This window comes from Delftia sp. 60, assembly GCF_002754395.1.
Classification (GTDB): Bacteria; Pseudomonadota; Gammaproteobacteria; order Burkholderiales; family Burkholderiaceae_C; genus Comamonas; species Comamonas acidovorans.
In genome coordinates this window covers 5,371,755-5,429,425 of the sequence record NZ_PEFD01000001.1, presented here as the reverse complement: position 1 = coordinate 5,429,425, position 57,671 = coordinate 5,371,755, and the positions used below count along the sequence as shown (strand labels likewise).

Annotated in this window: 46 protein-coding genes and 2 pseudogenes (1 of these 48 only partly in view); 30 read left to right on the top strand and 18 right to left on the bottom strand. The window is 67.5% G+C overall.

The genetic code is table 11. The annotated features are described in order from the left end of the window. From nuoF to CLV01_RS24335, 16 genes are all read left to right on the top strand, one after another. Window positions 1-1,271 carry the 3' portion of an NADH-quinone oxidoreductase subunit NuoF gene (gene nuoF, locus CLV01_RS24410; RefSeq protein WP_034396578.1) on the top strand. It extends 88 nt beyond the left edge of the window, so the window shows 1,271 of its 1,359 coding nt (coding positions 89-1,359); its start codon lies beyond the left edge, outside the window; it ends in the stop codon at window positions 1,269-1,271. Window positions 1,272-1,286: 15 nt separating this feature from the next. Next, window positions 1,287-3,410: an NADH-quinone oxidoreductase subunit NuoG gene (gene nuoG / locus CLV01_RS24405; protein WP_099733004.1), complete on the top strand. Its 2,124-nt coding sequence runs from the start codon at window positions 1,287-1,289 to the stop codon at window positions 3,408-3,410. Beyond that, entirely contained in the window at window positions 3,407-4,483 is a 1,077-nt protein-coding gene (nuoH, locus tag CLV01_RS24400; protein ID WP_013801064.1) for an NADH-quinone oxidoreductase subunit NuoH, read from the top strand. Before nuoG ends, nuoH begins: the two co-directional genes overlap by 4 nt. An 11-nt stretch (window positions 4,484-4,494) precedes the next feature. Continuing rightward, a complete protein-coding gene (gene nuoI, locus CLV01_RS24395; RefSeq protein WP_012206971.1) occupies window positions 4,495-5,004 on the top strand; it encodes an NADH-quinone oxidoreductase subunit NuoI in 510 nt (169 codons plus the stop codon). Between the two features lie 34 nt (window positions 5,005-5,038). Beyond that, on the top strand, window positions 5,039-5,707 hold the full coding sequence (locus CLV01_RS24390; protein WP_012206970.1) for an NADH-quinone oxidoreductase subunit J: 669 nt from the start codon (window positions 5,039-5,041) through the stop codon (window positions 5,705-5,707). Then, a complete protein-coding gene (gene nuoK / locus CLV01_RS24385) occupies window positions 5,704-6,012 on the top strand; it encodes an NADH-quinone oxidoreductase subunit NuoK (protein ID WP_012206969.1) in 309 nt (102 codons plus the stop codon). The genes CLV01_RS24390 and nuoK overlap by 4 nt, the downstream gene beginning before the upstream one ends. 29 nt (window positions 6,013-6,041) lie before the next feature. Then, window positions 6,042-8,081: an NADH-quinone oxidoreductase subunit L gene (nuoL, locus tag CLV01_RS24380; RefSeq protein ID WP_012206968.1), complete on the top strand. Its 2,040-nt coding sequence runs from the start codon at window positions 6,042-6,044 to the stop codon at window positions 8,079-8,081. 16 nt (window positions 8,082-8,097) lie between these two features. Further along, window positions 8,098-9,573: an NADH-quinone oxidoreductase subunit M gene (locus tag CLV01_RS24375; RefSeq protein WP_099733005.1), complete on the top strand. Its 1,476-nt coding sequence runs from the start codon at window positions 8,098-8,100 to the stop codon at window positions 9,571-9,573. 24 nt (window positions 9,574-9,597) lie between these two features. Continuing rightward, entirely contained in the window at window positions 9,598-11,091 is a 1,494-nt protein-coding gene (gene nuoN / locus CLV01_RS24370) for an NADH-quinone oxidoreductase subunit NuoN (RefSeq protein WP_012206966.1), read from the top strand. 55 nt (window positions 11,092-11,146) lie between these two features. Continuing rightward, the gene (locus CLV01_RS24365) at window positions 11,147-11,452 is read left to right on the top strand and encodes a DUF2818 family protein (RefSeq protein ID WP_012206965.1); all 306 of its coding nucleotides are present in this window, start codon (window positions 11,147-11,149) and stop codon (window positions 11,450-11,452) included. Window positions 11,453-11,490: 38 nt separating this feature from the next. Continuing rightward, window positions 11,491-12,000, top strand: a complete 510-nt coding sequence (locus CLV01_RS24360) for a DUF1178 family protein (protein ID WP_043819224.1) — start codon at window positions 11,491-11,493, stop codon at window positions 11,998-12,000. Between the two features lie 613 nt (window positions 12,001-12,613). Then, window positions 12,614-13,384, top strand: coding sequence for an ABC transporter ATP-binding protein (locus CLV01_RS24355; RefSeq protein WP_012206963.1), 771 nt, complete (start codon window positions 12,614-12,616; stop codon window positions 13,382-13,384). A 1-nt stretch (window position 13,385) separates the two neighbouring features. Next, window positions 13,386-14,096, top strand: a complete 711-nt coding sequence (locus CLV01_RS24350) for an ABC transporter ATP-binding protein (RefSeq protein WP_012206962.1) — start codon at window positions 13,386-13,388, stop codon at window positions 14,094-14,096. Between the two features lie 99 nt (window positions 14,097-14,195). Further along, on the top strand, window positions 14,196-15,392 hold the full coding sequence (locus CLV01_RS24345) for an ABC transporter substrate-binding protein (protein ID WP_012206961.1): 1,197 nt from the start codon (window positions 14,196-14,198) through the stop codon (window positions 15,390-15,392). Between the two features lie 57 nt (window positions 15,393-15,449). Beyond that, window positions 15,450-16,334: a branched-chain amino acid ABC transporter permease gene (locus CLV01_RS24340; RefSeq protein WP_012206960.1), complete on the top strand. Its 885-nt coding sequence runs from the start codon at window positions 15,450-15,452 to the stop codon at window positions 16,332-16,334. A gap of 27 nt (window positions 16,335-16,361) precedes the next feature. Then, window positions 16,362-17,360 (top strand): branched-chain amino acid ABC transporter permease, encoded by a 999-nt coding sequence (locus CLV01_RS24335; protein WP_012206959.1) that lies wholly within the window; start codon window positions 16,362-16,364, stop codon window positions 17,358-17,360. A gap of 72 nt (window positions 17,361-17,432) precedes the next feature. Here CLV01_RS24335 and CLV01_RS24330 read toward each other — a convergent pair whose 3' ends face one another. From CLV01_RS24330 to CLV01_RS24295, 8 genes are all read right to left on the bottom strand, one after another. Further along, a complete protein-coding gene (locus tag CLV01_RS24330) occupies window positions 17,433-17,762 on the bottom strand; it encodes a type II toxin-antitoxin system RelE/ParE family toxin (protein WP_099733006.1) in 330 nt (109 codons plus the stop codon). After that, entirely contained in the window at window positions 17,759-17,992 is a 234-nt protein-coding gene (locus CLV01_RS24325) for a type II toxin-antitoxin system ParD family antitoxin (RefSeq protein ID WP_099733007.1), read from the bottom strand. Before CLV01_RS24325 ends, CLV01_RS24330 begins: the two co-directional genes overlap by 4 nt. 70 nt (window positions 17,993-18,062) lie before the next feature. Beyond that, window positions 18,063-19,187 carry a lipocalin-like domain-containing protein gene (locus tag CLV01_RS24320; protein WP_099733008.1) on the bottom strand — a complete coding sequence of 375 codons (1,125 nt, stop codon included), beginning with the start codon at window positions 19,185-19,187 and terminating at the stop codon, window positions 18,063-18,065. 3 nt (window positions 19,188-19,190) lie between these two features. Further along, on the bottom strand, window positions 19,191-20,258 hold the full coding sequence (locus CLV01_RS24315; RefSeq protein ID WP_099733009.1) for a PLP-dependent cysteine synthase family protein: 1,068 nt from the start codon (window positions 20,256-20,258) through the stop codon (window positions 19,191-19,193). Between the two features lie 16 nt (window positions 20,259-20,274). Beyond that, complete coding sequence (locus tag CLV01_RS24310) at window positions 20,275-22,842, bottom strand: FtsX-like permease family protein (RefSeq protein WP_099733010.1); 2,568 nt, start codon at window positions 22,840-22,842, stop codon at window positions 20,275-20,277. 19 nt (window positions 22,843-22,861) lie between these two features. Continuing rightward, window positions 22,862-23,578, bottom strand: a complete 717-nt coding sequence (locus tag CLV01_RS24305) for an ABC transporter ATP-binding protein (RefSeq protein ID WP_013801071.1) — start codon at window positions 23,576-23,578, stop codon at window positions 22,862-22,864. A gap of 16 nt (window positions 23,579-23,594) precedes the next feature. Then, the gene (miaA, locus tag CLV01_RS24300; RefSeq protein WP_099733011.1) at window positions 23,595-24,584 is read right to left on the bottom strand and encodes a tRNA (adenosine(37)-N6)-dimethylallyltransferase MiaA; all 990 of its coding nucleotides are present in this window, start codon (window positions 24,582-24,584) and stop codon (window positions 23,595-23,597) included. A gap of 29 nt (window positions 24,585-24,613) precedes the next feature. After that, window positions 24,614-25,810, bottom strand: coding sequence for a multidrug effflux MFS transporter (locus tag CLV01_RS24295; protein WP_099735065.1), 1,197 nt, complete (start codon window positions 25,808-25,810; stop codon window positions 24,614-24,616). A 204-nt stretch (window positions 25,811-26,014) separates the two neighbouring features. On the opposite strand from CLV01_RS24295, the pseudogene CLV01_RS24290 reads away from it, so the two are divergent. Continuing rightward, a pseudogene (locus CLV01_RS24290) lies at window positions 26,015-26,979 on the top strand (sulfurtransferase). Between the two features lie 175 nt (window positions 26,980-27,154). Next, window positions 27,155-28,405, top strand: coding sequence for a YeeE/YedE family protein (locus CLV01_RS24285; RefSeq protein ID WP_099733013.1), 1,251 nt, complete (start codon window positions 27,155-27,157; stop codon window positions 28,403-28,405). A 6-nt stretch (window positions 28,406-28,411) separates the two neighbouring features. Here the strand turns inward: CLV01_RS24285 and CLV01_RS24280 are convergent, their stop codons facing one another. Then, window positions 28,412-30,082 (bottom strand): ankyrin repeat domain-containing protein, encoded by a 1,671-nt coding sequence (locus CLV01_RS24280; RefSeq protein WP_099733014.1) that lies wholly within the window; start codon window positions 30,080-30,082, stop codon window positions 28,412-28,414. 412 nt (window positions 30,083-30,494) lie between these two features. Next, window positions 30,495-31,409: an alpha/beta hydrolase gene (locus CLV01_RS24275; RefSeq protein WP_099733015.1), complete on the bottom strand. Its 915-nt coding sequence runs from the start codon at window positions 31,407-31,409 to the stop codon at window positions 30,495-30,497. 149 nt (window positions 31,410-31,558) lie between these two features. On the opposite strand from CLV01_RS24275, the gene CLV01_RS24270 reads away from it, so the two are divergent. Beyond that, the gene (locus CLV01_RS24270) at window positions 31,559-32,431 is read left to right on the top strand and encodes a methylglyoxal synthase (RefSeq protein ID WP_012206945.1); all 873 of its coding nucleotides are present in this window, start codon (window positions 31,559-31,561) and stop codon (window positions 32,429-32,431) included. Between the two features lie 109 nt (window positions 32,432-32,540). Beyond that, on the top strand, window positions 32,541-33,860 hold the full coding sequence (locus CLV01_RS24265) for a serine hydrolase domain-containing protein (RefSeq protein ID WP_099733016.1): 1,320 nt from the start codon (window positions 32,541-32,543) through the stop codon (window positions 33,858-33,860). A gap of 84 nt (window positions 33,861-33,944) precedes the next feature. On the opposite strand, the gene gdhA is transcribed toward CLV01_RS24265, so the two are convergent. Together gdhA and CLV01_RS24255 are read right to left on the bottom strand one after the other, a co-directional pair. Then, entirely contained in the window at window positions 33,945-35,288 is a 1,344-nt protein-coding gene (gene gdhA, locus CLV01_RS24260) for an NADP-specific glutamate dehydrogenase (RefSeq protein WP_013801081.1), read from the bottom strand. Between the two features lie 352 nt (window positions 35,289-35,640). Continuing rightward, window positions 35,641-36,555, bottom strand: a complete 915-nt coding sequence (locus tag CLV01_RS24255) for a LysR family transcriptional regulator (protein WP_043819201.1) — start codon at window positions 36,553-36,555, stop codon at window positions 35,641-35,643. 175 nt (window positions 36,556-36,730) lie between these two features. Between CLV01_RS24255 and CLV01_RS24250 the strand changes: the two genes are divergently transcribed. The 4 genes from CLV01_RS24250 to CLV01_RS24235 all read left to right on the top strand — a co-directional run bounded on the left by CLV01_RS24250 (window position 36,731) and on the right by CLV01_RS24235 (window position 43,804). Beyond that, window positions 36,731-37,591, top strand: coding sequence for an alpha/beta hydrolase (locus tag CLV01_RS24250; RefSeq protein WP_099733017.1), 861 nt, complete (start codon window positions 36,731-36,733; stop codon window positions 37,589-37,591). Between the two features lie 114 nt (window positions 37,592-37,705). After that, on the top strand, window positions 37,706-38,980 hold the full coding sequence (locus CLV01_RS24245) for an efflux RND transporter periplasmic adaptor subunit (RefSeq protein WP_099733018.1): 1,275 nt from the start codon (window positions 37,706-37,708) through the stop codon (window positions 38,978-38,980). 86 nt (window positions 38,981-39,066) lie between these two features. Continuing rightward, window positions 39,067-42,318 (top strand): efflux RND transporter permease subunit, encoded by a 3,252-nt coding sequence (locus tag CLV01_RS24240; RefSeq protein ID WP_013801083.1) that lies wholly within the window; start codon window positions 39,067-39,069, stop codon window positions 42,316-42,318. Between the two features lie 28 nt (window positions 42,319-42,346). Beyond that, a complete protein-coding gene (locus CLV01_RS24235; protein WP_099733019.1) occupies window positions 42,347-43,804 on the top strand; it encodes an efflux transporter outer membrane subunit in 1,458 nt (485 codons plus the stop codon). A gap of 7 nt (window positions 43,805-43,811) precedes the next feature. Here CLV01_RS24235 and CLV01_RS24230 read toward each other — a convergent pair whose 3' ends face one another. Further along, a complete protein-coding gene (locus CLV01_RS24230; protein ID WP_043796609.1) occupies window positions 43,812-44,831 on the bottom strand; it encodes a LysR family transcriptional regulator in 1,020 nt (339 codons plus the stop codon). A gap of 116 nt (window positions 44,832-44,947) precedes the next feature. Between CLV01_RS24230 and CLV01_RS24225 the strand changes: the two genes are divergently transcribed. The 3 genes and pseudogenes from CLV01_RS24225 to CLV01_RS24220 all read left to right on the top strand — a co-directional run bounded on the left by CLV01_RS24225 (window position 44,948) and on the right by CLV01_RS24220 (window position 47,227). After that, window positions 44,948-45,952: an amidohydrolase gene (locus tag CLV01_RS24225; protein WP_373681076.1), complete on the top strand. Its 1,005-nt coding sequence runs from the start codon at window positions 44,948-44,950 to the stop codon at window positions 45,950-45,952. Further along, a pseudogene (locus CLV01_RS29945) lies at window positions 45,835-46,170 on the top strand (M20/M25/M40 family metallo-hydrolase); the annotation flags it as partial. The gene CLV01_RS24225 and the pseudogene CLV01_RS29945, both read left to right, overlap by 118 nt. 52 nt (window positions 46,171-46,222) lie before the next feature. Next, window positions 46,223-47,227, top strand: a complete 1,005-nt coding sequence (locus CLV01_RS24220; protein WP_099733021.1) for a Bug family tripartite tricarboxylate transporter substrate binding protein — start codon at window positions 46,223-46,225, stop codon at window positions 47,225-47,227. Between the two features lie 70 nt (window positions 47,228-47,297). Here CLV01_RS24220 and mutL read toward each other — a convergent pair whose 3' ends face one another. Together mutL and CLV01_RS24210 are read right to left on the bottom strand one after the other, a co-directional pair. Beyond that, window positions 47,298-49,334, bottom strand: a complete 2,037-nt coding sequence (mutL, locus tag CLV01_RS24215; protein WP_099733022.1) for a DNA mismatch repair endonuclease MutL — start codon at window positions 49,332-49,334, stop codon at window positions 47,298-47,300. Window positions 49,335-49,499: 165 nt separating this feature from the next. Further along, window positions 49,500-49,790 carry a glycine zipper 2TM domain-containing protein gene (locus CLV01_RS24210; RefSeq protein ID WP_099733023.1) on the bottom strand — a complete coding sequence of 97 codons (291 nt, stop codon included), beginning with the start codon at window positions 49,788-49,790 and terminating at the stop codon, window positions 49,500-49,502. Window positions 49,791-50,063: 273 nt separating this feature from the next. Between CLV01_RS24210 and CLV01_RS24205 the strand changes: the two genes are divergently transcribed. After that, window positions 50,064-50,714, top strand: coding sequence for a DedA family protein (locus CLV01_RS24205; protein WP_043782650.1), 651 nt, complete (start codon window positions 50,064-50,066; stop codon window positions 50,712-50,714). A gap of 73 nt (window positions 50,715-50,787) precedes the next feature. Here the strand turns inward: CLV01_RS24205 and CLV01_RS24200 are convergent, their stop codons facing one another. From CLV01_RS24200 to tsaE, 3 genes are all read right to left on the bottom strand, one after another. Next, complete coding sequence (locus CLV01_RS24200) at window positions 50,788-51,012, bottom strand: glycine zipper domain-containing protein (RefSeq protein WP_099735066.1); 225 nt, start codon at window positions 51,010-51,012, stop codon at window positions 50,788-50,790. A gap of 229 nt (window positions 51,013-51,241) precedes the next feature. After that, a complete protein-coding gene (locus CLV01_RS24195; RefSeq protein ID WP_099733024.1) occupies window positions 51,242-52,735 on the bottom strand; it encodes an N-acetylmuramoyl-L-alanine amidase in 1,494 nt (497 codons plus the stop codon). Next, window positions 52,732-53,259, bottom strand: coding sequence for a tRNA (adenosine(37)-N6)-threonylcarbamoyltransferase complex ATPase subunit type 1 TsaE (gene tsaE / locus CLV01_RS24190; RefSeq protein ID WP_034396474.1), 528 nt, complete (start codon window positions 53,257-53,259; stop codon window positions 52,732-52,734). Before tsaE ends, CLV01_RS24195 begins: the two co-directional genes overlap by 4 nt. Window positions 53,260-53,271: 12 nt before the next feature. Here tsaE and queG point away from each other — a divergent pair, with 12 nt between their 5' ends. Beyond that, window positions 53,272-54,327 carry a tRNA epoxyqueuosine(34) reductase QueG gene (queG, locus tag CLV01_RS24185; protein WP_099733025.1) on the top strand — a complete coding sequence of 352 codons (1,056 nt, stop codon included), beginning with the start codon at window positions 53,272-53,274 and terminating at the stop codon, window positions 54,325-54,327. A 115-nt stretch (window positions 54,328-54,442) separates the two neighbouring features. Further along, window positions 54,443-57,490, top strand: coding sequence for a diguanylate cyclase (locus CLV01_RS24180; protein ID WP_099733026.1), 3,048 nt, complete (start codon window positions 54,443-54,445; stop codon window positions 57,488-57,490). The last annotated feature ends 181 nt before the right edge of the window (window positions 57,491-57,671 follow it).

The window sequence follows — 57,671 nt, the reverse complement described above, 5'->3', positions numbered from 1 at the left end:
TCTACGCCGATCTGACCGGCGCCAACTGGTCCATCAAGGACTACGAGGCACGCGGCGGCTATCAGGCGCTGCGCAAGATCCTGGGCAAGGATGGCAGCGAAGGCCTGACCCAGGACCAGGTGATCGCCACCGTCAAGGAGTCGGGCCTGCGCGGCCGCGGCGGCGCAGGTTTTCCCACGGGCCTGAAGTGGAGCTTCATGCCCCGCCAGTTCCCGGGCCAGAAGCACCTGGTCTGCAACTCGGACGAAGGCGAGCCTGGCACCTGCAAGGACCGCGACATCCTGGTGCACAACCCGCACATCGTGATCGAGGGCATGATCATCGCCGCCTACGCGATGGGCATCTCCCTAGGCTACAACTACATCCACGGCGAAATCTTCGAAGCCTATGAGCGCTTCGAGGCCGCGCTGGAGGAAGCCCGCGCCGCCGGCTACCTGGGTGACAACATCATGGGCAGCAGCTTCAGCTTCCAGCTGCACGCGCACCATGGCTTCGGCGCCTACATCTGCGGCGAAGAGACGGCGCTGCTGGAGTCGCTGGAAGGCAAGAAGGGCCAGCCGCGCTTCAAGCCGCCGTTCCCGGCCAGCTTCGGCCTGTACGGCAAGCCGACCACGATCAACAACACCGAAACCTTTGCGGCCGTTCCCTGGATCATCCGCAACGGCGGCGCTGCGTACCTGGAGTGCGGCAAGCCCAACAACGGCGGCACCAAGATCTTCTCGGTCAGCGGTGACGTCAACCTGCCCGGCAACTACGAAGTGCCGCTGGGCACGCCCTTCAGCAAGCTGCTGGAGCTGGCAGGTGGCGTGCGCACGGGCCGCAAGCTCAAGGCGGTGATCCCCGGTGGATCGTCCTCGCCCGTGCTGCCGGCTGACATCATCATGGAATGCACGATGGACTACGATTCCATCGCCAAGGCCGGCTCCATGCTGGGCTCGGGCGCCGTGATCGTGATGGACGACTCGCGCGACATGGTCGAGAGCCTGCTGCGCCTGTCCTACTTCTATCAGCACGAGTCCTGCGGCCAGTGCACCCCTTGCCGCGAAGGCACGGGCTGGCTGTGGCGCGTGGTCAACCGAATCGAGCACGGCGAAGGCCGTCCTGAAGACATCGAGCTGTTGGACTCGGTGTCCGTGAACATCATGGGGCGCACGATCTGTGCGCTGGGCGATGCGGCAGCGATGCCGGTGCGCGCCATGATCAAGCACTTCCGCCACGAGTTTGAAGCGAAGATCCAGAACGCTTCCAAGCAGACGGTCCACGCCGCCTGATCGCGAGAAAAGCATATGGTTGAAATTGAACTGGACGGAAAAAAGGTGGAGGTCGCCGAAGGCTGCATGGTCATGCATGCAGCCGAGAAGGCAGGCACCTACATCCCGCATTTCTGCTATCACAAGAAACTTTCCATCGCCGCCAACTGCCGCATGTGCCTGGTGGATGTGGAAAAAGCCCCCAAGCCCATGCCCGCCTGCGCCACGCCCGTGACGCAGGGCATGATCGTGCGCACCAAGAGCGAGAAGGCGATCAAGGCACAGCAATCGGTGATGGAGTTCCTGCTCATCAATCACCCGCTGGACTGCCCGATCTGCGACCAGGGCGGCGAATGCCAGCTGCAGGATCTGGCCGTGGGCTACGGCAGCTCCGTCTCGCGCTACGAGGAAGAAAAGCGCGTGGTCTTCCACAAGGACGTGGGCCCGCTGATCTCCATGCAGGAGATGAGCCGCTGCATCCACTGCACCCGCTGCGTGCGCTTCGGACAGGAAGTGTCCGGCGTGATGGAGCTGGGCATGATCAACCGCGGCGAGCACTCCGAGATCACCACGGTGGTGGGCGATACGGTGGACTCCGAGCTGTCGGGCAACATGATCGACATCTGCCCCGTGGGCGCGCTGACGAGCAAGCCCTTCCGCTACAGCGCCCGCACCTGGGAGCTGTCGCGCCGCAAGTCGGTCTCGCCCCATGATTCAACGGGTGCCAACCTCATCGTCCAGGTCAAGAACCACAAGGTTCTGCGCGTCGTGCCCTTCGAAAACGAAGAGGTCAACGAGTGCTGGATCGCCGACCGCGATCGCTTCTCCTACGAAGCCCTGAACAGCGACGAACGCCTGACCCGCCCCATGCTCAAGCAAGGCGGCGAGTGGAAGGAAGTCGATTGGCAGACCGCCCTCGAATACGTGGCCAACGGCCTGCGCCAGATCAAGAACGACCATGGCGCCTCCGCCATCGGTTCGCTGGTCAGCCCGCACAGCACGCTGGAAGAGCTGTACCTGGCAGGCAAGCTGGTGCGTGGCCTGGGCAGCGAGAACATCGACTACCGCCTGCGCAATGCCGAGTTCACCGCCGCCCAGGGCGTGCAGTGGCTGGGCACGCCCATCGCGTCGCTGTCCAAGCTGCAAGGCGTCCTGGTGCTGGGCTCCAACCTGCGCAAGGACCATCCGCTGTTCGCGCAGCGCATCCGCCAGGCTGCCAAGCAGGGCTGCGCCGTGCTCGCCATCAATGAGCGTGTCTACGACTGGGCCATGCCGGTGACGGCGTCCATCGTGGCTGCCCCGGACTGGGCCCAGGCGCTGGCCGATGTGGCCGCCGCCGTGGCGCAGGAAAAGGGCGTTGCCGCTCCCGTGGCCGCCGCCGACGTGCATGCCGAGGCCCAGGCCATCGCCGCCGCGCTGCTGCGCGGCGAGCGCAAGGCCATCTTGCTGGGCAATGCCGCTGCGCACCACGCACAGGCATCGACCCTGCTGTCGCTGGCCAACTGGATTGCCGAACAGACCGGCGCTTCGGTCGGCTACCTGACCGAAGCCGCCAACACGGTGGGCGCACAGTGGGTGGGCGCACAGCCTGCCGCCTCGGGCCTGAACGCAGGCCAGATGCTGGCCGGCGGCCTCAAGGCCGTGCTGCTGCTGAACAACGAACCCGTGTTCGACTCCGCTGCCGGTGCCCGCGCCGCAGAGGCACTGGGCAAGGCCGAGATGGTCGTGACCCTGAGCCCCTTCAAGGCCAACATGGAATTCAGCGACGTGCTGCTGCCCATCGCCCCGTTCACGGAAACCTCGGGCAGCTTCGTCAATGCCGAAGGCCGCCTGCAGAGCTTCCACGCCGTGGTCAAGCCGCTGGCCGAAGCCCGTCCGGGATGGAAGGTGCTGCGCGTGCTGGCCAACCTGCTGGGCGTGCAGGGCGTGGACTACGAGACGTCGCAGGACGTGCTCGCAGCCGCCACGGCCGCTGCCACCAGCGTGCCGGCCAACCTGCTGGGCAACGGTGCTCCTGCCGTGAATTCCATCGCCAACGGTGCCGGCCATGCCGCGCCCGTGGTGGCCAGCATTTATCAGCTCGACAGCATCGTGCGCCGCGCGACATCGCTGCAACTGACGGCAGATGCACGTCAGGCTCGTGAGGGAGGCGCCGCATGATTGACGCACTCAAGACGGCCGGTGCCGGCCTGATCGCCGCACCCTGGTGGACCGACGTGGCCTGGCCCGTGCTCTGGATCCTGCTGGGCATCGTTGCCATCGTCGCCCCGCTGATGGGCGCCGTGGCCTACCTGACGCTGTGGGAACGCAAGCTGCTGGGCTTCATGCAGGTTCGCATGGGTCCCAACCGCGTGGGTCCCTTCGGTCTGCTGCAGCCCCTGGCCGACGGCCTGAAGCTGCTGACCAAGGAACTGATCCAGCCCACGGCTGCTGCCAAGGGCCTGTTCTACGTGGGCCCGGTGATGGCCATCATGCCCGCCCTGGCGGCATGGGTGGCGATCCCCTTCGGTCCCGACGTGGCCCTGGCCAACGTCAATGCCGGCTTGCTGCTGATCATGGCCATCACGTCCATCGAAGTCTATGGCGTGATCATTGCGGGCTGGGCCTCCAACTCCAAGTACGCCTTCCTGGGCGCGCTGCGTGCCTCGGCACAGATGGTCAGCTATGAAATCGCGCTGGGCTTCTGCTTCCTGGTGGTGATCATGGTCACGGGCAGCATGAATCTGACGCAGATCGTGCTGAGCCAAGGCCAGGGCCAATTCGCCAGCATGGGTGTCAGCGTCCTGTCGTGGAACTGGCTGCCGCTGCTGCCGATCTTCGTGGTCTACCTGATCTCGGCCGTGGCCGAGACCAACCGCCACCCCTTCGACGTGGTCGAAGGCGAAGCCGAAATCGTGGCCGGCCACATGGTCGAGTACTCGGGCATGGGCTTTGCCATCTTCTTCCTGGCCGAATACGCCAGCATGTGGCTGGTGTCCATCCTGGCCGTGGTGATGTTCCTGGGCGGCTGGCTGCCTCCGTTCGACTTCCTGTCGTTCATCCCCGGATGGATCTGGCTGGCGGCGAAGACTTTCCTGGTCGTGTCCATGTTCATCTGGATCCGTGCCACCTTCCCGCGTTTTCGCTATGACCAGATCATGCGTCTGGGCTGGAAGATCTTCATTCCCGTCACCCTGGTGTGGCTGGTCGTCGTGGGTGGCTGGATGCACTCGCCTTGGAACATCTGGAACTGAGCGGAGCAAGAATGTCTGCGGTTGCTGCTACCCCATTTTCGATCAAAGATTTCCTCAAGAGCTTCATGCTCTGGGAACTGGCCAAGGGCATGGCCCTGACTGGCCGCTACACCTTCCGCCGCAAGGTCACGGTGCAGTTCCCCGAGGAAAAGACACCCCTGTCGCCGCGTTTTCGCGGACTGCACGCCCTGCGCCGTTATGACAACGGCGAAGAGCGCTGCATTGCCTGCAAGCTGTGCGAGGCGGTGTGCCCGGCCATGGCCATCACCATCGAGTCCGATGTGCGTGACGACGGCTCGCGCCGCACCACGCGCTACGACATCGACCTGACCAAGTGCATCTTCTGCGGCTTCTGCGAGGAAAGCTGCCCGGTGGACTCGATCGTCGAGACGCATATCTTCGAATACCACGGAGAAAAGCGCGGCGACCTGTACTTCACCAAGGACATGCTGCTGGCCGTTGGCGATCGCTACGAACCCGAGATTGCCGCCGCCAAGGCTGCGGACGCCAAGTACCGCTGAAGCGGCTCCTTGATCACTTGAAAAGATTCGATCCATGGACGCCAAAACTGGTTTCTTCTATCTGTTCTCGGTCGTGCTGCTGTTTGCAGCCTTCCGGGTCGTCACGGCACGCAACCCCGTGCATGCCGTGCTCAACCTGATCCTGGCCTTCTCGCAGGCTGCCGGCATCTGGCTTCTGCTCAAGGCCGAGTTCCTGGGCGTGACCCTGGTGCTGGTCTACCTGGGCGCCGTGATGGTGCTGTTCCTGTTCGTGGTGATGATGCTGGACATCCGCATCGACGCCGTGCGCCAGGGGTTCTGGAAGCATTTCCCCTTCGCTGCCCTGATCGGCGCACTGATTGCCTTTGAAATGGGCATGGTGCTGATGGGCGGCTTCAGCGGCGTCGAGGAGCCCAAGGCCATTGCGGCCACGGTCAACGCTGCCGGCCAGACCGTGCAGTACTCCAACACCCAGGCCCTGGGCAAGCTGCTGTACACCGAATACCTGTACCCCGTCGAGATCGCTGCCGTGATCCTGCTGGTGGCCATGATTGCCGCCATCGCCCTGACCCTGCGCAAGCGCAAGGACAGCAAGGCAGTGAACCCGGCCCAGCAGATCCGCGTGCGCGCAAAGGATCGCCTCGAGCTGGTCAAGGTGCCGGTCACCCAGGCGCCGCAGGCACCGGCCGCCGAGGCAACCCCCGCCGTGGAGACAAAAGCATGACGTTGACTTTGGGCCATTATTTGACGCTGGGCGCCATGCTGTTCGCGCTCTCCGTCGTTGGCATTTTTCTGAACCGCAAGAACCTGATCGTGCTGCTGATGGCCATCGAGCTGATGCTCCTGGCCGTCAACACCAACTTCGTGGCGTTCTCCAGCTATCTGGGTGACATGCACGGCCAGGTGTTCGTGTTCTTCATCCTGACAGTGGCAGCCGCCGAGTCGGCCATCGGTCTGGCGATCCTGGTGCTTCTGTTCCGCAACAAGACCAGCATCAATGCGGAAGATCTCAACTCCCTCAAGGGTTGAGTCCGCCGTAACTTGCAAGGTTCTTAAGAATGAGTCAAACACTCTCTGCATCCATGCTCCTGGCGGTGCCGCTGGCACCGCTGGCGGGCTCCGTGCTCGCGGGCATCTGGGGCACGGCCTTCGGCGGCAACAAGATCGGTCGCGGCGGCAGCCATACCCTCACCATCGCGGGCGTGCTGATCGCCTTCATCCTGTCGGCCATCACGTTCAACAGCGTGATCTTCGACGGCGCGCGTTTCGACCAGTCCATCTATACCTGGATGGAAATCGGCGGCCTGAAGATGGAGGTCGGTTTCCTGATCGACAGCATCACGGCCATGATGATGTGCGTGGTGACCTTCGTGTCGCTGATGGTGCACATCTACACCATCGGCTACATGCAGGAAGATGACGGCTACAACCGTTTCTTCTCCTACATCTCGCTGTTCACGTTCTCCATGTTGATGCTCGTCATGAGCAACAACCTGCTGCAGCTGTTCTTCGGCTGGGAAGCCGTGGGCCTGGTGTCCTACCTGCTGATCGGCTTCTACTACAACAAGCCCACGGCCATCTTCGCCAACATGAAGGCCTTCCTGGTCAACCGTGTGGGTGACTTCGGCTTCATCCTGGGCATCGGCCTGATCGCTGCCTACACCGGCACCATGAACTACGGCGAAATCTTCGCCAAGCTGCCCGAAATCCAGAACACCCTGCTGCCGGGCACCGGCTGGCTGCTGGTGACGGTGACGGCCATCTGCCTGTTCATCGGCGCCATGGGCAAGTCGGCCCAGTTCCCGCTGCATGCCTGGCTGCCCGATTCGATGGAAGGCCCGACACCCATCTCGGCACTGATCCACGCCGCCACCATGGTGACGGCCGGCATCTTCATGGTCTCGCGCATGTCGCCGCTGTACGAGCTGTCGGACACGGCACTGAGCTTCATCCTGGTGATCGGCTCCATCACGGCGCTGTTCATGGGCGTGCTGGGCATCATCCAGAACGACATCAAGCGGGTGATCGCGTACTCCACGCTGTCGCAGCTGGGCTACATGACCGTGGCCCTGGGCGCCTCCGCCTACTCGGTGGCCGTGTTCCACCTGATGACCCACGCCTTCTTCAAGGCCCTGCTGTTCCTTGGCGCCGGCTCGGTGATCATGGGCATGCACCACAACCAGGACATCCGTTGGATGGGCGGCGTGCGCAAGTACATGCCCATCACCTGGATCACCTTCCTGCTGGGCAACCTGGCTCTGATCGGTACGCCGTTCTTCTCGGGCTTCTACTCGAAGGACGCCATCATCGAAGCCGTGCACGCAACGAACCTGCCGGGCGCAGGCTTCGCGAACTTCGCGGTGCTGGCCGGCGTGTTCATCACGGCCTTCTACTCCTTCCGCCTGTACTTCATCGTCTTCCACGGCAAGGAGCGCTACGACCAGAACCCGGACGCGCACCACGATGACCACCACGGTCACGATGACCACCACGGCCATGGCCACGATGCCAAGCCGCACGAGTCGCCCCTGGTCGTGACCGGTCCGCTGATGCTGCTGGCCATCCCCTCGGTGGTGATCGGTGCCATCGCGCTGATGCCCATGCTGTTCGGAGACTTCTTCAAGGGCGTGATCCACGTCGATGGCGCAAAGCACGGCGCCATGGCCGAACTGGCCGAGAAGATCCACGGCTGGGTGCCCATGGCACTGCACGGCTTCACGGCCGCGCCGTTCTGGCTGGCACTGGCAGGCGTCGTCGTCTCCTACCTGTTCTACATGGTCAAGCCCGAAGTTCCTGCGGCCATCAAGTCGGCCATGCAGAAGATCGGTGTCTACCAGGCACTGGAAGGCAAGTACGGCGTGGACTGGGTCTACGAAAACATCTTCGCCCGTGGTGCTCGCGCCTTCGGCAGCTTCTTCTGGAAGGTCGGCGACCAGGCCATCATCGATGGCGCCATCGTCAACGGTTCGTGGAAGCTCATCGGCCGCATCGGCCAGTGGGTGCGCAAGCTGCAGTCGGGCTATCTCTATCACTACGCGTTGGTCATGCTGCTGGGCGTGTTCGCTCTCATGACGTATTTCGTGTGGCTCAACAAGTAGTAGAGGAAGAACAAAAATGCATTGGTTGAGTCTTTCAATCTGGGTGCCGATCGCATTCGGCGCCCTCCTGCTGGCCCTGGGCCGCGAGGACCAGGTCAAGGCAGTGCGCTGGCTGGCCCTGGTCGGCGCACTGGCCGGCCTGGCGGTCACGCTGCCGCTGATCCAGCAGTTCGACAACAGCACGGCTGCGATGCAGTTCGTGGAGAAGGCGCTGTGGATCGAGCGCTTCAACATCTACTACCACCTGGGCGTGGACGGCATCTCGTTCTGGTTCGTGCCGCTGACGGCCTTCATCACCGTGATCGTCGTGATCGCGTCGTGGGAAAACATCACCGAGCGCGTGAACCAGTACATGGGCGCGTTCCTGATCCTGTCCGGCCTGATGGTCGGCGTGTTCAGCGCACTGGACGGTCTGCTGTTCTACGTGTTCTTCGAAGCCACGCTGATCCCGATGTACCTGATCATCGGTATCTGGGGCGGACCCAACCGCATCTACGCGGCCTTCAAGTTCTTCCTGTACACGCTGATGGGTTCGCTGCTGACCCTGATCGCGATCATCTATCTGTACACCCAGTCCGGTGGCAGCTTCGAGATCCTCGACTGGCACAAGCTGCCGCTGTCCTTGACGGCCCAGACGCTGATCTTCTTCGCCTTCTTCGCGGCCTTCGCCGTGAAGGTGCCGATGTGGCCGGTGCACACCTGGCTGCCCGACGTGCACGTGGAAGCGCCCACCGGCGGCTCCGCCGTGCTTGCCGCCATCATGCTGAAGCTCGGTGCCTACGGTTTCCTGCGCTTTTCCATGCCCATCGCCCCTGATGCATCGCACAAGTGGGCCTGGCTGGTCATCGCGCTGTCGCTGGTCGCCGTGATCTACGTGGGCGTGGTCGCCCTGGTGCAAAAGGACATGAAGAAGCTGGTGGCCTACTCGTCAGTGGCCCACATGGGCTTCGTGACCCTGGGCTTCTTCATCTTCAACCCGCTGGGCGTTGCCGGCGGCATCGTGCAGATGATTGCCCACGGCTTCGTGTCGGGCGCCATGTTCCTGTGCATCGGCGTGCTCTACGACCGCGTGCACTCGCGTGAAATCGCCTCCTACGGCGGCGTGGTCAACACCATGCCCAAGTTCGCGGCCTTCGCACTGCTGTTCGCCATGGCCAACTGCGGCCTGCCCGCAACGGCCGGCTTCGTGGGCGAGTGGATGGTGATCCTGGGTGCCGTCCAGTACAACTTCTGGATCGGCCTGGGCGCTGCCACGGCGCTGATCTTCGGCGCCGCCTACACCCTGTGGATGTACAAGCGTGTCTACCTGGGTCCGGTCACCAACGACAATGTGCGCGGCCTGACCGACATCGGCAACCGCGAGTTCCTGGTGCTGGGTCTGCTGGCCATCGCCGTGCTGTACATGGGTCTGTATCCCAAGCCCTTCACTGACGTGATGGATGTGTCCGTGGCCGAGCTGCTCAAGCATGTGGCCATGAGCAAGCTGCAGTGACCAGACTGAAACGAGAGAATCGAGATGATTGACAACATCAGCTGGCTGGCCATCTATCCGGAGATCCTTCTCCTGGTCATGGCCTGCGTGATCGCCCTGGTGGACCTGGGCGTCAAAAGCCCGCGCCGCACGGGCACCTATGTTCTGACGCTGCTGACCCTGGGCGTGGTGGCCGTGCTGCAAGGCATGTACGCCTCCAGTGGCAACACTTTCTATGGCTGGGGCAACATGGTGGTCTCCGACGCCATGGGCAACTGGCTCAAGTGCTTCGCCACCGTGGCCATGATGGTCACCCTGGTCTATGGCCGCCCCTACGCCGCCGACCGCGACATGCTGCGCGGCGGCGAGCTGTTCACGCTGGCCATGCTCGCGCTGCTGGGCATGTTCATCATGATCTCGGGCAACAATTTTCTGGTCATCTACCTGGGCCTGGAGCTGCTGACGCTGTCCAGCTACGCCCTGGTGGCCCTGCGCCGCGACCACACGGCGTCGGTCGAGGCCGCGATGAAGTACTTCGTGCTCGGCGCCATGGCCAGCGGCTTCCTGCTGTACGGCATGTCCATGCTCTACGGTGCGACCGGCTCGCTGGACATCGGCCAGGTCTTCAAGGCCATCAACTCGGGCGAGATCAAGCACCAGGTGCTGGTGTTCGGCCTGGTCTTCGTGGTCTCCGGCCTGGCCTTCAAGCTGGGCGTGGTTCCCTTCCACATGTGGGTTCCCGACGTCTACCAGGGCGCTCCCACGGCCATCACCACCATGATCGGTGGCGCGCCCAAGCTGGCCGCCTTCGCCATCGTCATCCGCCTGCTGGTGGACGGCCTGCTGCCGCTGGCCATCGACTGGCAGCAGATGCTGGCGGTGCTTGCCATCGCCTCGCTGCTGGTCGGCAACCTGGCCGGCCTGCAGCAGACCAACCTCAAGCGCATGCTGGCCTACTCGACCATCTCGCAGATGGGCTTCGTGCTGCTGGGCCTGATGTCGGGTGTGGTGGATGGCAAGGTCGATCCGGCCACCATCGAGAACGCCTACAGCTCGGCCATGTTCTACGTGGTGACCTATGTGCTGACCACGCTGGCCGCCTTCGGCGTGATCCAGCTGCTGGCCCGCGAAGGCTTCGAGAGCGAAGAGGTCGCCGACTTTGCCGGCCTCAACCAGCGCAGCCCGCTGTATGCCGGCGTGATGGCGATCTGCCTGTTCTCCATGGCCGGTATCCCCCCCTTGGTGGGCTTCTACGCCAAGCTGTCGGTGCTGCAGGCGCTCGTGGCATCGGGCCACAGCCTGTACATCGCGCTGGCCGTGTTTGCCGTGGTCATGTCGCTGATCGGCGCCTTCTACTACCTGCGCGTCGTCAAGGTCATGTACTTTGACGAACCCATCACCGCCACCAGCGTTTCCGCTTCGCTGGACGTGCGCGTGGTGCTGACCCTCAACGGCGCCCTGGTGCTGGGGCTGGGCCTTCTGCCGGGTGGCCTGATGGCCCTGTGCGCCGACGCCGTCGTGCGCGCCCTGGCTTCCTGATCCACTTTCCCGATGCGGGGCCCTGCACGCAGGGCTTCGCGGTGAGGACATCGGCTTGTCGCAAACCGCTTCGATCTGGCTCGTGATATTGGCTGCCCTTGTGGCAGCCAATTTGCCTTTCTTCAACGCCCGCTGGCTGCAGCTGGGGCCGCTGCGCGCCCAGCGCAAGCCGCTGGCCATGTGCCTGCTGGAGATGGTGCTGCTGTACTTCATCGTCGGCGGCGTGGCGCTGCTGCTGGAGCGCCGCGTGGGGCAGATCGCGCCCCAGGGCTGGGAGTTCTATGCCGTCACGGGAGCGTTGTTCCTGACGCTGGCCTTCCCCGGTTTCGTCTATCGTTTCCTGATTCACCGCCGCGGCTGAGGCTGCGGTGCCGGTTGTCTCATGGGTGGGGGTGCGTGATGAAAGTGCTCGACCTGCATTGCCCGCACGGCCATCTGTTCGAGGGCTGGTTCGCCTCGGAAGATGATTTCCAGGGCCAGCTGCAGCGCCAGCTGGTGCTGTGCCCCGTCTGCGGCCACAGCGACATCACCAAGCGACTGAGCGCCCCCCGCATCAATCTTGGCGCCAAGCCCGCAGCCATGCCCCCGGCTGCAGCGGCTGAGCCTGCTGCAGCCGCCTCGGCTGCCAGTGCGGCAGCCGTTCCCTCCCCGTCCATGCCGCCCCAGGCGCGCGAGCAGCTGCAGGCCATGCAGGCCGCCTGGCTGAAATGGTCGCGCCAGGTGGCGCAGCAGACCGAGGACGTGGGCGAGCGCTTTGTCGATGAAGCCCGCCGCATGCACTATGGCGAGACGGACGAGCGCGCCATCCGCGGCAAGGCCAGTCCCGAGCAGGCCATGCAATTGCTGGATGAAGGCATTGCCGTCCTTCCATTGGCCTTGCCCGAAGGCAGCAAGGAAACGCTGCAGTAAGTGGCGACTGGCACGTGCTGTCTTGGCGACGACAATTGCTCCCATTGCAATGGATCGGCAATTTCCAGGCCAGGCCTTTGCTTGTTGCTATTGATTGAGTAGCGCTCCAGCTGACTTTGTCGTCCTTCAATTGAAGAGACGACAAACTCAAGCATATCCGCGGCTTTTCGCATAGTGACTGAGCAGGCCACAGGGAGATTGCCGACCTGGGTGTTTCCCGTAAGGCAGCGGACATTGGCCGCTGCCCTGTAAGTCGCAAAAAGGGTAGTTTGCTATCGCTTTGGAAGCGCTCTGGCCTTCCGTGTGGGCCGCGCCGGGCCGAGATGCTGGAGAACCCTAGGCCCTGCCCGTCACCGCGGCACCTTACAGCCCCGTGTGTGCTTGATTATTTCAAGTGTGAGTGGTTGCTTCTATCGCTTGCGAAGACCAGGCTTGATGCGCCATGCTGCAGTGCGGGGCAGGGCCTGTGCTTAGGAGCACCTACGTAGGCGTTTTCCCGCTGCGGTGCACAACGTCGGCAAGCCTACGATGCGTCCGACCCTGCACAACGCCCGCCAGAGCCTCTGGCGACGCGTTGGGGGCTGGCAGCATCAACGGAGCAGGCGAAGCGCACATGAGCGACGTTATTCTCGAAACCCGGAACCTGACCAAAGAGTTCAAGGGATTTACGGCGGTGAGCAAGGTGGACCTTTCGGTGCGCCGTGGCTCCATCCATGCCTTGATCGGCCCCAATGGCGCAGGCAAGACCACCTGCTTCAATCTGCTGACCAAGTTCCTGGAGCCCACCTCCGGCACCATCCGTTTCAATGGCGAGGACATCACGCGGGAAGCACCGGCGCAGATTGCGCGCCGTGGCGTGATCCGGTCCTTCCAGATCTCGGCCGTGTTCCCGCATTGCACGCTGCTGGAGAACGTGCGCATCGGCCTGCAGCGCAAGCTGGGCACGGAGTTCCATTTCTGGCGCAGCGAGAAGAGCCTGTCGCAGCTCGATGACCGCGCCATGCAGTTGCTGGCCGAAGTGGGCCTGCAGGATCTGGCCGACGAGGTCACGGTCAACCTGCCCTATGGCCGCAAGCGTGCGCTGGAGATTGCCACCACGCTGGCCATGGAGCCCGAGCTGATGCTGCTGGACGAACCCACGCAGGGCATGGGCCACGAAGACGTGGACCGCGTGACCCAACTGATCAAGAAGGTCTCGGCCGGCCGCACGATTCTCATGGTGGAGCACAACATGAAGGTGATCTCCACCATTGCCGACCGCATCACGGTGCTGCAGCGCGGCGCCGTGCTGGCCGAGGGGCCGTACGAGGAAGTTTCGCGCAACCCGCAAGTGATGGAAGCGTATATGGGCACCACCGACGGCCAGTTGCAGGGAGCGCATTGAGATGACTGCACCGGCATTGGAAATCAAGGGCCTGCAGGCCTGGTACGGCGAATCCCATGTGCTGCACGGCATGGACCTGGTGGTCCAGCCCGGCGAGGTGGTCACGCTGCTGGGGCGCAACGGCGCGGGCCGCACGTCCACGCTGCGCGCCATCATGGGTCTGACGGGCGCGCGCAAGGGCTCCATCCGGATCAACGGCGTGGAGGCCATCCACCTGCCCACGCACCGCATTGCCCACCTGGGCGTGGGCTACTGCCCTGAAGAGCGCGGCATCTTCTCCAGCCTCTCGTGCGAAGAGAACCTGATGCTGCCGCCGCCGCTCAAGACCGGCCAGCCGGGCATGAGCGTGGATGAGATCTACGCCATGTTCCCCAACCTGGCCGAGCGCCGCCACAGCCAGGGCACGCGCCTGTCGGGTGGCGAGCAGCAGATGCTGGCGGTGGCGCGCATCCTGCGCACGGGCGCGCGGCTGCTGCTGCTCGACGAAATCTCGGAAGGCCTGGCACCCGTCATCGTGCAGGCGCTGGCCCGCATGATCACCATGCTGCGCACCAAGGGCTACACCGTGGTCATGGTGGAGCAGAACTTCCACTTCGCGGCGCCGCTGGCCGACCGCTTCTACGTGGTCGAGCACGGTCATGTGGTCGAGCGTTTCGGCGCGTCCGAGCTGCAGGCCAAGATGCCCGTGCTCAACGAGTTGCTCGGAGTCTGACCCGGATATCCATCGTGGCCGGCGCCTGGGGCTCGCCGGCTGCATTCCTGCCATGGCCCTGTGACAAAAACCCAAGACATCAACGCGAAGGAGACACCAATGAAAGCAAAACTGACCGCACTGTCGTGCATGCTGGCTGCGGCCGGCCTGGCCAGCCCGCTTGCCATGGCACAGGAGAAGGTGAAGATCGGCTTCGTGACCGACATGTCCAGCCTGTATGCGGACGTGGAAGGCAAGAACGCCGTCACCGCCATGCAGATGGCCATCGATGACTTCGGCGGCAAGGTGCTGGGCCAGCCCATCGAGCTGCTGAGCGCCGACCACCAGAACAAGGCCGACATCGCCGCCTCCAAGGTGCGCGAGTGGGTGGACACGCAAGGTATCTCGCTGGTGTTCAGCGGCACCAACTCCGGCACGGCCCTGGCGGTGTCGCAGGTGGCCAATGAGAAAAAGCGCGTGCACTTCAACAGCGGTGCGGGTTCCTCGGCACTGACCAACGAGCAGTGCAACGCCTACACCGTGCACTACGCCTATGACACCGTGGCCCTGGCCAAGGGCACGGGTACGGCCGTGGTCGAGCGCGGCGGCAAGGACTGGTTCTTCCTGACGGCCGACTACGCCTTCGGCCACGCGCTGGAGAACGACACCACGGCCGTGATCAAGGCCAAGGGCGGCAAGGTGGTGGGCGGCGTCAAGCACCCGCTCAATGCCTCGGACTTCTCGTCCTTCCTGCTGCAGGCGCAGGCCTCCAAGGCCCAGATCCTGGGCCTGGCCAATGCCGGTGGCGACACCATCAACGCCATCAAGGCGGCCAAGGAATTCGGCATCAACAAGAGCATGAAGACCGTGGGCCTGCTGGTGTTCCTGACCGACATCCACAGCCTGGGCCTGAAGAACACCGAAGGCATGCAGTTCACCACCAGCTGGTACTGGGACCAGAACGATGCCACGCGCAAGTTCGGCGAGCGCTTCTTCGCCAAGACCAAGCGCATGCCCACCTCCATCCAGGCCGCCGACTACTCGGCCGTGACCAGCTACCTCAAGGCCGTGCAGGCCGTGAAGTCCACGGATGCCGACAAGGTCATGGCCTACCTCAAGAGCACGCCCATCGACGACTTCTACGGCAAGGGCTCGATCCGTCCCGATGGCACCTTCGCCCACGACATGTACCTGGTCGAGGTCAAGAAGCCCGCCGAGTCCAAGAAGCCCTGGGACTACCTGAAGGTCGTGGCCACACTGCCCGCCGACCAGGTCTGGACCACCAAGGCCGAGACCAAGTGCGCGCTGTGGAAGTAACGCTGCGCCGCCACTGACCCCCAACCGCCACCCGGCCAACCACGACAGCTGCATCCCATGGAAATCTTTGGTGTTTCCCTGCCAGGCCTGATGAGCCAGCTCCTTCTGGGGCTGGTCAACGGCTCGTTCTACGCCATCCTCAGCCTGGGGCTGGCGGTGATCTTCGGCCTGCTCAACGTGATCAACTTCGCCCACGGCGCGTTGTTCATGCTGGGCGCCATGGTCACCTGGATGGCCATGAGCTACTTCAACATCAACTACTGGGTGATGCTGGTGCTGTCGCCGTTGCTGGTGGGCCTGCTGGGCGTGCTGATCGAGCGCTTTTTATTGCGCTGGATCTACAAGCTCGACCACCTCTACGGCCTGTTGCTGACCCTGGGCCTGTCGCTGCTGATCGAGGGCCTGTTCCGCTCGGTCTACGGCGTCTCGGGCCTGGGCTACGACACGCCCGAGCTGCTGGAAGGCGCGACCAACCTGGGCTTCATGATCCTGCCCAACTACCGCGCCTGGGTGGTGCTGGCCTCCATCGTGGTCTGCGTGGCCACCTGGTTCATGATCGAGAAGACGCGCATCGGCGCCTACCTGCGGGCCGGCACCGAGAACCCGCGCCTGGTCGAGGCCTTCGGCGTCAACGTGCCCGTGATGATCACGCTGACCTATGCCTTCGGCGCGGCCCTGGCGGCGTTTGCCGGCGTGCTGGCGGCGCCCGTCTACCAGGTCACGCCGCTGATGGGGCAGAACCTCATCATCGTGGTCTTCGCCGTGGTGGTGATCGGCGGCATGGGCTCCATCATGGGCTCCATCCTCACCGGCCTGGGCCTGGGCGTGATCGAGGGCCTGACCAAGGTCTTCTGGCCCGAGGCTTCGTCCACCGTGGTGTTCTTCATCATGGTCATCGTTTTGCTCATCCGCCCCGCCGGCCTGTTCGGCAAAGAGAAATAACAAGAACGAGGACAAGGGGCCGACCACATGAAATCCAAGACTCTCGTTCAACGCATCGCCCCCTGGGGCTATGGCCTGCTGCTGCTGGGCCTGCTGGCGGCGCCCATGCTGGGTGCCTACCCGGTGTTCGTGATGAAGCTCATGTGCTTCGCACTGTTCGCCTCGGCCTTCAACCTGCTGCTGGGCTACACGGGCCTGCTGTCCTTCGGCCACGCGGCCTTCCTGGGCGGTGCGGCCTATGTGACGGGCTACGCCATCAAGGGCTGGGGCTTCACGCCCGAGCTGGCCATGCTGGCCGGCACGGCCGGGGGCGCGCTGCTGGGGCTGATCTTCGGCTGGCTGGCCATCCGCCGTCAGGGCATTTATTTCTCGATGATCACGCTGGCGCTGGCCCAGATGCTGTTCTTCGTGTGCCTGCAGGCGCCCTTCACGGGCGGCGAGGACGGACTGCAGGGCGTACCGCGCGGCAAGCTGTTCGGCCTCATCGACCTGACCAGCGACCTGACCATGTACTACGTCACGCTGGTCATCGTGGTCCTGGCCTTCCTGCTGATCGTGCGCACCATCCACTCGCCCTTCGGCCAGGTGCTCAAGGCCATCAAGGAGAACGAGCCGCGCGCGACCTCGCTGGGCTATGACGTGGCGCGCTTCAAGCTGCTGGCCTTCGTGATCTCGGCCGCGCTCACGGGCCTGGCCGGTTCTCTCAAGACCGTGGTGCTGGGCTTTGCCACGCTGTCGGATGTGCACTGGACCACCTCCGGCCACGTGATCCTGATGACGCTGATGGGCGGCCTGGGCACGCTGTCCGGCCCCATCCTGGGCTCGGCCGTGGTGGTCATGCTGGAGAACAAGATCGGCGAGTTCGGCAGCTTCCTGCAGCGCCTCACGGGCGTGGAGTGGTTCTCCACGCTGGGCGAGTCGGTGACCATCGTCACCGGCCTGATCTTCGTGGTCTGCGTGCTGCTGTTCCGCAAGGGCATCATGGGCGAGCTGATCGCCTGGCTGCAGAAAAAGCGTACTCCTTGAGATCCTGAAGACCGCACCGAGCGGCGGGAAGGGCAGGCCACCAGGACCGCATCTGATCCTGGTGGCCTGCCCTTATCCGTTGTCGGGTTCCTGCATCCATGCCGGTATGTCCCGCTGGCCGTGCAGCACACGCCATACATCGACGTGATGGGCGTGCTCCACATAGAACACCATGTACGGGTAGCGCGTCAGCGGCCAGGCGCGCAGACCGGGCAGATGGAGTTCATGGGCATAGCGCAGCGAGCCTGTGGAGGGGTGGCGGCCTATGTGTGCGTAGGCCTTCTCCAGCGCGTCGATGAAGCCCAGGGCTGCATGTGCTGCCTCCTCGCCCAGGTACCAGGCAAGTATCTCTTCGACGTCCCGGTTGGCCTGCTCGCGGGGGACGATGGCCTTGGCCTTCAACTCTTGGCCTTTGCCCGCTCACGCAGTCCATCGAAATAGCCCGCATCCACCGCGGCAGCCGGCGCCGAACCCGCTCCAGCCAACAGCAGGTTGCGCAGTTGCAGGCGCTCCTGATCCCTGCGGATCAGCTCGCGGACATACTCGCTGCTTGTGCCGTAGCCACGCTGGCTGACCTGCTCATCCACAAAGGACTTGAGGGTGTCAGGCAGGGAAATGTTCATGGTGCTCATGGCGACAGTGTGGGTTCCTTGGCAAAATTTGGCAAGATTCCCATTCAGCCACTGGAGCTTGAAGAGGTTTTCATAGCTGCAGCGGCCGGGCGTAGCCCGTCATCTCCAGGTATCCCTGACCGGCTCGCGCCTCCTGGCCCGGGCCGGTGGGCTTTTGGAGGCTGCACAGGCCCTCCCAGTAGATGGCGCCGGTGGAGGCGCTGCTGTCCAGCTCCTGGTCATCGACCAGGGCGTTCACGGTGAAGCGGCCAGCGGGCGTTTCCACCTGCCATTGCACGGGGTAGCGCGCGCCGCTGGCGGGGCTGCTCCAGTGGCGCAGCGGTGTGAACCGAACGGCATCGTGGGCGAAGACCTGTACCTTGCCATCGGCGCCGCGCAGCGAGCCTCCGGCCCACAGCGCGCTGCCATCGCTGCGGCGCACTCGGAAGGCCGTGAGCGCACCGCCGTCGAACAGGTTCATGCCTATCCAGTCCCATCCCACGGCCTCCGGGTGCATCAGGGCTTGGCTCCATTCATGGTCCAGCCAGGCGCGGTTGTCACCGGGTTCGCGCGCGGCTTCGATCTCCATGCGCTGGCCTGCCAGCTCCAGCGTGCCGCTCACCTGCAGTTGCGGGCGGCTGTAGTAGTAGCTGGCCTGCTCGGGTTCCGGCCCCTTGCGCGAGAGGCCGGCGCGGCCCTGCAGCAGCGGGTGCTCGCGGGTCTCGAAGCGCAGGTCCAGTGCGAATGCGGTGCTGCGTATGCGGGTGGTGTAGCGTTCGGCCTCGCCGTTACCGGTGTCTTCATCGGTGCGCTGCAGCGCCCAGTCCTGCAGCCGCACGTCGGCATCGGCCTCGCTGGCCTGGGCAATGCCAAAGCCTGCGCGCGCGATGCGCTGGTCGTGGTGCAGGCGGGCGCCCTGCACATCGCACAGCGCCGCATGGGCAAACAGCAACTGGCGCGCCGCAAAGGCGGAGCGCAGCTCCTGCGTGGCCTGTACGCGGGATCGGAAGAAGGTGATCTGGAAACCCCAGGCCTGGCCCGCCGCGCGTGCCTGGCCGGTGATGTACCACCACTCGGTGCGCAGCCCGGGGTGGCTGCCATGGTCGCGCGGGAAGACCAGCGTGCGTGGCGGCAGTGCCTGGGCGGGCAGTCCTGCCGCCCCCAGGCCCAGGCCTGCAGCCAGGCCCAGCAGATGGCGGCGGGGCAGGGGCATCATGGATCAGCTTTGCAACTGCGCGATGCGCGCCTGGGCCGGCCCGCAGTCGCCGATGCGCTGCATCACCCAGTCCGCATCATGGTAGGTGGGCAGGTAGCGCTCGCCCGCATCGCACAGCAGCGAGAGGATGGAGCCCTGCTCGCCGCGCTGGCGCATCTCGCTGGCCAGCCTGAGCATGGCCACGTAGTTGGTGCCCGTGGACGGCCCCACGCGCCGGCCCAGCAGTGCGGACAGGCTGCGCATGGCGGCCAGGGAATCGCAGTCCGCCACCTCCTCCATGCGGTCCACCAGGGTGCGCACAAAGCTGGGCTCCACGCGCGGGCGGCCTATGCCCTCGATGCGCGAGCCCGGTGCGGTGAGGGTGGAATCGCCCGTACGGTGGTAGGCGGCGAACACCGAGCCCTCGGGGTCGGCCACGCAGATGCCCGTGGCATGGCGCTGGAAACGCACGTAGCGGCCAATGGTGGCGCTGGTGCCGCCCGTGCCCGCGCCCACCACGATCCAGTGCGGCACGGCATGGCGCTCGCGCCGCATCTGGGTGAACATGCTCTCCGCAATATTGTTGTTGCCACGCCAGTCGGTGGCGCGCTCGGCATAGGTGAACTGGTCCATGTAGTGGCCGCCGGTCTGCGCGGCCACGGCGCGTGCCTCGTCGTAGACCTGGCCTGCGCTGTCCACCAGATGGCAGCGACCGCCGTAGAACTCGATCAGCGCAATCTTCTCGGCCGAGGTGCTGCGCGGCATCACGGCCACGAAGGGCAGGCCCAGCAGGCGCGCGAAATACGCCTCGCTCACGGCCGTGGAGCCGCTCGATGCCTCGACGATGGTCGAGCCCTCATGCACCCAGCCATTGCACAGCGCATAGAGAAACAGCGAGCGCGCCAGCCGGTGCTTGAGGCTGCCCGTGGGGTGGGTGGATTCGTCCTTGAGGTAGAGGTCGATCCCCAGGTCGGCAAAGCCGGGCAGGGGCAGCGGGATCAGGTGCGTGTCGGCACTGCGCTGGTAATCGGCCTCGATGCGGTTGATGGCCTCATGCAGCCAGGAAGAGGTGGTGTGCGGCATGGCGGCCATTGTCGCAGGCTGCCTCCTACCAATCCTCCTTGACCGCCAGCACCGCCTCGCGCCCTGCCGCCGCACGCCCGGCCAGCCAGGCCGTCAGCGTGCCTGCTGCGATCACGCTGGCAGCCAGCGCCAAAAGGCGGGGCCACGGCAGGGACAGCTCCATGGTCCAGTGAAAGCTTTGCGGATTCACCACATGCACCAGGATCACGGCCACGCCCAGGCCCAGCAGGCTGCCGGCGATGGCGCCCGCCGTGGTCCAGGCCATGCCCTCGCCAGCCACCACGGCCAGGATGTCGCGCCGCGTCAGGCCCAGGTGGGCGAGCAGGCCGAATTCCTTGCGCCGTGCCAGCACCTGGGCGCTGAAGCTGGCCGCGATGCCGAACAGGCCGATGCCGATGGCCACGGCCTGCAGCCAGTAGGTCACGGCAAAGCTGCGGTCGAAGATGCGCATGGAGCGCTCGCGCAGCGCGCCGCTGCTGGCGAACTCCAGTGCCTGCGCGGCGCCCGGCCCGGTCAGCAGGGACTGGATGCGCGCCTGAAGCTGTTGCGCCGTGGCCGTGTCGTCGCCGTCCGGCCAGATGGCGATTTCGGTGGGGCCTGCCGTGGTGGCGCTGCCGTCGGCAAGCCGTTGGTAGTCATCCCAGTCCATGGCGATGGCGCCGAACTGGCGCACATAGTCGCGCCAGATGCCGGCCACAAACACGCGGGAATCTTCCGACGGCAGGGCCTGGGCCAGCAGAGGCCACTCCTGGCCCGGCCGCACGCCATAGAGTTGGGCCACGGCTTCGCTGACATAGACGGGCGTGCTGCCAGCGGGCGCTTGCAAGGGGCCTTGTATCCACGGCAACTGCTGGCCCTGGGGGCCATGCAGCGGACGCAGCAGCAGGCTGACGGCAGGGCGATCCGGGCTGAGCCACAGGCTGGTGCTGCGCATGGGCTGGGCGCGCTGCACGCCAGGCAGGGCGGCAATGCGCGCGGCCAGATCGGCGGGCAGGGGCGCGGCATCGGCACGGCCTGCGCTGCCGGCCGTGCGCAGGTACAGCGGGGCGGGCAGCACGGCGTCCAGCCAGGCGATCATGCTGTCCCTGAAGCTGGCCACCATCACGGTCAGCGCCACGGCCAGGCTCAGGCTGGCCACCACGCCGCCCACGGCCACGGTGGTGCTGCGGCGCATGCGCCGCGCACGCTCCACGGGCAGCAGGGCCAGCGGCTGGCGCAGCAGCGATTGCGGCACCAGGCGCAACAGCTGGCCCAGCAGCCAGGGCAGGGCGGCCATGCCGCCCAGCAGCAGCAGGGCCACGGCGGCATAGGCGGCCAGGGGAATGCCGGCCACGGGCGGCACAAAGGCCAGGGCCACGCTGGTTGCCATCAGCAGCAGGGCCGGCAGGCCGCGCGCCGCGCGTTCGGAGCCCGCGCCCTGGCCCTTGAGCGTGGCGGCGGGCGGCAACTCCATGGCCTGGCGCGCCGGCCACCAGCCGCCAGCCACGGTGGCGGCCACACCCAGCAGGCCAAAGGTCAGCGCGGCGCCGGCGCTCCACTGCAGCGCGGGCTGCACGCCGGCAAAGTAGCCGCCGCCCAGGTCACCGCCCAGCAGGTGCAGGGCCAGCCAGGCCAGGCCCGCGCCCAGCGCAATGCCGGCCGCGCTGCCCACCATGCCCAGCAGCAGCGATTCCAGCAGCACCAGGCCCAGGCGCTGGCGCGGCGTCAATCCCAGCACGGCCAGCAGGGCGAACTGCGGCGCGCGCTGGGCCACGCTGAGCGCCAGCACCGAGAACACCAGGAACGCCCCTGTGAACAGCGCCACCAGGGCCAGCACCGTGAGGTTGACGCGGTAGGCGCGCGACATCTCGGCTATGCGCTGCTGGTCGTCGCCGGGGCGGCTGGCCAGGGCCTGGGCGGGCCAGTCGGGCAGGCGGCGCAGCTCGGCCAGCAGGGACTCGCGCGTGGCGCCTTCGGCCAGCAGCACATCGATGCGGTCCACCTGGCCCCAGCGCTGCAGGCTGTCCTGCAGCCCGCCGATGTCCATCACGGCCAGCGGCGGGCCGGATGCGGCCACCGTGCCCGCGATGCGCAGGGTCTGCGCGCGCCCGCCCAGTTGCCATGGCAGGGGCGTGTACCGCGCCTGCTCCGGCGTCAGGCCCAGGGCTTCGAGTGCCGTTGCATTGAGGAAGACCGCATCGGGCGCGAACAGGTCCAGCCGCCCGCCGCCATCGAACAGCCGAGGCATGAGCGCAGGCGCCACGGGCGCCAGCCGCAGCGCATCGCCGCCCAGCACGCGCAACTGCACCGGCGTGGCGGTGCCTGCCAGGGCCGTGGCTTCGATCCAGGGTGCGGCCAGGCTGACCTGGGGCTGCTGCGCAACGCGGCCATACAGCGATTCGGGCAGGCCGCCCTGCATGGCACGCAGCTCCAGGTCCGGCTGGCCGCTGACCGTGCGCACGGCGCGCGAGAACTCATCGAGCGCGGACTGGTTGATCACATGCACGGCAAAGCCCAGCGCCACGCCCAGCATGATGGCCACCAGGGCGGTGGCCGTGCGCCAGGGATGCTGGCGCAGCTCCTGCCAGGAAAAGGTGCGAAGCAGGGCGAGCATGGACGGATGGTCTCTGGCGCTAGGCGGGCTGCATGCCCTGTGCGGTCAGGCGCAGCACGCGGTCGGCACGGCGAGCGGCCTCGATGGAGTGCGTGACCAGCACCAGGGCGGCCTGGTGTTCCCGGGTCTGCTGCAGCAACAGTTCCATGACCTGTGCGGCCGTGCCGGGGTCCAGGTTGCCGGTGGGCTCGTCGGCCAGCAGCAGGGCCGGTCCGTGGACCAGGGCGCGTGCAATGGCCACGCGCTGCAGCTGGCCGCCGCTGAGCTGCCAGGGCAGGCGCTGCTCCAGCCCCTGCAGCCCGACGGCCTGCAGCAGTTGCTGCACGCGCTGGCGGCCCGCCGCATCCAGCCGCTGCAGCAGCATCAGCGGCAGGGCCACGTTGTGCCAGACATCCAGGTGCGGCAGCACATGGAAGGCCTGGAACACAAAGCCCACATGGCTGCGCCGCCACAGCGCGCGGCCGGTTTCATCCAGGGCCGACAGGTCCTGGCCTTCGTGCAGCACGCGGCCCTGCTGCCACTCATCGAGCCCGGCCAGGCAGTTGAGAAAGGTGGACTTGCCCACGCCCGAGTCACCCACGATGGCCACGAACTCGCCGCGCGCCACGCTGCAGTCCACGTTCTCGAAGACGGCGGTTTCCGTGCCGCCGTCGTTGCGGTAGCGCCGCGCCAGGCCCTGGACCTGAAGCAGCGGCGGCTGAGTCAGCGGCGTGTTGTCCCGGGGCGCGGCAGTCATGAAGGCGATTTCCTGTTCAGCCGTTGCGGGCCTGGGTTGCTGCGGCCATCACGGCCATCGCAGCCTGCAGCAGTTGCTGCTGGGCATCGGGCGCATCGCAGGCAATGGCATGGCGGGCGGGCATGCTGCGCAGCCAGGTGATCTGGCGCTTGGCCAGCTGGCGCGTGGCGGCAATGCCGCGTTCGCGCAGCGAGTTCATGGAGTACAGGCCGTCCAGCGATTCCCAGGCCTGGCGGTAGCCCACGCAGCGGATGGAGGGCAGGTCCAGGTGCAGGTCGCCGCGCGCGCGCAGCTGTTGCACTTCGTCGATGAAACCGGCGTCCAGCATGGCGTCGAAGCGCTGGGCGATGCGCGCATGCAGCCAGGCGCGGTCCTGCGGCTCCAGCGAGAAGAAACCGCCGGGGCTGATCAGGCCCTGTGCCGCATCCTTGCCCGCCCGCGTATGAAAGCTGGACAGCGGCTTGCCCGACACATGCCAGACCTCCAGCGCGCGCTGTATGCGCTGGCTGTCGGCCGGCGCCAGGCGCGCGGCCGTGGCGGGATCGACCTGGGCCAGCAGCGCATGCATGGCGGGCCAGCCGATCTGCGCGGCCTGGGCGTCCAGCCGCTCGCGCACGGCGGGGTCGGCGGCCGGCATGTCGTCAATGCCATCCTGCAGGGCCTTGAAATACAGCATGGTGCCGCCCACCAGCAGCGGCAGGGCGCCGCGCGCGCGGATCTCGGCCACCAGGCGCTGCGTGTCCTGCACGAATTCGGCCGCGCTGTAGGCCTGCAGCGGGTCGCGGATATCGATCAGGTGATGGGGGCAGGCAGCCAGTTCTTCGGGCGTGGGCTTGGCCGTGCCGATGTCCATGCCGCGATAGACCAGGGCCGAGTCCACGCTGATGATTTCTGCGGCCTGGCCGCGTTCGGCCAGCAGCCTGGCCAGGGCCAGGGCGGCAGCAGTCTTGCCGGAAGCGGTGGGGCCGGCGATGGCCAGGCAGGGGAGCGGGGAAGCGGTGGACATTCGAGAAACGGGAACGCAGGAAAGTGGAATCAGCGGTGGCCATCGACCCGGCCATGGCGGCGCACCAGCCCCCAGGCGACCATGGCCGTGCACACGCCCCAGAACCAGATGCCGAAGGCCATGGGCCGGGTGGACTGGCCGTCCAGGTGCAGGCCCAGCCAGTGTCCCATGGCAAAGGCGATGAGCATCATGGTGAAGCCGTTCAGCGCCGAGGCCGTGCCCGCCGACTGCGGGAAGGGCGCGATGGCATTGCTCTGGCCGCAGGGCATGTGCACGCCATGGGCGATCTGGAAGATATAGAAGGGCAGGGCATAGGCCCAGAGGCTGCGCGCATCGGCCAGCGCCGCAATGCCGATGGCCGTGGCCGACAGCAGGCTGGCCAGCCCGGCGATCTGCACGGCGCGCCGCACATCCATGCGCTGCAGCAGCCAGCGGCACAGGAAGGTGCCCGCGATGTAGCACAGCGCGTTGCTGCCCATCAGCAGGCCGTAGCCCGTGCGGCTCACGCCCAGCACATGGATATAGGTGAAGGAAGATGCGGCCAGGTTGGTGAACAGGGCCGCATAGGTGCAGCAGGTCAGCAACTGGTAGGACTGGAATCCCGGGTGGCGCAAGATGGTGATCCAGTTGCGCGCCAGGGCCAGCGGCTGCAGCGCCGTGGGATTGGTGCGGGCCAGTGTCTCCGTGAAGCGCAGGGCCACCAGCAGCAGGGCCAGCGCGCCCATCACGGCCTGGGCCAGCATGGTCGAGCGCCAGCCCAGCGAATCCACCAGCAGGCTGCCGCTGACGGGGCTCAGGAAGGCGATCACGCCCAGCCCGGTCAGCGCCTTGGACATGACCTGGGCGCCCAGGTGCGGTGCGAACAGATCGCGCACCATGGCGCGTGCACACATCACGCCGGCGCCCAGCGATGCCCCCTGCAGCGCGCGCCAGGCGATCAGCGACTCCATGGTCTCGGCACTGGCGCTGCTCAGCGCGGCCAGCACGTAGATGGACATGCCCGCCAGCAGGATGGGCCGGCGCCCGAAGCGGTCGGACAGCGGCCCCCAGGCCAGTTGCGAGCAGCCGAAGGCCAGCAGGAACGCCGTCAGCGTGAGCTGCACCTGGGACACCTGGGTGGAGAAGGCCGCCTGTATCGACGGCAGGGCCGGCAGGTACAGGTCGGTGGCCAGCGGCTGCAGTCCCAGCAGCAGGCCGAGCAAGACGACGACCAGGACGGGGGACATGGCCGGCTGCGCTTGCGCGGCGGCGGGAGACAGGGGCGCTGACATAGGCGACCGAGGGTAGCAGAGAACAAGGGGTGCCGCTGTCCATGTTCGGGCGGTGCATATCCATCTGCGGATTGCGCAGTTGGGAACCGGCCGGGCCCTGCCTACATTGCACTGCAGAGGAATCAACCCGATCAACGCAACTGTGAACAAAGGACCGCAATGGCAACGCTGACCGCTTTCTCCTCCCTTCCCGCCGCGCTGCGCCAGGGGGCGTGCACCCTGCTGTGGGGCGTGGCCCTGGTCGGTGGTGCGGCCCATGCCAATGCGCCTGTGCCCGAAGGCCCGCTGGTCAGCACCGAATGGTTGGCGGCCAACCTCAACCGCGCCGATGTGCGCATCGTCGAGGTCAGCGTCAACCCCGGCCTGTACGAACGCTCCCATGTACCTGGCGCCGTCAACTTCTCTTGGCACAACGACCTCAATGACAAGGTGCGCCGCGACATCGTGGGCAAGGAGCAGTTCGAGAAGCTGCTGTCCCAGGCCGGCGTGAAGGAAGGCAACACGGTCGTGCTGTACGGCGATACCAACAACTGGTTCGCAGCCTGGGGGCCTGGGTCTTCGACATCTATGGCGTGCAGAACGTCAAGCTGCTGGACGGCGGCCGCAAGAAGTGGGAGGCCGAGAACCGCCCCCTCAACAACCGCGCCCCGGAATATGCGGCCACCACCTACCGCGTGGGCAAGGTCAACACCGCGCTGCGCGCGCGCCTGACCGATGCGCTGGCCTCGGCCGAAGGGCGCAGCGACGCCAAGCTCGTCGACATCCGCTCGGCCGACGAATACCAGGGCAAGGTCTTCGCCCCGGCCGGCGTGCCGGAGCTGGCCATCCGCGCCGGCCACATCCCCGGCGCCGTCAACGTGCCCTGGGGGCAGGCCGTGCGCGAGGACGGCAGCTTCAAGTCCGCCGAAGAGCTCAAGAAGCTCTACGCGGGCGTGGGCATCGACGGCAGCAAGCCCGTCATCACCTACTGCCGCATCGGCGAGCGCTCCAGCCACACCTGGTTTGCGCTGTCCAAGATCCTGGGCTACCAGGTGCGCAACTACGACGGCTCGTGGACCGAGTACGGCAACTCCGTGGGTGTGCCCATCAACAACCCGGCCGGCACGATCTGGGCCGCGAAATGAACCTGCAGTCGATCAACCTGTCTTGAAGGCGGGGGCCGGGCGAGGGGTGTCGGTGCTCTTGGTTCGACGGATCAGGGGTGGTGACGAGTGGCTTTGGCAAAAGCTCGGCTCCTTTGGGGCCCGCAGACTGCGGGCCCCTTTTTTTATGCGTGGGATGGCAACAAAGGGGGCAGGAATGACAAGCGTGACCGGTGAGCACACGCAGAACGTGAATGGCAGGCACAGGGCAAGGGACTGGACCAGATGGCTGCCCTTGGCCGCCGTGCTGGCCGCAGCCTGGCCTGTGGCGGCGCAGCTGCAGCTGCAAGGCGGCGGGCGCACCCTGGTCTTTGCGCTGGCGCTGGGCCTGCTGCTGGGGCTGGTGCTGCAGCGCTCGCGCTTTTGCTTTTACTGCCATGCGCGCGACTGGTTCGAGTTCGGCGACCCGCGCGGCGTGCTCTCCATCCTGCTGGCGCTGGCCGTGGGATCGGCGGGCATGACCGTGGTGCTGGGCAGCTGGGTGGCCGTGCCCCAGCCGGGCCAGTTGCCGCCCGACATGCACATAGGTCCCGTGAGCTGGGTGCTGGTGCTGGCGGGCCTGGCCTTTGGCGCGGGCATGTCCGTCTCGGGCTCGTGCATCAGCGCCCACTGGTACCGGCTGGGCGAGGGATCGACCGTGGCGCCGTTTGCCCTGGTCGGCACGGGCCTGGGCTTCGTGCTGGGGTTTCGCAGCTGGAACCCGCTGTACAGCCTGGCCATTGCCGATGCGCCCGTCATCTGGCTGCCGGCCCATCTGGGCTATGGCGGCGCGCTGGCGCTGCAACTGGCCGTGCTGGGCCTGCTGGCGGCCTGGGTCTGGCGCATTCATGGGCGCTCGGGCCGCGCACAGCCCCGGCCTGCGGCAGTACCGGCGCAGCCACCGGGCCTGCGCCAGCTGTGGCTGTCACTGTGGCAAGGCCGCTGGAACGCCGCGCTGGGCGGCCTGGCCGTGGGCCTGATCGCGGCCGCCGCCATCGTGCGCATGCGGCCGCTGGGCGTGACCACCACGCTGGGCAGCACCGTGCGCGGCTGGGCCCAGGCCGGCGGCTGGGTGCCCGAGCGCCTGCATGGCCTGGATACCCTGGGCGGATGCGCCACCGCCGTACTCAACAGCCTGCTCACCCCCCATGCCGTGCTGCTGCTGGGCCTGGTGGCCGGTGCCTGGGGCGCTGCCGTGGCCAGCCGCCAGTGGACGCCGCGCCGCCCCACCTGGCGCGATGCGGCACGCGGCCTGGCCGGTGGCGCCTTGCTGGGCTGGGGCGCCATGACGGGGCTGGGCTGCACCATCGGCACGCTGCTGTCGGGCAGCATGGCGGGTGCGCTGTCGGGCTGGGTCTTTGGCGCGGCCGTGTTCACGGCGCTGTGGGCGGGTTTCGTGCTGCGGCGCTGGCAGGCCAGCCGGGACTGAGGGCCTTCAGCCGGCAGCCACACCCAGCAGCAGATCCGCGATCTCCTCCGGATACCGCTGCCGGCTTCCGTCGATGAGCACGCAGCCGGGCGCCTCGGGGTCGGGCCTGGCCAGGGGCATGCCGTGGTCGATGAGGGCCTGGGCGCAGCCCAGCCAGTCGCCGCCGCCGGGTTCCGTGGATTCGGGCCGGTTCAGCGATGCCCAGCACAGGGTGCCTGCGCAGTTGTCGCCATAGGCGTGGCGTTCGGTCCACTGTGCGCCGTGCTCCAGCAGGAAGCGCGCCATGGCGGCATCGCCACGGAACACGGCCTGGTTCAGTGCGGATGCATCCCAGTCGCCGCCGCGCGCGGCGATGGGCCAGCCCAGTTCCACCATGCAGCGCACGGCGTCCATGCAGCCCAGGGCCGCCAGTTCGGGCAGCATGCGCAGTTGTTCGGGCGCCAGGCCCTGGAGCAGCCCGGGGTGGGCTGCGGCAAGACGGCGGGCCTGTGCTGCGTCGCCCACGGCGCAGGCGGCCAGGAGTTGCTCCTGCGGCGTGGTGGGCTCGCTGCCCGCCGCCTGTTCCAGCAGGGCGGCCACGTCGGCCAGGCCAAAGCGCCGCGCCAGTGCAGCGGCACTCAGGCCCTGCGGCGTGCGGACCGACGGATCGGCGCCGGCATCCAGCAGCGCCTGCACATGGGCGGGCGAGCGGCGCCGGCGGATGGCCCACTGCAGCGGGCGGCCCCATTCGCCCTGGCCGTTGTCCTCGTTCGGATCGGCGCCGTGGTCCAGCAGCAGGCGCAGGGCCTGCACATCGTCCAGGTCCAGCACGCGGAACAGGGCATTGCTGCCGTCCGCGCGTGCGCCGGCTTGCAGCAGCAGCCGCGTGCATTCGCGGCTGGCGGGTGTGCCTTCCAGCGAGTGGTAGAGCGATTCGCCGTCGTTGGGGTCGGCACCGGCCTGCAGCAGCATCTGCGTCAGTTGCGCATCATGGTTCTGGCCTGCTGCGCCATAGAGGGCCGACAGCCGCTCGGTATCTGAGGGGGCCTGCAGCGAGGCGGGTGGCCAGCGGTTGCCTATGGTCTGCAGCGGGTCGGCGCCCGCGTCCAGCAGCCAGCGCGCGCATGCGTGCAGGTGCTCGGTGAATTCGGGCAGGCGCAGCAGGCAGGAATGGGTGACGGCCATCAGCGGCGGCAGCGCCAGCGGCCCGCCTGCACGGCGCAGCCAGCCGGGGTCGTAGCGCTCGACCTCGCGCAGCACGGCCAGATTGCCGGTGGCGCAGGCCACCCAGGGATCACTGCCATCACTGCCCGCAAGTTCCGGCCGCTCGTCCAGCAGGCGCCGGGCCAGCGCGGGCTGCGCGCGGTGCGTGCCGCCCGCCACATCGCCGGCATAGACCAGGGCCAGCCAGTGCAGCCGGGACTTCTCTGAGTCCGCCGCCAGGCGCTGGCATGCCTCGACGTAGCCTGACAGCTCGCTCCATGAAGCGAAACCGTGCTCGCGCGCCACGCAGGACTGGGCGTCGTGCAGCCGCAGGTCCTTGGCGGCGAGCGCCTCATCGGCAAGGCCTTTGGCCGCTGGCAGGTGGGAGCGCATGGACTCCATGGCCTGGGCCGAGCCTGCGCGATAGGCGGCCAGCAGTTGCTTGGCCTGTTTCTTGAGATGGCCCATGTCGGGCCGGGCGGGGATGCGTTTCACAGGGATACCTCCGTGCAAGGGGCCTGTTCACACGGATCCAGGGTCGCGAAGCTGTATGCCAGCTTGCCAATCAAGGCGTGCGACGCCGTGCGTGTGCCCACACGCACAAGGAGCGCAACGATGAGTGGCGAGCTGGCATGCAGCTTCCCTACGGGTTGCCCAGCTCCAGGGCCGTCTGCGGCGTTGCCCGCACTTGCAAGGCATGAGCCTTGCGGCGCGCGGGCGCCTTGCATACGACCCTGGAGCTGGGCAACGCGATCCCTGGATCCGTGTGAACAGGCCCCTGAGGCCAACGACCCGCAATCTGGCAGCACAAAGGCTGTGGCAAGAAAGAACGCGCCGCAGGGGCGCATACAGGTGGGTTCAACCCTTCCCGCGGGTCCGGGTGCGGCCTGTACCGCAGGCGCGGATGTTAGCGCAATACCTGATGTACAGCAGTTGGCGCTGTGGGCGCCTGTGCGAGCAGGCGCAGCCCGAACAGCTCGTCCAGCGCCTGCCGGTATTGCTCCATGGCGCGCGACTGGGTGTTGTGGTGGTTGCCGCCTTCGATGAGCACGAAGCGCTTGGGCTCGCTGGCCGCGTCGAAAAGCTGGCGGCCCAGCGTGGCGGGGATCAGCGGGTCGGCGCTGCCGTGCACGACCAGCAGCGGCGAGCCTATGCCGGCCACCTTGTCGATGGAGGCAAAGCGCTGCGTGATCAGCGGCCCCACGGGCAGCCAGCCCCAGCGGAAGCTGCGGACCACGTCGGGAATGCTGGTGAAGGTCGCCTCGACCATGACGCCTGCCTCATCCTGGACGCTGCGCGCCAGGTCGATGGCGATGGCGCCGCCCAGTGAATGGCCGAAGATGAATCGCGGCCGGTCCGGAGCGTGCCGGCCCAGCCAGTCCCAGCCTGCGCGTGCGTCCTCGGCGGCCGATTCCTCGGACGGCAGGCCGGCGCTGCTCTTGCCAAAGCCCCGGTAGTCGATGGCCAGCACCGAAAAGCCCAGTTCGTGCAGCCGCCGGATGCGCGGCGAGGAGCCGGCAACGTTCCAGCGCGCGCCATGCAGGTACAGCAGCACGGGGGCGTTGCCGGCCGTGGCCGGCTGGGGCAGCCACAGCGCATGCAGGCGGGCGCCGTCCTGCGCTGGCATATCGATCCAGACATCTTCCATGCCGGCCGTGTTGGCGCCGGGCCAGCTGCGGTCGCTGGGCTGGAAGATCCATTCGCGCTGCTTGGTGTCCAGCACGGAGCAGCCGCTGGCCGCCAGCAGCGCGGCCACGCCCAGCGCCGCCGTGATCCGGTGCAGGCGCCTTCGGGGCCACAGAAAGGGAAGCATTGAGGGCATGACGCAACAATGGATGCACGGGCCGGCCAAAAGTTCAGCGCCGCTGCCCTGCGGGCCGGCGCTGTCATGGATTGGCGCTATTCTTGCCGCTGGTTCGCGGGCCGACAAGGCGATGCGGACCTCTCTCCACTGTTGATGAGTGAACCTGTATGCCGATACGCCTGGGCCTGGCCGCCAACCGAATCCACCACCAAACCGAGGATGCCGCACTGTTCGGCTGGCTGCGCGCCTGCGAGTCCGGCATCCGCGAGCTGCAGCTGGGCCTGCATGCCGTGGGCCGTACCTTCGACGCCATCCAGGCCGCCGGCATGCTGGCGTCCTACCGGGGCCTGCGCCGCTATCCCTATGGCCGCGAAGGCGGGCTGATGAAGCTGGTGGCCGAGGTGGTGGGCGTGGAAGGCGACGAGCGCACGATTGACGGCGCCATTTATCTGACCGACCCGGTCGATCCGTCCTCCATCTTCCCCGAGGCCGTGGCGCTCAAGCGCCAATGCGTGATCCACGGCAAGCCCTTCCTGTCCACCGTGGCCTCGGCGCGCGACTGGATCGAGATGGAGCGCATCCATGCCGGCCTTCCCAGGGATGCCGGCGCGCAGCGCTTCCATGACTATGCGCAGCAGACGCTGGCGCTGATCGCCCACGATGCGCTCAAGCCCACCATGCTGGATTTCGCGGCGCGCAACTTCGAGCTGCTGTCGCGCTTTGGCCGGCGCGTGGGCACGGGAACCACGGGCCAGCGGCTCAACGAAATGGCCTGGAGCCGTGGCTGGCCCGAGGACCGGCCCTGGGTGGACCGCTACAACAGCGGCCCGCTGGGCGGCGATGCGCAGATCGCCGACCTGGTGCTGGACCGCCGCTGCCAGCGCGTGATCTTCTTCGAGGACCCGCATGTGGCGCGCCAGCACGAGGCCGACATCCAGCTGCTGGAGCGCGCCGTGACCACGGTGACGCACGACACGGTCTGCACCACTTCTCCGGCCGTGGCGCAGCGCTGGTGCGATGCGGCCTTGATGCGCCGCTGAAACCTTCGTCACGCAGACGACAGCCCGCCGGCCTGCGGGCGGGCGAACACCCGTGACCGGCCGAGGGCTTTCTGCAAGACTGGCCGTTTCCAAAACCAAGGAGACAGCGATGGTCAGTCAGCTCTTTCGGCGTTCCCGGCATGCCATGGCCTTGCTGGCGCTGCTGCCCGGCTGGGCTGCAGCCCAGGCCCCGGCAGCACCTGCGCTGCCGCCGCCCGACAGCGTGCGCCTGGAGCAACTGGGGCTGATGCAGGGCTTTCCTCCGGCCGCAGACAAGCGTGTGGACGTGTCCAACGGCTACCGCTATCCGCAACTGCGCTGGGTGGTGCAGCACCTGCGCGAAATCCAGCCCACGCAGAACATCCGGCGCGGCGCGGCGGCGCCCTCGGCCCTGCCCGAAGCGCCCATGGCCCTGGGCAGCCTGCGCTTTGACGACGACAAGGGCCAGCCCGTCACCGTGGACCAATGGCTGGACCGCACCTATACCGACGCCATTGTGGTGCTGCACAAGGGACGGGTGGTCTTCGAGCGCTACCAGAACCAGATGCAAGCCAGCTCGCCGCACCTGCTGTTCTCGGTCACCAAGTCGTTCACCGGCCTGATGGCCGCGCAACTGGCCCACGAAGGGCGCATCGACCCCCAGGCGCTGGTGACGAAGTACGTGCCTGAGCTGGAAGGCTCGGCCTGGGGCGACATGACGGTGCGCCAGGTCATGGACATGACGGGCGCCGTGCGCTTTCGCGAGGACTACACCGACCCCAAGACCGAGATCTTCGGCTACTCCTGGGCCTCGGGCATGCTGCCGCGTCCGCCCGGCTACGCGGGGCCGACCAATGTGTACGACTTCCTCAAGACGCTGCCCAAGGAAGGCACGCATGGCGAGGGCTTTGTCTACCGCACCGTGCATTCCGAGGTGCTGGGCTGGATCGTCTCGCGCGTCACGGGCCGGCGCTGGAGCGATCTCATGAGCGAGAACATCTGGCAGAAGCTGGGCATGCAGGAAGACGCCTATGTGATGGTGGACAGCACCGGCACGCCGCTGCAGGGCGCGGGCCTGAACGCCACGGCGCGTGACCTGGCGCGCGTGGGCGAGATGCTGCGCCTGGGCGGCAGCTTCAACGGCCACAAGATCTTCGACAAGGCGGTGCTGGACGACATTGCGCGCGGCGGCGACCGCGAGCAGTTCAAGTTCCGCGGCATCCAGGCCGCGCGGCCCGGCTACAGCTACCGCAACCAGTGGTGGGTGCTGCACAACGCCGATGGCGCCTACGAGGCCGCCGGCATACACGGCCAGTTCATCCACGTGAACCCGGCCGCGCAGATGGTGGTGGTCAAGCTGTCATCGCACCCGGTGGCGGGCGCGGCCTTCACGCATGCGCTGACGCTCAAGGCCTGGGCGGCGCTGGCCGATGCGGTGCGCGACAGGTAAGGCGCGCGAATCCATCTCTTTCCATGAAAAAAGCCCATGCAGCAGGCTGCATGGGCTTTCGTCAGGGATGGGGAGCGTTGATGCTCAGATCACGCCCTGGGCCAGCATGGCGTCGGCCACCTTGACGAAACCGGCGATGTTGGCGCCGTCGATGTAGCTGACCGTGCCGTCCTCGCGCTTGCCGTACTTCAGGCAGGCGGCGTGGATGCCTTGCATGATCTGCAGCAGGCGGGCATCGACTTCCTCGGCGGGCCAGGACAGGCGGGCCGCGTTCTGGCTCATCTCCAGGCCCGAGGTGGCCACGCCACCGGCGTTGCTGGCCTTGCCCGGTGCGTACAGCACGCCGGCCTTCTCGAAGGCCTTGGCGGCTTCGATGGTCGAGGGCATGTTGGCGCCTTCGGCCACGCAGACCACGCCGTTGGCGATCAGCACCTTGGCGTCTTCCTCGGTCAGTTCGTTCTGCGTGGCGCAGGGCAGGGCCACGTCCACCTTCAGGTGCCACGGCGTCTTGCCGCGCAGGAACTCGGCGCCCACCAGCTTGGCGTACTCGTCCACGCGGCCGTAGCGGTGGTTCTTCACGTCCATCAGGATGGCCAGCTTCTCGGTGGTGAAGCCGTCCTGGTCATACACGGTGCCCGAGGAGTCGGAGACCGACACCACCTTGGCGCCCAGCTGCAGGGCCTTCTCCACGGCGTACTGGGCCACGTTGCCCGAACCCGAGACCGAGACGGTCTTGCCTGCGAAGGACTGGCCGCGCGTGGCCAGCATTTCCTGGGCGAAGTAGACGGTGCCGTAGCCGGTGGCTTCGGGGCGGATCAGCGAGCCGCCGAAGGACAGGCCCTTGCCCGTGAACACGCTGGCGGCGCTGTTGGACAGCTTCTTGTACATGCCGGCCATGAAGCCCACTTCGCGGCCGCCCACGCCGATGTCGCCTGCCGGCACGTCGGTGTCCGGGCCCACGTGGCGGAACAGCTCGGTGACGAAGGCCTGGCAAAAGCGCATGACTTCAGCGGGGCTCTTGCCCTTGGGATCGAAGTCCGAGCCGCCCTTGCCGCCGCCCATGGGCAGCGTGGTCAGCGCGTTCTTGAAGGTCTGCTCGAAGGCCAGGAACTTGAGCACGGACAGCGTGACCGAGGGGTGGAAACGCAGGCCGCCCTTGTAGGGGCCGATGGCCATGCTGTGCTGGATGCGGAAGCCGCGGTTGACCTGCACATGGCCCTTGTCGTCGGTCCAGCTCACGCGGAACATGACCACGCGCTCGGGCTCGACCAGACGCTCCAGCAGGCCGAGTTCGGCGTACTTGGGGTTCTTCTCGATGAAGGGCCAGAGGCTTTCCATCACTTCGGTGACGGCTTGCAGGAATTCGGGCTGGCCGGGGTTGCGTTGCGCCACTTCTTCAAGGAATTGGCCGACGGACTCGTACTTCATGGAAAAACCTCTGACTAAAAAACGGCTGCGGGAAGGGGTGAGTGCAAACCAAAATTATGCCAAAAAGTTATGCCGTCATGCATCGTTTTGGTGAACGGTGCCCGTGCTTGGTGCCTGAATGCCGTTTTTCGGTGCATTTCCAGAGAGGTGCCGACGGTATTTGGTGCATGGGCAGGGCCTGCGTGCCGCAGTGAGCGGGCAGGCTGCGGCCTGGATTAGCCGTATCCGGTGGCGTGCATGGCCATGGCGAATGGGAATGGCTGGCGCCATGCCAGCTGACATGAAGAGTGGCTAGGAAGGCCTTGCAGCCGGATGGGGCTTGGGCCCGCCCGGCCATCCCATCGGCGGCCTTTCAGCTGCGCTGCAGCTGGGGATGGCGCGCGAACAGGTCGGCGGCCCAGTCCACGAAGGCCCGCACCTTGGCGCTGAGGTGGCGGTTGGGCGGATAGACCACGTGAATGGGCAGCGGCGGCTGGGTCCATTCCGGCAGCACCTCGACCAGTTCGCCGCTGTCGATCAGCGGCTGGGCAAAGGCCGTGACCAGCTGCGCGATGCCAAAGCCCGCCAGCACGGCGGCCGTGTAGGCATTGCTGTCGTTGGCCGCGATGCGGTAGTTGCCCGCCACCTCGATGGATTCATCGCCCCGCTGGAATTCCAGCGGGTACATGCGCCGCGTATGGCCCGCGAAGAAGGCGACGATCTGGTGCTTCGTATCCAGCTCGGAAGGGTGCTGGGGCACGCCGTGGCGTGCCAGGTAGGCGGGCGAGGCCACGGTGACCCAGTTCATGGAGCCGATGCGCCGCGCCACCAGGGATTGGTCGCTGAGCTCGCCCCCGCGGATCACGCAGTCCACGTTGTCGCTGATCAGGTCCACCAGGCGGTCGCCCACGCCCAGGTCAATCTGTATGTCGGGGTAGCGTTCGCAGAATTCGGTCAGCGCCGGAATGATGATCAGCCGGGCCATGGAGCTGCCCACGTCCAGCCGCAGCCGCCCGCTGGGCGCGGTCTGGGTGTTGACCATGCTGGCTTCGAGATCGTCGAAGTCGTTGAGCAGGCGTGCCGCGCGTTCGTAGTAGGCCGCGCCATCGGGCGTGACGGTGACGCGCCGCGTCGTGCGGTTGAGCAGCTTGACGCGCACGCGCGCCTCCAGCGCCTGTATCTGTTTGGTGACCGTGCCCTTGGGCAGGTCGAGCGAATCGGCGGCGCGGGTGAAGTTGCCGGCTTCCACCACGCGAACGAAGACACGCATGGCCTGGATCTGGTCCATGGAAAGTTGCTCCTGCAGCGCCCGGCAAGGGAATGCCGGCTCGGCGGAATTCTCACATGCGCGGTATCGGGCGATTGTTCGTGAAACGGAAACAGAGCGATGGCTGCGTTGCTATTTCAGACATGGCCGGCGCCGCCTATATTCCAACCATCGACCATTGCCGCAGGTTCGCGCCATGTCCACTTCCCCCTCGCTTCCGAACGGCCCCGCCGCCGGGGCGCAGATTGCCGAAACAGAATTCTCCATCGAGCTGCCCGAGCACGGCACCGTGGCTGCGCGCGCCTATGGCCAGCGCAGGCCCGGCACGGTCTCGCCGCTGGTGCTGCATTTCCATGGCGGCACCTTTGTCTGCGGCACGCTGGACAACGGGCGCTACATCGGCCGGCTGCTGGCCGAGGCGGGCGCCGTCGTGGTGTCGCTGGCCTACCCGCTGGCGCCCGAGCATCCGTTTCCCCAGCCCATCGAGGTGGGCTACGCCGTGCTGCAGTGGCTGTACAAGCACCGCGTGAAGATGGCGGGCAAGGGCGCACCGCTGTTCCTCGCGGGTGAAGAAGCCGGCGGCAACCTGGCCGCTGCAGTGGCCGTGATCTCGCGCGACCGGGGCCATCCGCCGCTGGCGGGCCAGATCCTGGTGTCGCCCATGCTCGATCCCTGCACCGGCACCGCCTCGCAGCGCGAGGCCACGCCCGAGGCCGGCGAATGCCGTTGGGCCACGGGCTGGCGCGAGTACCTGAGCTGCCCCAAGGACGCCATGCATCCCTATGCCGTGCCCGGCAGCTCGCTGCGCCTGGCCCAGCTGCCGCCGGCCCTGGTGCTGGTGGGCGGTGACGACCCGCTGCGCGACGAGGCCCAGGCCTATGCGGGCCGCCTGCGCGCGGCCGGGGTGACAGCCAGCAGCCATGTGCTGCCCAGCGCGTCGAACTGGCCGCAGGCCCTGTCCGAGGCCGAGGCCTGTACGGCCTGCAGCGCCGCCGTGTTCCAGCATGTGCATGACTTCTTCGAGGCCACCATGAACAAGCCCGCAGCACCGGGCTAGGCCCCGCGCCGCCGCAGCCGGCGACACCTGCTGCCCCGTTTTCCCCTTCCGCCTTCCCGGCGCGTTCAGGCGCCGGGCGGGCATCGTGTTCCCTGAATTTCGCAAAAAAACACCATGTCCACCGAATCCACCTCATCCTCTTCTTCCGTCTCGGCCCAGCGCAAGGGCTGGAGGCTGCCGGCCGCCGCTGCGGCCATCCTCGCCGTCAGCGCCGGCCTGTTCGGCCTGCATGGCTTCGAGGCCAAGGCCGATGACGCGGCCGCCAGCGCCCAGCCCGCCGCCACGCCCGTGTCGGTGGCCACGGTCGCCGAAAGCGAAGTCACCGCCTGGGACGAGTTCTCGGGCCGCCTTGAAGCCGTGGAGCGCGTGGACATTCGCTCGCGCGTGGCTGGCGCCGTGCAGGCCGTGCACTTTCGCGAGGGCGCGCTGGTCAAGCAGGGCGAACTGCTGATCACCATCGATCCCGCACCGTATGCGGCCGAGGTCGAGCGGGCCGAAGCGCAGGTGGCCTCGGCCCAGGCACGCCAGTCCTATGCACGCAGCGAGCAGGAGCGCGCACGCCGCCTGTGGGACGAGCGGGCGATTGCGCAGCGCGAGCTGGACGAGCGCATCAACGCAGGCAGCGAGGCCGAGGCCAATCTGCGCGCGGCCCAGGCGTCCCTGCAATCGGCGCGGCTGAACCTGGGCTACACCCAGGTGCGCGCCCCCGTGTCGGGCCGCATCGGCAAGCGCGAGATCACCGTGGGCAACCTGGTGGCCGCAGGCCCGGGCGCGCCGGTGCTGACCACGCTGGTCTCGGTCAGCCCCATCTATGCGAGCTTCGATGCCGATGAGCAGGTCATCACGCGTGCACTCAAGGAGCTGGGCGGCAGCGCGGGCAACCGCGCCAAGATCGACAGCATTCCCGTGCAGATGGGCACGGCCACGGCCGGCAGCACGCCCTTCGAGGGCCGGCTGCAGCTGATCGACAACCAGGTCGATGCCCGAAGCGGCACGGTGCGCGTGCGCGCCGCCTTCGACAACAAGGATGGCGCCCTCATGCCCGGCCAGTTTGCCCGCATCCGCATGGGCCAGGCGCGCGACAGCAGCATGCTGCTGGTCAGCGAGCGCGCCATCGGCACGGACCAGAGCAAGAAGTACGTGATGGTGGTGGGCGGCGACAACAAGGCCGTGTACCGCGAGGTGGCCCTGGGCGCCTCGGTCAACGGCCTGCGCAACGTGACCCAGGGCCTGCAGCCCGGCGAGCGCGTGGTCGTCAATGGCCTGCAGCACATCCGCCCCGGCGCCCTGGTCGCGCCCAAGGAGGTGTCCATGGATGCGCGGGCCGATGCCCGCCAGCCGGGCACCCGGCAGGCAGCCGAACAAGTGGCTGACGCAACCAAGTCCTGATCTAGCCGCACACCTTTCCTGCCTCTGAAATGCCGCCTGACCGCAGGCGGCATGGGCCGCGCTTTGCCGTGGCGGAGCCAAACACCATGAACCTATCCAAATTCTTCATTGACCGGCCGATCTTCGCAGGCGTGCTTTCGCTGCTGATGCTGATCGCCGGCCTGATCGCCATGGGCGGGCTGCCGATCTCGGAATACCCCGAGGTCGCGCCGCCGTCCGTGGTGGTGCGCGCCCAGTACCCGGGCGCCAATCCCAAGGTGATCGCCGAGACCGTGGCCACGCCGCTGGAAGAGCAGATCAACGGCGTCGAAGGCATGCTCTACATGGGCAGCCAGGCCACCAGCGACGGCGTGATGACGCTGACCGTCACTTTCCGCCTGGGCACCGACCCCGACAAGGCGCAGCAGATGGTGCAAAACCGCGTCTCGCAGGCCGAGCCGCGCCTGCCGGAAGAGGTGCGCCGCCTGGGCATCACCACGGTCAAGAGCGCACCCGACCTGACCATGGTGGTGCACCTGGTCTCGCCCAACCAGCGCTATGACATCAACTACCTGCGCAACTACGCGGTGCTGAACGTGAAGGACCCGCTGGCGCGCATCGAAGGCGTGGGCCAGATCCAGATCTTCGGCGGCGGCGACTACGCCATGCGCGTGTGGCTGGACCCGCAGAAGGTGGCGCAGCGCGGCCTGTCGGCCAGCGATGTGGTGGCTGCCATCCGCGGCCAGAACGTGCAGGCTGCGGCCGGCGTGGTCGGCGCCTCGCCGGGGCTGCCGGGCGTGGACATGCAACTGTCCATCAACGCCCAGGGCCGCCTGCAAAGCGAGGAGGACTTCGGCGACATCATCGTCAAGAGCGGCTCCGACGGCGCCGTGACCCGCCTGCGCGACATCGGCCGCCTGGAGATGGGCGCGGCCGACTATTCGCTGCGCTCGCTGCTGAACAACGACCCGGCCGTGGGCATGGGCGTGTTCCAGGCGCCGGGCTCCAATGCGCTGGAAATCTCGGCCAACGTGCGCAAGACCATGGAGGCCCTGAACAAGAACATGCCCGAGGGCCTGGAGTACCGCATTGCCTACGACCCCACGCAGTTCGTGCGCGCCTCCATCGAATCGGTGGTGCACACGCTGCTGGAGGCCATCGTGCTCGTGGTGCTGGTGGTGATCCTGTTCCTGCAGACCTGGCGCGCCTCCATCATCCCGCTGCTGGCCGTGCCGGTGTCGGTGATCGGCACCTTTGCCGTGCTGCATCTGCTGGGCTTTTCCATCAACGCGCTGAGCCTGTTCGGCCTGGTGCTGGCCATCGGCATCGTGGTGGATGACGCCATCGTCGTGGTCGAGAACGTGGAGCGCAACATCGAGGCCGGTCTCACGCCGCGCAACGCCACCTACCGCGCCATGCGCGAAGTGTCCGGGCCCATCATCGCCATCGCCCTGGTGCTGGTGGCGGTGTTCGTGCCGCTGGCCTTCATCAGCGGCCTCACGGGCCAGTTCTACAAGCAGTTCGCGGTGACCATCGCCATCTCCACGGTGATCTCGGCCATCAACTCGCTGACCCTGTCGCCCGCGCTGGCGGCCCTGCTGCTGCGCGGCCACGATGCGCCCAAGGACGCGCTGACGCGCGGCATGGACCGGGCCTTCGGCTGGCTGTTCCGCGGCTTCAACCGCATGTTCCACCGGGGCTCCGAGGCCTACAGCGGCGGCGTGGGCCGCGTGATCTCGCGCAAGGCGCTGATGCTGGCCATCTACCTGGCGCTGATCGCCGTGACCTTCGGCCTGTTCAAGGCCGTGCCTTCGGGCTTCGTGCCCGCGCAGGACAAGCAGTACCTGATCGGCTTTGCCCAGTTGCCCGACGGCGCCACGCTGGACCGCACGGACGAGGTGATCCGCCGCATGGGCGAGATCATGAAGGACAACCCCAACGTGGAGGACACCATCGCCTTCCCGGGCCTGTCCATCAACGGCTTCACCAACAGCTCCAACTCGGGCATCGTCTTCGCCACGCTCAAGCCCTTTGACGAGCGCAAGCGCGCCGACCAGAGCGGGGGCGCCGTGGCCGGCCAGCTCAACCAGGCCTTCGCGGGCATCCAGGACGCCTTCATCGTCATGTTCCCGCCGCCACCCGTGGCGGGCCTGGGCACGACGGGCGGCTTCAAGCTGCAGCTGGAAGACCGCGCCTCCCTGGGCTATGACCAGATGGATGCGGCCGTGAAGGCCTTCATGGCCAAGGCCTACCAGACGCCCGAGCTGACCGGCATGTTCACCAGCTGGCAGGTCAACGTGCCCCAGCTGTATGCCGACATCGACCGCACCAAGGCGCGCCAGCTCGGCGTGCCGGTGACGGACATCTTCGACACCATGCAGATCTACCTGGGCAGCCTGTATGCGAACGACTTCAACAAGTTCGGCCGCACCTACAGCGTCCGCGTGCAGGCCGACGCGCCCTACCGCGCGCGTGCCGAGGACGTGGGCATGCTCAAGGTGCGCTCCAGCTCGGGCGAGATGATTCCGCTGTCGGCGCTGATGAAGGTGGACTCCAGCTTCGGCCCCGAGCGCGCCATGCGCTACAACGGCTACCTCACGGCCGACATCAACGGCGGTGCCGCACCGGGTTTCTCTTCGGGCCAGGCACAGGACGCCATCAAGCGCATCGCGGCCGAGACCCTGCCCAAGGGCATCGACTTCGAATGGACCGACCTGACCTACCAGGAAATCCTGGCCGGCAATTCGGCGGTGATCGTGTTCCCGCTGGCCCTGCTGCTGGTCTTCCTGGTGCTGGCCGCGCAGTACGAGAGCCTGACCCTGCCGATTGCCATCATCCTGATCGTTCCCATGGGCCTGCTGGCGGCCATGACCGGCGTGTGGCTGTCGGGTGGCGACAGCAATGTCTTCACGCAGATCGGGCTCATCGTGCTGGTGGGGCTGAGTGCGAAGAACGCCATCCTGATCGTGGAGTTCGCACGGGAGCTGGAGTTCGAGGGGCGCACGCCCATACAGGCTGCCATCGAGGCCAGCCGGCTGCGCCTGCGCCCCATCCTGATGACCTCGCTGGCCTTCGTCATGGGCGTGCTGCCCCTGGTGCTGTCCACGGGCGCGGGCTCGGAAATGCGCCGCGCCATGGGCGTGGCCGTGTTCTCGGGAATGATCGGGGTGACGGCCTTCGGCCTGTTCCTGACGCCCGTGTTCTACGTGCTGATGCGCCGCCTGGCAGGCAACCGGCCGCTCAAGCAGCATGGTCCAGAGATGGAGGAAGAGGCCCCTGCACATGCACCCGCCCACGGACATGCCTCGGGTGGCGGCGCGCTGCCCATGCCCTCTGCTGCGCGTGGCGAGCATGAATGAGCCCACACCACAAGAACAGGAACCGATCATGAAGATCCCATCGCTTTCGAAACTGTCCAGGCGTCTGCTGCCCCTGGTGGCGGCGCTGGCCCTGGCCGGCTGCGCCAGCGTGTCCCAGAGCCTGCCCGAGCTGCCGGCCGCCCCCGCCTTCAAGGAGCAGGGCGCCGCGCCGCAGGCGGGCTGGACCCAGGCCCTGCCCGCTGAAGCCCAGGCACGCGGCCAATGGTGGCTGGCCTTTGCCGACCCGGCGCTGGACGCGCTGGTGGACAAGGCCACGCTGGACAACCAGAGCATCCAGGCCGCGGCCGCACGCCTGGCCGAGGCCCGCGCCCTGGCGCGCAGCGCCAATGCCGAGCGCATGCCCCAACTGGGCCTGGGCGCAGGGGCCACGCGCGGCGCGGGGCTGGACAAGGCCTCGGGCACGCGGCCTGCCACCCTGGTCAATGCGGGACTGAACCTGTCCTATGAGGTCGATCTGTTCGGCCGCATTTCCCAGGCGGCCGACGCATCGAGGCTGGACGCCGAGGGCCGCGAGGCCCTGCTGCAAAGCACGCGGCTGGCCGTGCAGGCCGAGGTCGCGCAGACCTATCTGCAGCTGCGCGCACTGGACGCCGAGCGCGCCCTGATGCGCGAGACCGTGGAGGCCTACCGCGACACGCTGCGCCTGTCGGAGCGAAGGCTGCAGGCCGGCGACATTGCCGAGCTGGACGTGGCGCGCATCCAGGCCGAGCTGTCGGCCACCGAATCGGATGCGCTGGCACTGGACCGCCAGCGCGCCCAGGTCGAGCATGCGCTGGCCGTGCTGGTGGGTGACTCGGCCTCGCGCTTCGGCCTGGGCGAAGGCGCCTGGACCACGGCGCTGCCCTCCATCCCAGCCGGCGTGCCGGCCACGGTGCTGATGCGCCGGCCCGACATCTCGGCCGCGCAGCGCGCCGTGTTCGCCGCCCAGTCGCGCGTGGGCGTGGCCAAGACAGCCTGGTTCCCCAGCATCTCGCTGACCGGCGCGGCCGGCCATGCCTCGCCCGAGGTCGGTGACCTGTTCAAGTGGTCCATGCGCTCCTGGGGCGTGGGCGCCTTGCTGTCGCTGCCGCTGTTCGACGGCGGCCGGCGCGAGGCCGGCGTGCAGGCCGCAGGCGCGCAGCTCGATGCCGCGCTGGCCGCCTACCGCCAGCAGGCGCTGGTGGCCTTCCAGGAGGTGGAGGACCAGCTGTCATCCATCCGCATCCTGCAGGAGCAGTCCACCGTGCAGGGCCAGGCGGTGGTGGCCGCCAAGCGTGCCACCAGCCTTTCGGACACGCGCTACCGCAATGGCTACGTCAGCCAGCTGGACCTGCTGGATGCCCGCCGCAGCGAACTGCGCAACCGCCGCCAGGCGCTGCAGGTGAAGTCCGCGCAGTACCAGGCCGCCGTGGGCCTGATCCGCGCGCTGGGCGGGGGCTGGGATGTGCCGGCTGACGTGCCGGTGGCCCAGGCCACGTTGCGCTGAGGCACCCTCAGGCCAGTACGTCAATGGAGCGGAACACGCGCTGCAGCACCGGGTCCGGGCTGTGGCGGCAGGCGTGGACCTGCTCCATGAGGTGGTGCACGAAGCGCTCCGCCACCCAGGGCAGGGGGCCGTGGCCGCGCTGGACCACGCCCACCGTGTGGGGCTCGAACTGCTCGCGCAGGGACAGCGGCACCAGGGTGCCCTGGGGCACGCCCGATTCGATCAGCGGCCAGGGGCACAACGAGAGCATGTCGCTGTGCGCGATCAGGTGCAGCAGCAGCGATGCCGAATGCACCAGGTGGATGTGGCCCACGGGCACGGGCAGGCCGTGGCGCAGGAACAGGCGCCGCACCAGATCGTCTTCTTCAGGCGGCGTGTAGTTGAGCAGCCAGTCGCAGTCCATCAGCTCGGCCAGCGAGCGCGCGCCTGCCAGCGGATGGCCGGTGCGGGCCACGACGGTGGCGTCATAGCGGAACAGCGGCGTGCCATGCAGGTCGCCGCCCGAGGGGCCCGAGGGCACGCGGCCGATCAGCAGGTCCAGCGTGCCTTCGCGCAGGCGCGGATGGGCCACGGCCGACAGGCCCTCGAACAGCTCCAGCCGCACCTGGGGCAGTTCGGCGCGGAAGGCGCGCAGCACATGGGGCAGCAGGCTCTGGCCCACCCAGGGCGTCACGCCCACGGACAGGCGCGCCACGGCGCAGGTGTCGCGCAGGCGGGCCATTTCATCCTCGGCCTGGGCCATCTGCCCGGTGATCAGCTGGGCGTGGCGCAGCAGCGTGCGCCCGGCCGGCGTGAGGACGATGCCGCTGCTCTGGCGCTCGAACAGCGCAAGGCGGTGGCCTTCCTCCAGTTCGCGCAGGGCCTGGGTGATGGCCGACTGCGTGATGCCCAGCGCGCGTGACGCGGCGCGCACGCTGCCGCAGCCGGCCACGGCGACGAGGTAGCGCATCTGGTGCAGCTTCATGGCGGGACCGGCATCGGGGTGGGGCTGGGAATGCATGGGCCGATCTTGCAGGTTTCGTGCCATGTCTGCCATCCCTGCCATTGCTGTGATCGGCGCATGCCGGGGGATGACAGGCAATGCCTGGCAGGGCAGGCGCTGGCGGTCTTCCGCCCGCTGCCCACGCTTCCTAGACTGCGGGCATGAACATTGACCCGCCCGTTTCCACCATGGCCGAAGCCGCCGATCCGGTGCTTGCCGGCATACGCGCCACGCAGGCCGAGATGGTGGCCCTGCGCCATCACCTGCATGCCCATCCCGAGCTGGCTTTCGAGGAGTTCGCCACCAGCGACTTGGTGGCCGAGCGCCTGGCCTCCTGGGGCTATGAAGTGCACCGGGGCCTGGGAGGCACGGGCGTGGTCGGCACGCTGCGCTGCGGTACGGGCACGCGCCGGCTGGGCCTGCGCGCCGACATGGACGCGCTGCCCATCCACGAGCAGACCGGCCTGCCCTACGCCAGCCGCCACGCGGGCCGCATGCATGCCTGCGGGCATGACGGCCATACCGCCATCCTGCTGGCCGCCGCGCGCGAACTGGCCCAGGCGCGCGGCTTCGACGGCACGCTGCACCTGATCTTCCAGCCGGCCGAGGAGGGCCTGGGCGGGGGCCGCAAGATGGTGGAGGACGGCCTGTTCGATCTTTTCCCCTGCGATGCCATCTTTGCGCTGCACAACATGCCGGGCTTTGCCGAGGGGCAGTTCGGCTTTCGTGAGGGCTCGTTCATGGCCTCGTCGGACACGGTGATCATCACCGTGCGCGGCAAGGGCGGCCATGGCTCGGCCCCGCACCTGTCGGCCGACCCGGTGGTGGCGGCGGCCCACCTGGTGCTGGCGCTGCAGACCGTGGTCTCGCGCAATGTCGATCCGCGCGACATGGCCGTGGTCAGCGTGGGCGCCATCCATGGCGGCGACGCACCGAATGTCATCCCCGGCGAGGTGGAGCTACGCCTGTCCGTGCGCGCCTATCGGCCCGAGGTGCGTGCCCTGCTGCGCGAACGCATCACCGAGCTGGCCCATGCCCAGGCCGCCACGCTGGGGCCGAGGCCGTGGTGGACTACCGCTGGCGCTATCCGGCCCTGGTCAACGACGCGGCCAGCACGGTCTTCGCCCGCGAGGTGGCGCGCGACTGGCTGGGCGAGCAGGCGCTGATCGCCGACCTGCAGCCGCTGACGGGCAGCGAGGACTTCTCCTTCATGCTCGAACAGTGCCCTGGCAGCTATCTGATCGTGGGCAACGGCGTGGGCGACACGCATGGCACGGGCGGCTGCATGGTCCACAACCCCGGCTACGACTTCAACGACCGCATCCTGCCGCTGGCCGCCACCTACTGGGTGAAGCTGGCCCGGCGCTTTCTGTCCGCCGCCTGAGGCGCCGCGCCCGCACCGGATTCCTTTCACGACTTCACCTGCGATTGCCACCATGCGCACTGCATTTCCTCTCTCCTCCGAGGCCCGCCAGGTCCTGAGCCGCCGCAGCCTTCTGGGCGCCGCTGCGCTGGGGCTGGCCCTGCCGGCTGCTGCCCAGGGCAGCTTTCCTGCCAAGCCCTTGAAGCTGGTCGTCGGATACCCGGCCGGTGGTTCGGTGGACCTGGTCGCCCGCGTGGTGGGCGATGCGCTGGCCGCGCGGCTGCGCGGCACGGTGGTGGTGGACAACGTGGGTGGGGCGGCCGGCGCCATTGCGGCCCAGCGCGTGGCCTCGGCACCGGCCGATGGCTACACGCTGCTGGTGGGGGCCAGCAACGAGCTGGTGGCCACGCGCATCGTCAACCCCGCGCAGCGCTACGACGGCCGCCGCGATTTCACGCCGCTGGGCCTGGTGGCCACCGGCCCGCTGATCCTGGCCGCACGCCCGGGCCTGGGCGTGAAGAGCATGGCCGACTTGCTGGAGCTGGCGCGCCGCCAGCCCGGCAAGCTCAGCTACGGCAGCTCGGGCGTGGGGTCGACCCTGCATTTCGCGGGAGAGCTGTTCAAGCAGCGCGCGGGTGTTTCCATCACCCATGTGCCCTACCGCGGCGTGGCGCCGTTGACCAGCGACCTGGCGGGCGGCAGCCTGGACCTGGCCATGCTCTCGCCCACGGCGGCGCAACCGTTTCTGCAGAGCGGGCGCATCGTGCCGCTGGCGGTCACCAGCGCGCAGCGCCTGTCCGCCTTGCCCCAGGTTCCGGCCATGGCCGAACTGGCGCCGCTGCGCGGTTATGAATTGGTGGGCTGGTTTGCGCTGATGGCGCCGCGCGGGCTGCCCGCCGCCACCGCGCAGCGCATCACGGCGGCCCTGCAGGAGGCGCTGGCCGAGCCCGCCGTGCGCAAGCGCCTGGAAGATGCAGGCATGGTGCCCGCCTCGGGCCGCGAGGACCTGGCGCACCTGATCGCCGAGGAAGACCGCAAATACGAGCAGCTGGCGGCCTTCGCGAACATGCGCGACTGACGGCGTTGACGGTGTAGACGGTGCTGACGGCGCTGGCGGCGCTGGCGGCGCTGGCGGCAGCCGCGCAGGTTCAGCGACCGCGCAGGAACAGCGCGTCCAATTCCTTCATGCTCATCTGCCGCCAGGTGGGGCGGCCGTGGTTGCATTGGTCGGAGCGCTCGGTGACTTCCATCTGGCGCAGCAGGGCGTTCATCTCGTCCAGCGTCAGGCGGCGGTTGGCGCGCACGGCGCCGTGGCAGGCCATGGTGGCCAGGATCTCATTGCGCGCGCGCTGCACCACGGTGCTGGCGTCGTGCTGGGCCAGCTCGGCCAGCACGCTGCGCGCCAGCTCCACGGCATCGCCCTGGGCCAGAGTGGCGGGCACGGCACGCACGGCCAGCGTCTTGGGCGAGAAGGGGGAAACCTCCATGCCCAGGGCCTGCAGAGTGTCGCCATGGGCCTCGGCCGTGGCCACTTCCTCGGGCGTGGCGGCGAAGGTGGCGGGAATCAGCAGCGGCTGGCTGGGGATCTGCTCTGCCGCGTTGACGGCATTCTTGAGCTGCTCGTAGACGATGCGCTCGTGCGCCGCATGCATGTCCACCACGACCATGCCCTGGGCGTTCTCGGCCAGGATGTAGACGCCGTGGATCTGGGCGACGGCGCGGCCCAGGGGCCAGATGGTTTCCTCGGCAGCGGCAGGGGTGTCCGCTGCCGGGGGCGTGAAGTTCGCAGGTGAAGGCTCGGTGACGGTGACGGTGACGGTGACTGGCTGGGGCTGTGCAGCGGGTGCATAGCTGGCGGGCACATCGCCGGCAGGCCATTGCACGCCGGGCGTGTCCACCGCGACTTCGGCGGCACCGGCAGTCTGCATGGCCGTCTGTGCGGGAAGCGCCACCGGGGCCGGCGCGGCTTCGCGCATGGGTGCCCACAGGCCCGCCATGTTGCTGACCTTGTGGCCGCCCTGTTCATCGCCAAAGCTCATGCGCGCCTGGGGCCAGGCGGGAGCCGCCACCTTGGGCGCGGTGGCCGGTGCGGCAGGGGCCAGCTCCGGGGTGCGGGCGGCTTCCTCGGCGGCAGCGGCGGCGGCTGCCGCCGCGCGCGGGGCGGCCAGCGCGTTCTCTATGGCGTGGCGCACGGCCTGGTGCACCTCGCGGCTGTCGCGAAAGCGCACCTCGATCTTGGTGGGATGCACGTTCACGTCCACGCGCGCAGGGTCGATCTCCACATACAGCGCATAGACAGGCTGCTTGTGGCCGTGCAGCACATCCTCGTAGGCGCTGCGCGAGGCGTGGGTCAGCACCTTGTCGCGCACGAAGCGGCCATTGACGTAGCAGAACTGGTGGTCGGGCCGGGAGCGCGCCGCATCGGGAATGCCCGCGCGGCCCGTGACGTGGACGGCGCCCGACCAGTGCTCCACCGTCACGGAGTTCTGCACGAAGGCGTCGCCCAGCACATCGCCCAGGCGGCGCGCAAGGGCTTCATCCGACATGCTGCCGGCGGCACGCCACTGTTCGACCAGCTTGCCCTCGTGCCAGATGGCAAAGCCCACGTCGGGCCGGGCCAGCGCATGGCGGCGCACGGACTCGATGCAGTGGGCCAGCTCCGTGGCGTCGCTCTTGAGGAATTTGCGGCGGGCCGGCGTGGAGAAGAACAGCTCCTTGACCTCGACCGTCGTGCCCTGGTTGCGGGCGGCGGGGCGCAGCTCGCCGCTGCGCGCATCGAGCAGATAGGCCGAGTCCTGGCCCGCTGGGCGCGAGAGGATGGACGCCTCCGACACCGAGCAGATGGCCGCCAGCGCCTCGCCGCGAAAGCCCATGGTGGCCACGGTCTCCAGGTCGTGCAGATCGGTGATCTTGCTGGTGGCATGGCGGCGCAATGCCACGGGCAGCTCATCGCGCGGGATGCCGCCGCCGTCGTCCTCCACCGAGATCAGCCGCACGCCGCCGGCCAGCAGCCGCACGTTGATCTGGCGGGCGCCCGCATCCAGTGCGTTGTCCACGAGTTCGCGCACCACCGAGGCAGGGCGCTCGACGACTTCGCCGGCCGCGATCTGGCTGATCAGCTCGTCGGGCAGGTCGCGGATGGGGCGGCGGGGGAGGGTGTCGGAGGAGGGGATGGATGCGTTCACGAGGCAATTCTAGGGGCTCGCATCCACCGCTTGCGGGCTGTGGGAATGGGGGTGTGCGGCGCCGGCACCCTCAAAAAAAAGGAGCCGCGAAAGCGGCTCCAAGAGGCGTCCCCGGCAACAAAGGCCGGAGCCGGGGGCACTCTTTGAATGAGGACGGCTGCAGGGTCAGCGGCGGCGGCCTGAGCGGTCGCTGTTGCTGCCCATCTGGTTGCCGACCAGCGCACCGGCCGCGGCGCCGCCCACGGTGCCCAGCGTGGTGCCGAACAGCGCGCTGCCCAGCACGCCACCGGCCACGGCGCCCACGCCCGTGCCCAGTTGCGCATTGTTGGGACGGTGGGCGCAGCCGCCCATCGCGAGCGCGCCGGTCAGCAGGGCGGCGATGGCCAGGGTGCGGCCCATCGTGGAGCCGGACTGGCGTTCGGACTTGTGCGCGAAAGTGCGAAGGGTCTTGTTCATGGCTTGCTTCCTTGTGTCTTGGCGATGGTGGTGAGGCCGGGCCGGCATTGCCGACGGCATGGAAGCACTTTGCCTGCAAAAAGCTGACGCACTCATGAGTTTTTCGTAGAGTTTTATCAAGTTGTGTAACAAAACAAGCTTGATTTCAAGCATTTGTAGATTCCTGCAAGTGCCGGTGTGTGCGATGGCGTGACCGGCTCCGGCTCGGCCGTGGGGGCATGTCGGCGAAGTACAGTACGGGCCGGTGCGGCGCCCGCCGCGGAGGACTCTCTTTTGGAAATCATTCAGTTCCTGATCGACTTCATCCTGCACATCGACAAGCATCTGGAGGCCTTTGTCGTGGCCTATGGACCCTGGGTGTATGCGCTGCTGTTTCTCATCGTCTTCGTGGAGACGGGCGTGGTGGTCATGCCCTTTCTGCCCGGCGACTCGCTGTTGTTCATCGTCGGCGCGCTGTGCGGCGTGGGCCTCATGGACTATTCGATCGCCTGCACCGTGCTGCTGGTGGCGGCCGTGCTGGGCGACCAGTGCAACTACACCATCGGCCGCTACATAGGGCCCAAGGTGTTCCAGTGGGAGGACTCGCGCTGGTTCAACCGCCGCGCCTTCGACCAGGCCCACGCGTTCTACGAGCGCTATGGCGGCATCACCATCGTGCTGGCCCGCTTCATGCCGTTCATCCGCACCTTTGCGCCCTTCGTGGCCGGGGTGGCCGCTATGAACCGGGGCAAGTTCACTGCCTTCAATGTGGGCGGGGCGATTGTCTGGGTGTTCGGCATCAGCGCAGCCGGCTATTTCTTCGGCAACCTGCCCTGGGTGCGCGAGAACCTGGAGAAGATCATCTGGGGCCTGATCCTGGTGCCGGGCCTGATCGCCATCTTTGGCGCCTGGCGTGCGGGGCGCGCGCCCAAGACGGCCGCCTGAGCTTTCAGCGCACAGCAAAAACCCCTTGCACCTTCATGGCGCAAGGGGTTTTTTCATGGAGCGGGAGTGGGGATCAGCGGCGGTCGTTGCGCTTGCCCACCTCGTTACCGATCAGTGCACCGGCGGCTGCACCGCCCACGGTGCCCAGCGTGCTGCCGAACAGGGCATCCCCCACGACACCACCGGCCACGGCGCCTACGCCGGTACCGATCTGTGCACTGCTGGGATTGGTGGAACAGCCGGCAGAGAACAGGGCAATGGCTGCTGCGGCGGCAATGGAATAAAAGCGTGTCTTCATGTTCATCTCCTGTGATGGCCTGCCTTGTCGCCGTGAGTGGCGTGTGGCGCAAGCACTGTGTGGAACATGTTTGCATGCTCTCATTCAGGGCTTGCGGCAGCGGTAGGAGATCTGCCCGAGCTGCCGCCGGGCGGCTCGGAAGTGTCGCGTCTTTGCCGTCCGACAGCGGCCGCGGGCGGCATCGCCCGCGGCCTTCGCCCGTGCCCTGCGCTCGTGCCTTTTGGCTCTGTCAGACGGAGCGGCTGCGTGCCAGCGGCGGGTTGTGCGCGAAGTAGTTGCGGATGCCGCGCATCAGCGCGTCGGCCAGTTGCACCTGGTAGGCGCTGCTGCGCAGCCGGGCCTCTTCCTCGGGGTTGCTGATGAAGGCGGTTTCCACCAGCACGCTGGGAATGTCGGGTGCCTTGAGCACGGCAAATCCGGCCTGCTCCACGCGCGGCTTGTGCAGCTTGGCCATGTTGCCGATCTCGCCCAGCAGGGCGCCGCCGAGCTTGAGGCTGTCCTTGATCTGGGCCGTGGTGCTCATGTCCAGCAGCATGCGCTGCACATGCTGGTCCTGCGAGCCCATGTTCAGGCCACCGACGATGTCGGACTGGTTTTCCTTGTTGGCCAGCCAGCGCGCGGCCGTGCTGGAGGCGCCCTTGTCGCTGAGCGCAAAGACGCTGGCACCACGCGCGGCCGGCGTGGTGAAGGCGTCGGCGTGGATGCTGATGAACAGGTCGGCCTGCACGCGCCGGGCCTTTTCCACGCGCGTGGCCAGGGGCACGAAGAAGTCGGCATCGCGCGTCATGAAGGCGCGCATGGGGCTGCCGCCGATGCGGGTGTCGTTGATGCGGTCGCGCAGCAGGTGGGCGATCTTGAGCACCACGTCCTTTTCGCGCGTGCCGCTGGGGCCGGTGGCGCCGGGGTCCTCGCCGCCGTGGCCGGGGTCCAGCGCCACGATGATGATGCGGTCGGTCTGGCGCGAGGTGGCGATGTTGGGCGCGGCAATGGGGGCAGGGGCCGGAACGGGCGAAGGCGCGGGAGGGCGGGGCGCCGGGGCCGGAGCGGCAGGGGAAGGTGCCTGTGCCACCACGGCGGGCGGTGCAGGCGTCTTGCCGCCGGAGCCGCTGCTGTGCTGGGCGATCAGGTCGCCCAACGGGTCGGGGGCTGGCGCCGTGGGGCCTGAGGGCCGGGGCAGCGGTGGTGGAGGCGGCGGCGGTGCCGATGCGACGGCGGTATCGTCGCTGGAGGCATCGCGCAGGCGCTCGCTGATCAGCGCCTCCAGCGGGTCCACGGCCTTGGCGGGGTACAGGTCGAACACCAGCCTGTGCTTGTAGGCCGCCACGGGCTGCAGCGTGAAGACCTGGGGCTTGGCGGGCTGCTTGAGGTCGATGACCAGGCGCACCACGCTAGGGGAGTTCTGGCCTACGCGGATGGAGGCGATGTTGGGATCGTCGGAGCGGACCTTGGCCACCAGTTCACGCAGCGCGGGATTGAGGTCGATGCCCTCGATGTCCACGGCCAGCCGCGGGGGCTGGTCCACGAAGAACTGCTTGGCAGCCAGCGGCCGGTCGGACTCTATGGTCACGCGCGTGTATTCGGGCGCGGGCCAGACGCGCACGGCCACGATGGTGGCGCCGTGCGCGATATGCTGGCGGCCCAGCAGCAGCACGATGGAGCCCGCCTGCAAAAGATTGCGGCGCGACAGGCCGGACGGATAGGAGGAGGAGTTGGCGTCGCTCATGCCTTGAGTGCTTGGATCACGGCGCGTCCGACGGGCGTGCCGGCGAGCAAGGTCACCTGGCGCTGCGTCTCGTCGATTGCTTCGATATGAATAGCTATATCTGCCGCAGGCGTAAGCGCTGCGGCCTTTTCGGGCCATTCTGCCAGCTTGAGACCGGGGCTGGCGAAAATATCGCGAAATCCTGCATCCTCCCACTCGCGCGGATCATCGAAGCGGTAGAAGTCGAAGTGCCAGATGGCCAGGTCCGGCGCCTCATGCGGCTCCACCACGGCATAGGTGGGGCTTTTGATGCGGCCCTGCACGCCCAGTGCGCGCAGCCAGTGCCGCACCAGCGTGGTCTTGCCTGCGCCCAGGTCGCCGTGCAGCGTGACGTAGGCGTTGCGCAGCGCGGGATGGTCTGCAAGCTGCTGCGCAAACCGCTGCGTGTCTTCCTCGCTGCCCCATATCCAGCGACGGCCCGCAGTTTCCGCATCCTGCGGCTGGGCGCTTTCTACAATCGAGGGAGTATGTTGTGCAGCAGTCAATTGGTTCCTTTGATGCAAGGCTGGGCCCGCGAACTGGGATTTTCCCAAATTGGCGTGGCCGGCGTGGATTTGTCTTCTGCGGAGCCGGGTTTGATGCAGTGGCTGGCCCAAGGGTTCCATGGCGAGATGGACTATATGCAGGCCCACGGCCTGCGCCGCGCCCGGCCTGCCGAGCTGGTGCCGGGCACGGTCAGCGTGATCACGGCGCGCATGGACTACCTGCCGCGCGACACGCCTGCCGATGCGCCGGGCGCCTGGCAAGCGGTGGAGTGGGCGCGGCTGCAGCGGCCCGACGAGGGCATTGTCTCCGTCTATGCCCGGGGGCGCGACTATCACAAGGTGCTGCGCAACCGGCTGCAGAAGCTGGCCGAGCGCATTGCACAGGAAGTCGGCCCCTTCGGGCACCGCGCCTTCACCGATTCCGCGCCCGTGCTGGAGGCGGAGCTGGCCCGGCGCAGCGGCCAGGGCTGGCGCGGCAAGCACACGCTGGTGCTCAATCGCGAAGCGGGCTCCATGTTCTTCCTGGGCGAGATCTATGTGGACCTTGCGCTGGAGCCCACGGCGCCGGTGACCGCGCACTGCGGCAGCTGCGCGGCCTGCATCACGGCCTGCCCCACGGGCGCCATCGTGGCGCCGCACCGGGTGGACGCGCGGCGCTGCATCTCCTATCTGACCATCGAGCATGCGGGCGCCATTCCCGAGGAGCTGCGGCCGCTGATGGCCAACCGCATCTATGGCTGCGACGACTGCCAGCTGGCCTGCCCCTGGAACAAGTTCGCCCAGCCCAGTCGCCTGCCCGACTTCGATGCGCGCGAGGCCCTGTCCGGCGGGCAGCTGGTGCACTTCTTTGCCTGGGACGAGCCGACCTTTCTGCGCCTGACCGAAGGCAGCCCCATCCGGCGCATAGGCCATGAGCGCTGGCTGCGCAATGTGGCCGTGGCGCTGGGCAATGCCTGGCGTGAAACCGGCAACGCGGCGTTGCAGCAGGCGCTGGCCAGCCGCGCCCAACATCCGGACGCTCTGGTGCGCGAGCACGTAGCCTGGGCGCTGTCGCAAAGATCGGATTGAGCTGATAAGACCAGGGCGCTTGTGTGTGAAACAATTGTTGCGCTCTGTCGGAGTGCCCCCCGGCGGCCTGTTGCGGGCCACTGCCCTTGAAGGCGCGGGGCCTGTGTGACTCAACATGATGTTTGATATGCGCGCAAAGCCTCCCCGCAGCCTGTCCCGCCTGCTGAACGCAGAACCGCTGACCCAGACCACTGTGGCCGTCTGGGTGGGCCTGTGCTGCGTGCTGCTGGCCACGGTGGCGTACTGGACGGTGCTGGTGGACAGCCACCGCACGCAGCGCAGCTTTACCGAGTCCCAGTCCTGGCTGCGGGTGGGGCAAATGTCGCATGCGGTATCGGTGCAGGTGCAGACCCTGCTGTCCGGCCTGGACTACACCATGCGCGGCCTGGAGTCCGACTTTGCCGATGGCGATGTCGACGGGTTCCGGCGTGCCGTGCAGACCACGTTCGACGCCTACCCGGCCGGCACCTTTCTGCAGATCGCCGTGGCCGACGAGAAAGGGGACATCGTGTACTCCAACCTCCAGCAGGAAGCGGAGACGCGGGCTGCCAAGGTCTCCATCCGGGACCGCGAGCATTTCCAGGTGCATGCCAACCGCGAGAACATGGGCATGTTCATCGGCCGCCCCGTACAGGGGCGTGTCTCCCACAAATGGACCATACAGCTGAGCCGCGCGCTGTACCGCCAGGGGCAGTTCTCGGGCGTGCTGGTGCTGTCGCTGTCGCCCGAATACATTTCGCGCTATTTCCAGTCCATCTTCGATGGCGCCAACGACGTCATCCTGCTGCTGCGCACCGATGGAGCCTACCTGGCGCGCTCGCAGGGGCAGGAGCAGGTGATGGGCCGCTCGGTCTCCGATGTGCGCGTGGCGCTGTTCGCACCGGCCCTGGAGCGCGGCACCTACGAGGCCGAATCGTCCGTCGATGGCGTGCAGCGCATGTATGCCTGGAGCCGGGTGGAGGGTTATCCGCTGATCGTCAGTGCAGGGCTGGACAAGAAAGCCATCTTCGAGTCGCTGGAGGCATCGCTGGAGCGCGGCCTGCTGCGCAACGGCATAGGCACGGCGGTGCTGCTGCTGGGCATGCTGCTGACGCTGTGGCTGGCGCGCCAGCGCCAGCTCAGCGAGCGCATGCGGCTGCAGGGTGAGCGGCGCTTCGCGCGGCTGGCGCAGGAGGTGCCGGGCGGGTTGTTCCAGTTCCGCATAGGCGCGGATGGACAGTTCCGGTTCCCTTTCACCAGCCCCGGATTCTTCGAACTGCATGGCGCCAAGGCCGATGCCGCCAGGTTTGCCGACCATGAACTGCTCAAGCGGGTCCACCCCGAGGATTTGCCGGCCCTGGCGGCCTCGGTGCAGGCCAGCGTGGGCAGCAAGGGTGTCTGGGAGCACAAGTACCGCGTCTACGGCCCTGCAGGCGAGCTGCGCTGGCTGCATGGTCACGCCCGGCCGCAGCAGGAGGAAGACGGCTCCCTGCTGTGGCATGGCTATGTGCACGATGTGACGCAGGACCAGGCCATGCAGGAATCCATACGCCACAGCGAGGAACGCCTGCGCCTGACCGTGGGCGCCGTGCGCGACGGCCTGTGGCAGTGGGACTGCCGCAGCGGCCATGTGGAATGGGATGCCCGCTGCTACCAGATGCTGGGCTTCGAGGCCGCGCAGTTCCCCATGAACTATGACGCCTTCTGCGCCATGGTCCATCCCTCGGACAGGGCGCGGATGCTGGCGCGGCTGCAGCGCCATGCCGAGGCCGGGGCCGATTTCCGCGTGGAGATGCGGCTGCGCAGCTCGGCCGACAGCTGGCTGTGGGTGGAGTCGCGCGGCGAAATCACCCAGCGCGATGCCGACGGCAAGCCCGTGCGCATGCTGGGCACGCACACCGACATACAGCAGCGCGTGGAGCAGTCCCGGCTCATCAAGGCCTTGCTGGACCGGGGAAGCGCCCTGATCGTCATGGCCGGTCCCCAGCGCGAAATCCTCTATGCCAACGAGCGCGCGGTGCAGACCTTTGAGATCGAGACAGACCGGCTGCCCGGCGGCGTGAACTTTCGCGCCCTGCATGTCAGCGACGAGAGCTCCGAGCGCTTCGGCCAGCTCTACGGACAGCTCAACGCACGCGGCACGGTGCGCACGGAATGGATTTTGCGCATGCCTTCGGGCTCGGGCCACTGGTTCGACATGCAGGGCTCGCTGCTGGACCCCGACGAGGACGACGGCCGCGTCATCTGGACCATGATCGATACCGACGCGCGCCGGCGCGCCGAGACCGCGTTGGCCGAGACCCAGCACCGGCTGGAGGCCATCATCGACCGCTTTCCCGCAGGCATTCTGGTCACCGACGCCCAGGGCCGCCAGGTGCTGGCCGCCAACCGCATGCTGGCGGCCGCGCTGCGGCTGGAAATGGCGCCTGCCGCCCTGGTGGGGCTGGGCATGCCGGCGCTGATCCAGCTGCTGCCGCCTTCGGTGGCTGGCGTGCTCAGCGCCGGGCCCGTGGCTGGCCGTTCCCTGCACGCGCTGCCCGACGACCACTATGTGGAGATCGAGGGCATGCAGTTGCGCGACGGTGATCGCTCCATCGGCCACTGCTGGGTCTTCCACGATGCGACGGAGCGGCAGCAGCGCGAATCCCAGCTGGAGACCCTGGCGCTGACCGACGCGCTGACCGGCATTCCCAACCGCCGCGCCTTCATGGAGCGGCTGGCGATGGAGCTGGACCATCTGCGCAGCGGACTGGTGGCGCACTCCACGCTGATCATGCTGGACATAGACCACTTCAAGCAGGTGAACGACGGCTACGGCCACGCGGTGGGCGATATCGTGCTCAAGGAGCTGCTGGCCTCGGTGGCGCAGGAAATGCGCAAGGAAGACATGGTGGGCCGGCTGGGCGGCGAGGAGTTTGCCGTGCTGCTGTCCGACACCGATGCCGAGGTGGGCCTGCGCCGCGCCGAAAGCCTGCGCGAAACCGTTGCCGCGCGCGCCATCGATGCGGGCCTGGCCGGCGACCTGCGCATCACCATCAGCCTGGGCGTGTACGAGCTGCAGCGCAGCGATGCCTCGGCCCAGGGCTGCCTGGAGCGTGCCGACGCCGCGCTGTACTACTCCAAGCGCAACGGCCGCAACCAGTCCACGCTGTGGAGCGAGCGGCTGCCTGCCATCGCGCGCTGATCCGGGCTGATCCGGGCTGGTGCGGCGCACAGGCCTAGGAATTCACCCCGGTGAATTTTCAGAATCATCCAATGGCCTGATCGGGCCGCAATCCCGAAAATCCTGGGTTCATGCTGTCGCGTGGACCTGCCGCCTCTTGCCTGGCCCCAACACTCGGGTGCGGCCGACTCTCCGTGCAACC

Bases quoted from the DNA above. Each gene is read 5' to 3' on its own strand.
- CLV01_RS24285 (WP_099733013.1), top strand. From the start codon at position 27,155: ATGACAAGCGTGACCGGTGAGCACACGCAGAACGTGAATGGCAGGCAC.
- CLV01_RS24250 (WP_099733017.1), top strand. From the start codon at position 36,731: ATGTCCACTTCCCCCTCGCTTCCGAACGGCCCCGCCGCCGGGGCGCAG.
- CLV01_RS24305 (WP_013801071.1), bottom strand. From the start codon at position 23,578: ATGACTGCCGCGCCCCGGGACAACACGCCGCTGACTCAGCCGCCGCTG.
- CLV01_RS24230 (WP_043796609.1), bottom strand. From the start codon at position 44,831: ATGGCACGAAACCTGCAAGATCGGCCCATGCATTCCCAGCCCCACCCC.
- CLV01_RS24390 (WP_012206970.1), top strand. From the start codon at position 5,039: ATGGACGCCAAAACTGGTTTCTTCTATCTGTTCTCGGTCGTGCTGCTG.
- CLV01_RS24375 (WP_099733005.1), top strand. From the start codon at position 8,098: ATGCATTGGTTGAGTCTTTCAATCTGGGTGCCGATCGCATTCGGCGCC.
- nuoH (WP_013801064.1), top strand. From the start codon at position 3,407: ATGATTGACGCACTCAAGACGGCCGGTGCCGGCCTGATCGCCGCACCC.
- CLV01_RS24335 (WP_012206959.1), top strand. From the start codon at position 16,362: ATGAAATCCAAGACTCTCGTTCAACGCATCGCCCCCTGGGGCTATGGC.
- CLV01_RS24275 (WP_099733015.1), bottom strand. From the start codon at position 31,409: ATGCCCTCAATGCTTCCCTTTCTGTGGCCCCGAAGGCGCCTGCACCGG.
- CLV01_RS24340 (WP_012206960.1), top strand. From the start codon at position 15,450: ATGGAAATCTTTGGTGTTTCCCTGCCAGGCCTGATGAGCCAGCTCCTT.
- CLV01_RS24220 (WP_099733021.1), top strand. From the start codon at position 46,223: ATGCGCACTGCATTTCCTCTCTCCTCCGAGGCCCGCCAGGTCCTGAGC.
- CLV01_RS24310 (WP_099733010.1), bottom strand. From the start codon at position 22,842: ATGCTCGCCCTGCTTCGCACCTTTTCCTGGCAGGAGCTGCGCCAGCAT.
- CLV01_RS24345 (WP_012206961.1), top strand. From the start codon at position 14,196: ATGAAAGCAAAACTGACCGCACTGTCGTGCATGCTGGCTGCGGCCGGC.
- CLV01_RS24235 (WP_099733019.1), top strand. From the start codon at position 42,347: ATGAAGATCCCATCGCTTTCGAAACTGTCCAGGCGTCTGCTGCCCCTG.
- CLV01_RS24200 (WP_099735066.1), bottom strand. From the start codon at position 51,012: ATGAAGACACGCTTTTATTCCATTGCCGCCGCAGCAGCCATTGCCCTG.
- CLV01_RS24225 (WP_373681076.1), top strand. From the start codon at position 44,948: ATGAACATTGACCCGCCCGTTTCCACCATGGCCGAAGCCGCCGATCCG.
- CLV01_RS24295 (WP_099735065.1), bottom strand. From the start codon at position 25,810: ATGTCCCCCGTCCTGGTCGTCGTCTTGCTCGGCCTGCTGCTGGGACTG.
- queG (WP_099733025.1), top strand. From the start codon at position 53,272: ATGCAAGGCTGGGCCCGCGAACTGGGATTTTCCCAAATTGGCGTGGCC.
- CLV01_RS24245 (WP_099733018.1), top strand. From the start codon at position 37,706: ATGTCCACCGAATCCACCTCATCCTCTTCTTCCGTCTCGGCCCAGCGC.
- nuoL (WP_012206968.1), top strand. From the start codon at position 6,042: ATGAGTCAAACACTCTCTGCATCCATGCTCCTGGCGGTGCCGCTGGCA.
- nuoN (WP_012206966.1), top strand. From the start codon at position 9,598: ATGATTGACAACATCAGCTGGCTGGCCATCTATCCGGAGATCCTTCTC.
- gdhA (WP_013801081.1), bottom strand. From the start codon at position 35,288: ATGAAGTACGAGTCCGTCGGCCAATTCCTTGAAGAAGTGGCGCAACGC.
- nuoI (WP_012206971.1), top strand. From the start codon at position 4,495: ATGTCTGCGGTTGCTGCTACCCCATTTTCGATCAAAGATTTCCTCAAG.
- CLV01_RS24325 (WP_099733007.1), bottom strand. From the start codon at position 17,992: ATGAGCACCATGAACATTTCCCTGCCTGACACCCTCAAGTCCTTTGTG.
- nuoG (WP_099733004.1), top strand. From the start codon at position 1,287: ATGGTTGAAATTGAACTGGACGGAAAAAAGGTGGAGGTCGCCGAAGGC.
- CLV01_RS24210 (WP_099733023.1), bottom strand. From the start codon at position 49,790: ATGAACAAGACCCTTCGCACTTTCGCGCACAAGTCCGAACGCCAGTCC.
- CLV01_RS24320 (WP_099733008.1), bottom strand. From the start codon at position 19,187: ATGATGCCCCTGCCCCGCCGCCATCTGCTGGGCCTGGCTGCAGGCCTG.
- CLV01_RS24240 (WP_013801083.1), top strand. From the start codon at position 39,067: ATGAACCTATCCAAATTCTTCATTGACCGGCCGATCTTCGCAGGCGTG.
- CLV01_RS24270 (WP_012206945.1), top strand. From the start codon at position 31,559: ATGCCGATACGCCTGGGCCTGGCCGCCAACCGAATCCACCACCAAACC.
- CLV01_RS24360 (WP_043819224.1), top strand. From the start codon at position 11,491: ATGAAAGTGCTCGACCTGCATTGCCCGCACGGCCATCTGTTCGAGGGC.
- CLV01_RS24180 (WP_099733026.1), top strand. From the start codon at position 54,443: ATGATGTTTGATATGCGCGCAAAGCCTCCCCGCAGCCTGTCCCGCCTG.
- CLV01_RS24255 (WP_043819201.1), bottom strand. From the start codon at position 36,555: ATGGACCAGATCCAGGCCATGCGTGTCTTCGTTCGCGTGGTGGAAGCC.
- CLV01_RS24315 (WP_099733009.1), bottom strand. From the start codon at position 20,258: ATGGCCGCCATGCCGCACACCACCTCTTCCTGGCTGCATGAGGCCATC.
- CLV01_RS24350 (WP_012206962.1), top strand. From the start codon at position 13,386: ATGACTGCACCGGCATTGGAAATCAAGGGCCTGCAGGCCTGGTACGGC.
- CLV01_RS24195 (WP_099733024.1), bottom strand. From the start codon at position 52,735: ATGAGCGACGCCAACTCCTCCTCCTATCCGTCCGGCCTGTCGCGCCGC.
- nuoK (WP_012206969.1), top strand. From the start codon at position 5,704: ATGACGTTGACTTTGGGCCATTATTTGACGCTGGGCGCCATGCTGTTC.
- CLV01_RS24355 (WP_012206963.1), top strand. From the start codon at position 12,614: ATGAGCGACGTTATTCTCGAAACCCGGAACCTGACCAAAGAGTTCAAG.
- miaA (WP_099733011.1), bottom strand. From the start codon at position 24,584: ATGTCCACCGCTTCCCCGCTCCCCTGCCTGGCCATCGCCGGCCCCACC.
- CLV01_RS24265 (WP_099733016.1), top strand. From the start codon at position 32,541: ATGGTCAGTCAGCTCTTTCGGCGTTCCCGGCATGCCATGGCCTTGCTG.